42 protein-coding genes (2 of these 42 running past the window's edge) are annotated in these 57671 nt (G+C 72.8%); 20 read left to right on the forward strand and 22 right to left on the reverse strand.

The annotated features are described in order from the left end of the window. Nucleotides 1–5078: the 3' portion of a type IV secretory system conjugative DNA transfer family protein gene (locus ACN267_RS25945; protein ID WP_421489853.1), read on the forward strand. It extends 91 nt beyond the left edge of the window; only the last 5078 of its 5169 coding nucleotides appear in the window; its start codon lies beyond the left edge, outside the window; its stop codon occupies nucleotides 5076–5078. Nucleotides 5079–5159: 81 nt separating this feature from the next. Here the strand turns inward: ACN267_RS25945 and ACN267_RS25950 are convergent, their stop codons facing one another. Next, the gene (locus tag ACN267_RS25950) at nucleotides 5160–5471 is read right to left on the reverse strand and encodes a trypco2 family protein (RefSeq protein WP_281902081.1); all 312 of its coding nucleotides are present in this window, start codon (nucleotides 5469–5471) and stop codon (nucleotides 5160–5162) included. A 315-nt stretch (nucleotides 5472–5786) separates the two neighbouring features. On the opposite strand from ACN267_RS25950, the gene ACN267_RS25955 reads away from it, so the two are divergent. Then, nucleotides 5787–6044 (forward strand): hypothetical protein, encoded by a 258-nt coding sequence (locus ACN267_RS25955; RefSeq protein ID WP_421489854.1) that lies wholly within the window; start codon nucleotides 5787–5789, stop codon nucleotides 6042–6044. A gap of 163 nt (nucleotides 6045–6207) precedes the next feature. On the opposite strand, the gene ACN267_RS25960 is transcribed toward ACN267_RS25955, so the two are convergent. Further along, nucleotides 6208–9048 (reverse strand): CHAT domain-containing protein, encoded by a 2841-nt coding sequence (locus ACN267_RS25960; protein ID WP_421489855.1) that lies wholly within the window; start codon nucleotides 9046–9048, stop codon nucleotides 6208–6210. Between the two features lie 83 nt (nucleotides 9049–9131). On the opposite strand from ACN267_RS25960, the gene ACN267_RS25965 reads away from it, so the two are divergent. Further along, nucleotides 9132–9500: a hypothetical protein gene (locus ACN267_RS25965; protein WP_204961832.1), complete on the forward strand. Its 369-nt coding sequence runs from the start codon at nucleotides 9132–9134 to the stop codon at nucleotides 9498–9500. Nucleotides 9501–10332: 832 nt separating this feature from the next. On the opposite strand, the gene ACN267_RS25970 is transcribed toward ACN267_RS25965, so the two are convergent. Genes ACN267_RS25970 through ACN267_RS25980 form a run of 3 tightly spaced genes read right to left on the reverse strand, consistent with a single transcriptional unit; the run spans nucleotide 10333 to nucleotide 13477 of the window. Then, nucleotides 10333–11952 carry a hypothetical protein gene (locus ACN267_RS25970; protein WP_204961831.1) on the reverse strand — a complete coding sequence of 540 codons (1620 nt, stop codon included), beginning with the start codon at nucleotides 11950–11952 and terminating at the stop codon, nucleotides 10333–10335. Beyond that, nucleotides 11949–12803, reverse strand: a complete 855-nt coding sequence (locus ACN267_RS25975; protein ID WP_204961830.1) for a protein phosphatase 2C domain-containing protein — start codon at nucleotides 12801–12803, stop codon at nucleotides 11949–11951. The genes ACN267_RS25970 and ACN267_RS25975 overlap by 4 nt, the downstream gene beginning before the upstream one ends. Beyond that, nucleotides 12800–13477 (reverse strand): vWA domain-containing protein, encoded by a 678-nt coding sequence (locus ACN267_RS25980; protein WP_145922261.1) that lies wholly within the window; start codon nucleotides 13475–13477, stop codon nucleotides 12800–12802. Before ACN267_RS25980 ends, ACN267_RS25975 begins: the two co-directional genes overlap by 4 nt. A 227-nt stretch (nucleotides 13478–13704) precedes the next feature. Here ACN267_RS25980 and ACN267_RS25985 point away from each other — a divergent pair, with 227 nt between their 5' ends. Then, nucleotides 13705–14934, forward strand: coding sequence for a cellulose binding domain-containing protein (locus tag ACN267_RS25985; protein WP_204961829.1), 1230 nt, complete (start codon nucleotides 13705–13707; stop codon nucleotides 14932–14934). A 25-nt stretch (nucleotides 14935–14959) separates the two neighbouring features. Here the strand turns inward: ACN267_RS25985 and ACN267_RS25990 are convergent, their stop codons facing one another. The 4 genes from ACN267_RS25990 to ACN267_RS26005 all read right to left on the reverse strand — a co-directional run bounded on the left by ACN267_RS25990 (nucleotide 14960) and on the right by ACN267_RS26005 (nucleotide 23107). After that, nucleotides 14960–17317, reverse strand: coding sequence for a low temperature requirement protein A (locus ACN267_RS25990; protein WP_421489856.1), 2358 nt, complete (start codon nucleotides 17315–17317; stop codon nucleotides 14960–14962). Nucleotides 17318–17568: 251 nt separating this feature from the next. After that, nucleotides 17569–18978 (reverse strand): ricin-type beta-trefoil lectin domain protein, encoded by a 1410-nt coding sequence (locus ACN267_RS25995; protein ID WP_204961827.1) that lies wholly within the window; start codon nucleotides 18976–18978, stop codon nucleotides 17569–17571. A 295-nt stretch (nucleotides 18979–19273) separates the two neighbouring features. After that, entirely contained in the window at nucleotides 19274–21733 is a 2460-nt protein-coding gene (locus tag ACN267_RS26000) for an IPT/TIG domain-containing protein (RefSeq protein ID WP_421489857.1), read from the reverse strand. A 315-nt stretch (nucleotides 21734–22048) separates the two neighbouring features. Further along, nucleotides 22049–23107 carry a polysaccharide deacetylase family protein gene (locus ACN267_RS26005; RefSeq protein WP_204961825.1) on the reverse strand — a complete coding sequence of 353 codons (1059 nt, stop codon included), beginning with the start codon at nucleotides 23105–23107 and terminating at the stop codon, nucleotides 22049–22051. A gap of 270 nt (nucleotides 23108–23377) precedes the next feature. Between ACN267_RS26005 and ACN267_RS26010 the strand changes: the two genes are divergently transcribed. After that, complete coding sequence (locus ACN267_RS26010; protein ID WP_421489858.1) at nucleotides 23378–24067, forward strand: histidine phosphatase family protein; 690 nt, start codon at nucleotides 23378–23380, stop codon at nucleotides 24065–24067. A gap of 5 nt (nucleotides 24068–24072) precedes the next feature. On the opposite strand, the gene ACN267_RS26015 is transcribed toward ACN267_RS26010, so the two are convergent. The 4 genes from ACN267_RS26015 to ACN267_RS26030 all read right to left on the reverse strand — a co-directional run bounded on the left by ACN267_RS26015 (nucleotide 24073) and on the right by ACN267_RS26030 (nucleotide 28436). Continuing rightward, nucleotides 24073–26226, reverse strand: a complete 2154-nt coding sequence (locus ACN267_RS26015) for a peptidase domain-containing ABC transporter (protein WP_421489859.1) — start codon at nucleotides 26224–26226, stop codon at nucleotides 24073–24075. Next, a complete protein-coding gene (locus tag ACN267_RS26020) occupies nucleotides 26223–27215 on the reverse strand; it encodes a TIGR04500 family putative peptide maturation system protein (RefSeq protein WP_421489860.1) in 993 nt (330 codons plus the stop codon). Before ACN267_RS26020 ends, ACN267_RS26015 begins: the two co-directional genes overlap by 4 nt. After that, nucleotides 27212–28195, reverse strand: a complete 984-nt coding sequence (locus ACN267_RS26025; RefSeq protein ID WP_421489861.1) for an MvdC/MvdD family ATP grasp protein — start codon at nucleotides 28193–28195, stop codon at nucleotides 27212–27214. Before ACN267_RS26025 ends, ACN267_RS26020 begins: the two co-directional genes overlap by 4 nt. Nucleotides 28196–28262: 67 nt before the next feature. Continuing rightward, on the reverse strand, nucleotides 28263–28436 hold the full coding sequence (locus ACN267_RS26030; RefSeq protein ID WP_144081550.1) for a putative ATP-grasp target RiPP: 174 nt from the start codon (nucleotides 28434–28436) through the stop codon (nucleotides 28263–28265). 132 nt (nucleotides 28437–28568) lie between these two features. Between ACN267_RS26030 and ACN267_RS26035 the strand changes: the two genes are divergently transcribed. The 6 genes from ACN267_RS26035 (at nucleotide 28569) to ACN267_RS26060 (ending at nucleotide 36921) form a co-directional block, all read left to right on the forward strand. After that, entirely contained in the window at nucleotides 28569–29963 is a 1395-nt protein-coding gene (locus ACN267_RS26035; protein WP_281902106.1) for a LuxR family transcriptional regulator, read from the forward strand. A gap of 284 nt (nucleotides 29964–30247) precedes the next feature. Continuing rightward, the gene (locus ACN267_RS26040) at nucleotides 30248–31729 is read left to right on the forward strand and encodes an endo-1,4-beta-xylanase (protein ID WP_421489862.1); all 1482 of its coding nucleotides are present in this window, start codon (nucleotides 30248–30250) and stop codon (nucleotides 31727–31729) included. A 179-nt stretch (nucleotides 31730–31908) separates the two neighbouring features. Further along, nucleotides 31909–33450 (forward strand): cellulose binding domain-containing protein, encoded by a 1542-nt coding sequence (locus ACN267_RS26045; RefSeq protein WP_421489863.1) that lies wholly within the window; start codon nucleotides 31909–31911, stop codon nucleotides 33448–33450. 264 nt (nucleotides 33451–33714) lie between these two features. Continuing rightward, the gene (locus ACN267_RS26050) at nucleotides 33715–35364 is read left to right on the forward strand and encodes a serine/threonine protein kinase (RefSeq protein WP_421489864.1); all 1650 of its coding nucleotides are present in this window, start codon (nucleotides 33715–33717) and stop codon (nucleotides 35362–35364) included. A 438-nt stretch (nucleotides 35365–35802) separates the two neighbouring features. Then, entirely contained in the window at nucleotides 35803–36576 is a 774-nt protein-coding gene (locus ACN267_RS26055; RefSeq protein ID WP_204961816.1) for a hypothetical protein, read from the forward strand. Between the two features lie 198 nt (nucleotides 36577–36774). Beyond that, nucleotides 36775–36921 carry a hypothetical protein gene (locus ACN267_RS26060; RefSeq protein ID WP_204961815.1) on the forward strand — a complete coding sequence of 49 codons (147 nt, stop codon included), beginning with the start codon at nucleotides 36775–36777 and terminating at the stop codon, nucleotides 36919–36921. On the opposite strand, the gene ACN267_RS26065 is transcribed toward ACN267_RS26060, so the two are convergent. Then, nucleotides 36911–37498, reverse strand: a complete 588-nt coding sequence (locus ACN267_RS26065; protein WP_204961814.1) for a helix-turn-helix domain-containing protein — start codon at nucleotides 37496–37498, stop codon at nucleotides 36911–36913. The two genes, ACN267_RS26060 and ACN267_RS26065, sit on opposite strands and share 11 nt — an antisense overlap. Before the next feature lie 47 nt (nucleotides 37499–37545). Between ACN267_RS26065 and ACN267_RS26070 the strand changes: the two genes are divergently transcribed. Together ACN267_RS26070 and trpS are read left to right on the forward strand one after the other, a co-directional pair. Further along, on the forward strand, nucleotides 37546–38331 hold the full coding sequence (locus tag ACN267_RS26070; protein WP_421489865.1) for a class I SAM-dependent methyltransferase: 786 nt from the start codon (nucleotides 37546–37548) through the stop codon (nucleotides 38329–38331). 179 nt (nucleotides 38332–38510) lie between these two features. Next, on the forward strand, nucleotides 38511–39587 hold the full coding sequence (gene trpS / locus ACN267_RS26075) for a tryptophan--tRNA ligase (RefSeq protein ID WP_421490502.1): 1077 nt from the start codon (nucleotides 38511–38513) through the stop codon (nucleotides 39585–39587). 96 nt (nucleotides 39588–39683) lie between these two features. Here the strand turns inward: trpS and ACN267_RS26080 are convergent, their stop codons facing one another. Next, nucleotides 39684–40535, reverse strand: a complete 852-nt coding sequence (locus ACN267_RS26080) for an SAM-dependent methyltransferase (RefSeq protein WP_239486421.1) — start codon at nucleotides 40533–40535, stop codon at nucleotides 39684–39686. A gap of 531 nt (nucleotides 40536–41066) precedes the next feature. On the opposite strand from ACN267_RS26080, the gene ACN267_RS26085 reads away from it, so the two are divergent. From ACN267_RS26085 to ACN267_RS26105, 5 genes are all read left to right on the forward strand, one after another. Next, entirely contained in the window at nucleotides 41067–42131 is a 1065-nt protein-coding gene (locus ACN267_RS26085; RefSeq protein WP_421489866.1) for an SMP-30/gluconolactonase/LRE family protein, read from the forward strand. Nucleotides 42132–42162: 31 nt separating this feature from the next. Continuing rightward, nucleotides 42163–43878: a PQQ-dependent sugar dehydrogenase gene (locus tag ACN267_RS26090; protein WP_421489867.1), complete on the forward strand. Its 1716-nt coding sequence runs from the start codon at nucleotides 42163–42165 to the stop codon at nucleotides 43876–43878. A gap of 283 nt (nucleotides 43879–44161) precedes the next feature. Next, on the forward strand, nucleotides 44162–45274 hold the full coding sequence (locus ACN267_RS26095) for a ricin-type beta-trefoil lectin domain protein (RefSeq protein WP_204961810.1): 1113 nt from the start codon (nucleotides 44162–44164) through the stop codon (nucleotides 45272–45274). Between the two features lie 103 nt (nucleotides 45275–45377). Next, nucleotides 45378–46655 carry a cellulose binding domain-containing protein gene (locus tag ACN267_RS26100; RefSeq protein ID WP_421489868.1) on the forward strand — a complete coding sequence of 426 codons (1278 nt, stop codon included), beginning with the start codon at nucleotides 45378–45380 and terminating at the stop codon, nucleotides 46653–46655. Between the two features lie 200 nt (nucleotides 46656–46855). Next, nucleotides 46856–47581, forward strand: a complete 726-nt coding sequence (locus ACN267_RS26105; RefSeq protein WP_421490503.1) for a response regulator transcription factor — start codon at nucleotides 46856–46858, stop codon at nucleotides 47579–47581. Here ACN267_RS26105 and ACN267_RS26110 read toward each other — a convergent pair. The 4 genes from ACN267_RS26110 to ACN267_RS26125 form a co-directional block, all read right to left on the reverse strand. Beyond that, nucleotides 47500–48375, reverse strand: coding sequence for a polyphosphate polymerase domain-containing protein (locus ACN267_RS26110; protein ID WP_281902128.1), 876 nt, complete (start codon nucleotides 48373–48375; stop codon nucleotides 47500–47502). The genes ACN267_RS26105 and ACN267_RS26110 overlap by 82 nt on opposite strands. Further along, the gene (locus tag ACN267_RS26115; protein WP_204961808.1) at nucleotides 48372–48965 is read right to left on the reverse strand and encodes a DUF4956 domain-containing protein; all 594 of its coding nucleotides are present in this window, start codon (nucleotides 48963–48965) and stop codon (nucleotides 48372–48374) included. Before ACN267_RS26115 ends, ACN267_RS26110 begins: the two co-directional genes overlap by 4 nt. A gap of 163 nt (nucleotides 48966–49128) precedes the next feature. After that, nucleotides 49129–50520 (reverse strand): carbohydrate-binding domain-containing protein, encoded by a 1392-nt coding sequence (locus ACN267_RS26120; RefSeq protein ID WP_204961807.1) that lies wholly within the window; start codon nucleotides 50518–50520, stop codon nucleotides 49129–49131. 277 nt (nucleotides 50521–50797) lie between these two features. Next, complete coding sequence (locus ACN267_RS26125) at nucleotides 50798–51778, reverse strand: NAD(P)-dependent alcohol dehydrogenase (RefSeq protein ID WP_421489869.1); 981 nt, start codon at nucleotides 51776–51778, stop codon at nucleotides 50798–50800. A 114-nt stretch (nucleotides 51779–51892) separates the two neighbouring features. Here ACN267_RS26125 and ACN267_RS26130 point away from each other — a divergent pair, with 114 nt between their 5' ends. Together ACN267_RS26130 and rph are read left to right on the forward strand one after the other, a co-directional pair. Continuing rightward, nucleotides 51893–52600 carry a TetR/AcrR family transcriptional regulator gene (locus tag ACN267_RS26130; protein WP_421489870.1) on the forward strand — a complete coding sequence of 236 codons (708 nt, stop codon included), beginning with the start codon at nucleotides 51893–51895 and terminating at the stop codon, nucleotides 52598–52600. Between the two features lie 359 nt (nucleotides 52601–52959). Then, entirely contained in the window at nucleotides 52960–55623 is a 2664-nt protein-coding gene (gene rph / locus ACN267_RS26135; RefSeq protein ID WP_204961804.1) for a rifamycin-inactivating phosphotransferase, read from the forward strand. Between the two features lie 56 nt (nucleotides 55624–55679). Here the strand turns inward: rph and ACN267_RS26140 are convergent, their stop codons facing one another. The 3 genes from ACN267_RS26140 to ACN267_RS26150 form a co-directional block, all read right to left on the reverse strand. Beyond that, a complete protein-coding gene (locus tag ACN267_RS26140; protein ID WP_421489871.1) occupies nucleotides 55680–55910 on the reverse strand; it encodes a ferredoxin in 231 nt (76 codons plus the stop codon). Next, nucleotides 55907–57133, reverse strand: a complete 1227-nt coding sequence (locus ACN267_RS26145) for a cytochrome P450 (RefSeq protein ID WP_421489872.1) — start codon at nucleotides 57131–57133, stop codon at nucleotides 55907–55909. The genes ACN267_RS26140 and ACN267_RS26145 overlap by 4 nt, the downstream gene beginning before the upstream one ends. 164 nt (nucleotides 57134–57297) lie before the next feature. Further along, nucleotides 57298–57671, reverse strand: the final stretch of a protein-coding gene (locus ACN267_RS26150) for a hypothetical protein (protein WP_204961801.1). 487 nt of this gene lie beyond the right edge of the window; the window shows 374 of its 861 coding nt (coding positions 488–861); the start codon falls outside the window, past its right edge — the gene reads right to left on this strand; the stop codon is at nucleotides 57298–57300.

Genomic DNA, 57671 nt, shown 5'->3' on the forward strand with positions numbered 1-57671 from the left:
TCACCTCCGCGCACGTCGTCCGCGACTGGCGGGACCGGCCGGAGCGGATCACCGTCCGCCGGGCCGGGCGGACCGGCGGCCAGGCACCGGCAGCCGGGACGGAGGCAGTCGGCCAGGAGGCGGCGACGCCAGGCGACGGCGAGGAGATCGCCACCGCGGAGGTGATCCTCCCGGCCCGGCCGGAGCTGGAGGTGGCGCTGCTCCGGCTCGTCGACGCCGACCCGGCCGACGGGGAACTGCCGATCGGTGAACTCGACGTCGACCATCCCCTGCCGTTCCGGGCCCCCGGCTTTCCCCGGTCGCAACGCGAGGGCGAGGTGCGCGGGATCGAGGTGGCCCGCGGCTACACCGACTGGGTCTCCGGCCGCGCCGACCGGCTGCCGCTCAACCTCACCACCGCCGTACCGCTGCCGGGGCAGGGGCGCTCGAACTGGTCGGGACAGTCCGGGGCGGCCGTGCTCACCCTGGACAACCTGCTCCTCGGCGTGGTCACCCACGACCGGCCGGACTACGGCAGCCGCCGGCTGGAGGCGGTTCCGGTCACCTGGCTACTTCAGGACCGCGACCTCGGCCCGGCTCTGCCGGACTCCTGGTTCGGCAGTGGTTGCCGCCGGCTGAGCAACCTGGTCGACTTCGCGCTCGGCCCCGACCTCGCGGTCCGGCTCCGGCCACCTTCCCAGTGGTTCGGCCCACGCATCCGGGAGAACCTGCGCGGCTCGATCGCCGCCCCGCTGCAGACCCGGTACGCCGTCGTCCCCTTCCTCGGCCGCGAGACGGAACTGGAGACGTTGCGCCGCTGGCGACGGGCGGAGAACCCACTGATCAGCTTCGCCGTCCTCTCCGGACCAGGCGGCATCGGCAAGAGCCGGCTGGCCAGCCAGCTCTGTGCCGAGGCGATGGCGGAAGGCTGGGTCGCCGGGTTGGCCACCGTGCACCAGACGGTCCCCGCCAACCGGCTGTCCGAACTGGCCCGGCCGGTCCTGCTGGTGCTCGACTACGTCGACCACCAGGCCGACCTGGTTGCCGATGTGGTGGAACGCTGTATGACCACCGAGGTCGCCGCCCCGGTACGGATCCTCGTCCTGGCCCGCTCCGCCGAGGTGTTCCGCAGCCGGCTGGACGCCGCCTTCGGCATGACCGGCGGTACCCCCGCCGAGGACATCCGCCTGCGCCGGGAGGACTTCACCGCGGCGGACCGGTACGCCCACTATCTCGCCGCGCACCGGGCCTTCCACGAGCTGCGGCGGGAGGAACACCCGGCTCCGGTGGCCGAACCGCCGGTCCCGACCGGGGAGGAACTGGCGGGAGAGCTGGCCGCCTTTCCCACTCCGCTGCTGGTGCACGCCAGGGCGCTGCTGGACACCCTCGGCCCGGACCCCGAACCCGGCCCCGACGACCAGTCCCCGGCCGGGCCGCCCGGCGTCGAGCGGACGGCCGGGGAACTGCTGGACCGGCTGATCAACCGCGAGGACAGCGGATTCTGGGCCCCCGCGTTGCGTCGGCACGATCTTGGTCACGACCAGCGCCGGGACCTGTTCGCCGTGGCCACCTTCGCCGGTGCGGAGACCCGGGACGAGGCCCGGACCGTGTTGACCGGGATCGACCTGGACCAGAGCGCCGCCGCCCGGGTGGCCGACACCCTGCACGACCTCTACCCGGGCCGACGGTACCTGCCGGCCGTCGAACCGGACCTGCTCGGCGAACACCTGATCGCGGCCCGGCTCCTCCCCTCGGGCGCGCAGCGGCTCTTCGCCGAGGTGGCGGGGGCGGGGGCCCGGTCCCGGATGCTGGAGTCCCTGCTGCGGATGTGCGGTTCGACGTACGGGCGGGTCCGCGCGGCGGCCACCGAGACCCTCACCGGGATCCTCCAGCGCCACCTGCCGGAGCTGGTCGGCCAGGCCACCGGCGCGGTCACCGCGGGCGACGACCCGGTCGCCTCCGACGCCTACCTGCTCCCCGCCCGGCTCGCCGCCGCGCTGGCCCTGATCGAGGTCCCAAGTGCCGCGGCCGAGGCGGCCGAGGTCACGTTCCCGACGCAGACCCGGCTCCAGCCGCTGGCGGTGGCCGTCTACGAGCAGGCCGCCGGCCATTGGCGCGACCGGGGCGACCTGGAGCGGGCCGCCCAGCTCTGGCAGGAGAGCAGCGTGGCGTACCTGGCCATGGGTCTGCCGGACGTGGCGATAGGGCCGTCGAACCAGGTGTTGGGATACTTCGCCAAGTTTCCGACGATGACCGGCCACCCCCAACTGAGCACCATTCTCAGCTCCAACTCGCTGATCGGGCTGGGGGCGGGCAACGCCGCCGCCGCCGTGCAGGCCGCCCGGGAGGCGGTGGAGGTCGCCCGCCGCGCCGCCGAGGACGATCCCGACCGCTACCGGCGGCCCCTCGCCGAGGCGCGATGGAACACCGTGTTCGCCCATCTGAGCGTCTTCGACCGGGTGAAGGCGCTCAGCACAGCCGAGGATGCGGTGCGCGACGTCGCGGAGCTGCCGCCTGTCGCCGGGGGCCGGGTGCTGATCACGCAGGCCCTGGTGTTGGTGGCCAGCGGTGAGCTGGAGTCGGCGATCGGGGCGACGGTGCGCGCGGTCGACCTGCTGAAGGAGGCGGACGAACCGACCGAGGCGGAGCTGGCCAGCACGATGATCTTCCTGGCCATACTCCGGGCGGCGACCGGGGAGACCTCCGAGGCGCTGCACCTGGTCGGCGATGCGGTCACCCAGGCCGACGCGATCACCCCGGCCACGGCGGACACCACCCGGCAGGCCCAGGCGCTGGTCCGGCTCGGTGCGGTCTCCGTACTGCTCCCGGTGGATCGGCCCGCCGCGCTGGAGTACGCCCGCGAGGCCCGCACCAGGCTCAGCCAGCTGCACGCCGAGGCTCCGGCGGTCTACGAGCTCCATCTGGCGCTCAGCCGGCTCATTCAGGTGGAGGTCCTGCTGGAGATCGGTGAGTCCGATCCGGCCGCCAGGGACCGGGCGGTCAAGGAGGCACTCCTCGTCGCCGACCAGGTCGACGAGATGTACACCAGGCGGCCCCGGTTGTATTTCAGCCTGCGGGTCATGGCCGCCCAGGCCCAGGCCCGGGCCCTGGCGGCGGCCGACCGGGCGGCCCGGGCGATCGAGATGCTCACCTCGGTGATCGAACAGGCCCGGCGGGTCGACCTGCCCGGCGCCCAACCCATGACGGCGCAACTGCTGGTGCTGAAGTCACTGATCGAATCCGGGATCGACGCCGACGAGGAGAGCCGGGAGACCGCCCGGGAGGCGGCGCTCCTCTACGAGCAGCTCCTCGACGAAGAGGTGAACCTGTTTCCGCTGGCCCTCGGTGCCCGGATCATCGAGATGGTCTCCGCCGCCGCGGTGGGACTGCAGTCGGAGGCCGCGACGGCGGGGGGAAAGGCGATCGAGATCGCCCGCCGGTACCTGCGCACGGCCCCGGGTGACCGTGCCCGGCGGGTGCTCGCCAGCGCCCTGGTGATCCGGGCCGCCCTGCACCAGGAGTCGAACGAGATGCGGCCGGCGGCGGCTCTGCTACGGGAGGCGCTAGCCCAGTACGAGGTGGTCACGCCGATCCCGGGAGACCTGGAGGACATCGACTACATGCGGGAGCGGCTCCAGGAGTGCCTGGAGCGGATCAGCGTGGACGAACGTTCCTCGGCCCCGGCCTCCCGGCCGCTGCCGGGGCCGGCCTATCCCGGGTACGCCGCCCCGCCGGCCGACGCCCACCCCACCGGTGCCTTCTCCACCGCCACCCTGGCCGAGCTGCTCACTCCCGAACCCTCCCCGGAGGAGCCGGAGCCCACCCGGCACCGGGTGGTGCTCGGCCGCTGGCGAGGCCAACCGATCCGCGCCGTCCGGTTCCGGCCGGTGCTGGCCATGGGGCCGCAGCGGAGCCGGAAGACCACCGGCATCGTGATCCCCACCCTGCTGGAGTGGGACGGGCCGGCCCTGGTCACCTCGGTCCGGACCGACGTGCTCAGCGCGACGTTCCGGCAGCGCCAGCAGCGGGGCACCGTGTCGGTCTTCGAGCCCGGCGGTCGGCTCGTCCACGGCTCGGCGGTCACCTCGTGGAACCCGCTGGACGACTGCCGTACCTGGGAGGGGGCGATCGTCACGGCCAAGTCGTTGACCGAGTCGGCCCGGCTCGGCGGCGACAGCGGCCTGCGGGACAGCCAGTTCTGGTACACCTCCGCCACGCAGTTGCTGCAGGCGCTGCTCTACGCCGCCGGGGGGACCGGCCAGTCGATGGCGGCGGTAAGCCGGTGGCTCAAGTCCAGCGAGAACGCCGAGGTGCGGGCGCGGCTGCGGGTACTCCAGCAGCGGGACCCCGACGGTGGGCAGGCCGCCGCGGCCTTCGCCGGTATCCGGGCCCTGGCCGACATCACCCTCTCCGGGGTCTACGCCACCGCGACCTCGCTGTTGGCGGCGTACGACTCACCGCGGGTGCAGGAGAACTCCCGCTCCGGCTTCGACGTGTCGGACTTCTTCAACGGTGAGGCGAACACCCTCTACCTCTGCGCGCCTCCCGAGGAGCAGGAACTGCTCGCACCGGTCTTCACCGCGCTGATCCGGCGGGTGATCGCCGAGGCGTACCGACGGCAGGCACTCGGGGAGCGGCTCCTGCCGCTGCTGCTCCTGCTGGACGAGGCGGGCAACATCGCCCGGATCGAGGATCTGGACACCATCGCCACGACCGCCGCCGGGACCGACATCCAGTTGGTCACGGTCTTCCACGATCTGGCCCAGATGGAGGCCCTCTACGGCGGTCACCGGGCGCAGAGCATCGCCAACAACCACTCGGCGTTGCTGATCCTGCCGGGCAACCGGGACGCCCGGACCGCGCAACTGGTCCGGGACGTCCTTCTCGACGAGCCGATGACCGGTGGCGTACGGCGTCAGTCGGTCCGGCGGCTTCCACCGGGTACGGCGTTCTGCGTCTATGAACACCTGGCCTCTGACATGATCGAACTGCGGTCATCCAGCCACGACCCGGACCTGCGGGAGGTGGTGGGAGAGCCGATCGAGGAGGATCCGGCCTTCCGTCGGCTCATCACCTTCGGTCGGCGTTCCTCAGCCTGAACCGGTCGGCCGGTCGGCCGGTCGGCCTGTCCGCAGGCCGGCCCGCTGGGGCGGCGCGCTGACCGATCCGACCGTGGCCCGTCAGTCGTCCTGGTCGTTGATGGCCACCCGCCTCCCGTCGCGGTACTGCGGCTCCAGGTTGAGGAGCACCCGGTGGGTGGCCGCGCGGGCGTGGTCGACCCCGCCGCCAACGGTCACGACCTTCCAGAGCCCCGCCTCGGCCTTCCCCTTCAGCGTCCGGGTCACTGTCAGCTGGAGCTCGACCTCGATCGAATTGACCGAGAAGGTCAGGTCCTCGTCGTCCGCCCACTCCACCGCCTGCAGGATCTGCTGACGCAGGCTGTGCACAGCCTCGGGAATGGTCAGGTCGTGGGTGGGGACATCCGGCTGCATCCACTACTCCTCGAATCGGGGAGTCCCATCGTGACAGCCGGTAGCAATCCACTGGTGACCCGGAGCAACGCCCCACCTTGGATGTCCCTGGCCGGCGTCGGCGTCAGCCGGCCGCAGGCGGAGCAGTGCACCCCGTACGCCCCACCGGAGTAGACCGTCGCGGCGGCCCGTTTCAGCCCACCGGGCGCTGTGGGTGCCGTGTCGTATCGTCGGGCCGTGGTCGTCCGTCAACCCCTCTCCTGCCCGCCGCGAGGCAGGTTGCCGCGGGTGCTGATCGCGGCGTCACTGGTCGCTGGGGTTACCGTGCCAGCTTTCGTGGTGCGCGAGCTGATCGAGCGGTGGGCAGGGCCGGGGCTGTTGGCTGATCTCGGGTTCGTGCCGGTCCCGGCGGCGGCCACGGCGTGGCTCGCGCCGCGTGTCTCCTACCGTCGGCGGGACGCCCTGCTGTGGCTGGTCGGGCCGGGCCTGTACGTCTTCGCGATCGTCGCCTGGCGGGTGGCGTCGCTACCGCACCGCGACTGGGAGCCCCGGCCGGACGAACTGCCCGGCGCAGTGTCACCGTCGAGCAGGTGAAGGTGGTCGCTGAGCGTGGCGATGTCGTCGACGGCCGGCCCGAGTGTCAGCAACTCACGGATGATCTTCACCCGGCCACGTCGGCAGCGCTGTAGGTGCGCTGCCCGGTGCGGGTGCGTACGGGTTGCGGCGGCTCGTGGAGCGCAACGGCCGGTCCGAGGTGCTACGGGCCGGTGTGGATCAGCGCCGCCCACACCTCAGGCCGGTCCGGGTGCGCGCGTCGTACCCGGTCGATGGCCCGGTCCAGTGCGACGGCCGCACCGTCGGCGTCCAGGCGGTCGCCCGCCCGCAGGCCGGCGTAGACGTCGTCGGCGACCTGGGCCGCCACCCGGTCGGCGACCGCCCACTGGCTGCCGATGACGTGCCGGAAGCCGGCCATCTGCAACGCCGCGGTGAGGTGGATGCCCTCGTCGGGTAGGTCCCGGCCACCGGCCGCGGTGCGGCAGGCGGACAGGTAGGCGAGGTCGCACCCGCCGGCCGACTGGCTGCGGGTGGCGAGACGGCCGGCCAGGTCCAGGACGCTGAGCCTGCCGTCGACCAGGCGCAGGGCGGCGGCGCTGGGCCGCTTGAAGTCCTGGTCCCCGTGGCAGGCGAAGTGCGCCCAACTGTGCTGTTCGAGCGCGGTCAGCACGCCCTCGACGGTGGCGCTGCGGCCGGAGAGCACCCGCAGGCCGGGCACGTGCGAGCTGACCGCGCGCAGCTCGTCGCTGACCGCCGGCAGCGGCGCCTGGCCGGGCAGGGTGCCCAACCCCACCGCGAACGCCTGCGGTGCCCCGTCCGGGGCCGGGGTGGTGCGGGCGCGCAGCAGCGCGGACAGGCTCGGGGTGTAGGACGACACGCAGCGGGCGGCCACCGAGATCCGGCGTCGCGCGGCGAGCGGGGCGCTCGCGCCGAACCGGCCGGCGGCGTGTAACGGCAGCATCGTCAGCGGCCCGGTCGGGCACCACCACACCCGGTGCCGCCGGTCCGGCCCGCTGCCGAGGATGTCGTCGAGGGCCGCGCAGACGGACTCCCCGACGGTGTCCCAGAGCCACCGTTGCAGGGACACCAGCGTCTGGTGCAGCGCGGCCCGTTCGGCCGGCCCACCGCCCGCCTCCACCGCCCGCTGTACCTCCAGGAACGCCGCGGCCCGACGCTGGGCGGTGTCGTGGGACAGCCACGGCAGCGGTACGGCGCGTACCCCGTCGGCGCTGACGATGATCGCGTCGCTGCGCCAGCGCGAGGTGTTGACCAGCACCGCCGCCCCGCCGGCGGTGGCCGGTTGGAGGGCGGCGAACGACGGCGGGTGCAGGAAGTTCGCGAAGCCCGGCTGCCGGCGGGCCTCGGCCGCGAGCCGCTCCCACCGTTCCGCCAGCCGGCGGCGGTGACCGGCGTCCTCGGTCCCGGCCCGGTGCGGGCCACCCAGCGCGCTGGTCAGCAGGTCGCGGCCCAGCTCCCAGCCGGGACGGGTCGGCAGCTCGACGACCGGGGACGCCCCGGTGCCGTCCAGTTCCCGGCGTGTCCGGTCGAGTTCGTCGGCGAGCGCGGGTGCGACCGCGGCCAGCGCGGACAGGTCGCTGCGGGTCTGCAGGGCCTGCGACCACAGCACCTGCCGGCCCTGCTCCAGCAGTTCCACCGCGCGGTGCGGCTGCCCGGCGGCGAGCGCCCAGGCCGCCGCATCGCCGGCCAGGCCGGATGCCGCGGCCAGTCGTTTCTCCTGCACGGTACGGTCCAGGCCCCGCCAGGCGAGCAGCGGAAGCAGCCCCACGGCGGTCCCGTACGCCTCCAGGGCCAGCTCCGCGTCACCGGCTTCGGCGGCGGTCTGCGCCCAGGTGCGGGCCGCGGTCATCCGGATCTCGACGGCACCCGCCCGGGAGGCCGACGACGACCGCCACATCCCGACGGCGGCGTCGAGGTCGGCCGGGTCGTGATCGATCAGGTAGCGGATCCGCAGGGCCGTGCCGAGTACGTTGAGGGCCCGTGCCCGGTCCGGGTGGCCTGGCGAGAATCCGGCCAGGGCGGCCATGCCGGTGTCGACGGCGTCGCTGACCCCGGCCGGGTCGCTGCTCATCCGGGCCCGGATCAGCAGCGAGTGGGCCAGGCTGACCAGGTGTCCGGCCCGTTGGGTGCCGGCCGTCGGCGCGTCGACGGCCTCCCGGGCGCTGCGGATCGCCTCGTCCAGGTGCGCCGACGAGTTGCTGCTCAGGCCGTGCATGACCAGCAGCGCGCCGTGGGTGGCCAGCAGTTGCGCGCGGATCGTGCCGATGCTCGGCAGGTCGGCGACGACCTGCCGGCTGACCCGGACCGCCTCGTGCAGGTCGGTGTCGTCGTCGCCGTCCAGGCTCACCCAGCGTTGCACCAGCGCGATCACCAGCACGCCGTTGAGGGCGGCCCGGTCGATGTGCCGCGTGGGCATGCCGGCCAGACCGCGGCGGCAGTGCGCGATCGCCTCGTCGATGTCATCCGGGCTGCCGGTCCGGGCGAACCGCATGACCAGGCAGAGCGCCAGCAACTGGTGGGCGGTGAGTACGTGGTCCGGGTCGGTCGAGCGGTGGACCTCCCGGCTGAGGCGTACGGCCGTGTCGATGTCCGCCAGCTGGCCGAACCGCTCGAAACTGAGCCGGTACACGTTCACGCAGCGGATCAGCACGTCGATCCGGATCGGGTCGTCCTCGTCGACGGCGGCCACCGCGACGTCCGCGTGCCGTTTCGCCGTGGACAGGTCCGACACCTCACGCCGCTGTTCGAAACGGAACCCGACCACCATGGCGAGCTGGGCGTTGACGTACGGCCACCACGGATCGTCGGGCGGGGTCAGCGCCGTCGCCTTCCCGGCGGCGGCCACGGCGGCGTCGAGCTGCTTCGGGTCCGAGGTGCGGCCCCGCAGCATCAGCACGGTGGAGAGCGCGGCGAGCACGTCCACCCGGGACGGGTCCGCGGCGAGCAGGTCCCGCGCCAGGTCCTCGGCCCGGACCAGCAGCGACTCGTCGCCACTGTCGTTGTACGCGACGACGAGCGGGTCCACCGCATCGATGGACCGCCCGGACGATGGCACGGATTCAGTAGATTCGACGGCGGCTCGGGCGTCAACCGACGGGAGTGTCGTACATGGAGCAACGCCGCCTGCTGGCCTCGTTGTGCGCCGCCGTGCCGACCCTGCGCGAGCGGGCGGAGGCGGGGGCGTGGAGCGACCTGCTCGACGACCTGCTCGACGAACTGGCCGCCGGCAGGCCGGTGGTGGAGGTCTGCCGGCAGCTCGGTTGGATGGCCGAGACCGAGACCGAGCCCGAGCGCAGCGTCGGCCCGTCGGACCACGCCGAGGGCGCCCGGCTGGAGGGTCTCGCGCCGGTGGTGCTCGACGGCGACTACCGCTGCCCGCTGCACCGCTGCTCGCGCCGGGCCCACCGGGACGACCGGGGCCGGGTGCCGCACTGCGCGCTGGCCGACACGGCGATGACATACCGGCCCGAGCCATGATCGAGGTGCTGCTGGGCGAGGTCGGGCGGCGGATCAACGACCGTTGGCTGACCCGGGCGCTCGGGCCGGCCCTGCTGTGGCTCGCGGTGGCCGCCTTCGCCGTGCTGCCGGGGCGTCATGCCGTCTTCGACGTACCCGGGGCGGCGCTCGCCGCAGCCGACGCGGTCGACCACCTGCGGGAGCGGGTCGGCCTGGCGCTGGTGGTGGGGGTGCTCGTCGTCGTGGCCGCCGTAGCGGCGGCCGGCTGCGCCCAGGCGGCCGGCAGGGTCGTCCGCCACGTCTGGCTGGGTGCCTGGGCCGGGCCGGCCGGCCGGCTCGCGACCGGGCTGACCGCCCGCCGCCGTGCCGCCGCCGTGCGCCGGTGGACCGCCCGGGGACGGGTGGTTCCGGCGGTGTACCTGCCCGACCGACCCACCTGGATCGGCGACCGGATCCGGCTCGCCGACGACCGGGTGGCCGCACAGTACGGGCTCCGTCTGGGCCTGATCTGGCCGCGACTGTGGCTGCTGCTCACCCCTGAGGGGCGCACCGACGTGACGCAGGCGCGCGACCGGCTCGACCGGGCCGTCGCCTCGGCCGGCTGGGCGGTGCTCTACCTCGCGCTGACCCCGTGGTGGTGGCCGGCGGCGGCGATCGGCGTGGTCCTCGGTGTCGTCTCCTGGTGGCGGGCCCGGTCGGCGGCGGGCCTGTTCGCCGACATCGTGGAGGCGACAGTCGACCTGCGGCACCGCGGCCTGGTCGCCGAGCTGGGTTTCCCGGTCGAGCAGGGGCGTCCGCTGTCACCGTCGACCGCTGCCGCCGTCAACGACCTGCTGCACAAGGGTGCCAGCGGTCACGGGCAGTACGACCGGACGGGCGCGGAGAGCGAGCCGACACCGTACCCGTCGTCGTCGGTGACGAGCGACAGTCGGGAGCGCCAGCAGCCGGACGACGAGCCGACACCCTCCGGGTCGAACACCACGTTGACCTGAGGGTTGCCGTCGGTCGCGGTGCGGATGCCGATGATCGTCGCCACGGGGAACGGGCCGTTCTTCGTCAGGGTGGCGGCCCGGGTGAACTGGGTCCGGCTCCGGTCCTCCAGGCCTGGTGAGTCGATGTTGATCCCGCACAGGAAGCCACGGACGGCGGCGACCGAGGACTTCATCCTGGCGGACGTCCGGTTCAGACCGGGTCCCACCTTGACCTCGCTGAGGATGCAGGGCCGGGTCAGCGGAAGGATCCTTTCCAGGTCGAACCGGGTCGGCATGGGCAGGCCGGGATATCCGGTCACCCCCGCCGGGCCGCCGGTGGGCCGGGTCAGACCCGGGATCCCCGTCGGCAGCGGGGGGTAGGACGGCTGCCGCACCAGTCCCGTCGGCAGGCCCGACCCGGCCCGGTAGGGCGGGTTCGAGGTGTCGTCGTTGGCGCTGAGCAGGCCGGCCACCACCGCGACTGCGGCCAGCGCCGCGCCGAGCAGAGCCCAACCCCGGCCGGCCTGCCGGGGGCCGACCACCGCAGGGGCGGGGACGACGCGGCGTACCGGGTCGGCGCGGACGGCGTCCGGGCGGGTCGGCTCCGGACCGGTCGGGGCAGCAGCGGCCCGTTGCGGCGGTGCCGTCGGCGGGGTGCGGCGGATGCTCCGCTCCAGGGCGTCCGACCACTGCTGCGGTGCGGGCCGCAGGTGCGGGGCGGGGTCCAGGCTCCGGGCGGCGAGGGTGACCAGTTGCCGGTCGAGCCGGGTCCGGGCCGCCTGCGGGTCCCGGGTCTGCTGGTCACCGGCGAACAGGCGCACCGCGAGGAGCCCGAACTTGTACGCGTCGGTGGCGGGGGTGGCCAGTTCCTCGGCGTCCGCGTCCGGCACGTGCCACTCGGGGGTCTCGGCCTGCGCCAGCACCGAGTCGCCGTCCAGCCGCATCGCGTCGCAGTCGATGAAGTAGCACCGGGGCCGGGAGTCGAGGCTGAACAGCAGGTTGTTCGGTGACAGGTCGCCGACGCAGATGCCGAGCCGGTGCAGCAGGGTCAACGCCTCGCCGGTGTCGCGCAGCAGTTCCAGGCGCGTCCGGTCGTCGATGTGCAGCCCACGGTCGAGCAGGTAGTCGTCGCTGTTCAACAGGTACTGCACCTGGGCCAGGACGGTGTCCGGCCCGCGCGGCAGTTGGATGCGGACCCGGAACCGGTCGGGTACCCGGGGCATCAGGAACCCCCGGACCACGCCCTCCTTGCGGACGATCGCGGTGGGCCAGGCGGCGAGACCGAGCAGTGTCTCCGCATCCGGTCCGGCCGCGGCGGCGAGCCTGACGAAGCGGTTGAGCGTGGTGACGTCGACGTCGTCGACGAACCGGGTCGCGTACTCCTTGTAGACCCACCGGGGGTCCTCGGTGAGGGCGTAGACGGTGCCCTGGCCGCCGGTGCCGATCCGGGTACGCGGGCCGAGGGCGGACAGGCTCACCTCGGGCGGCAGCGGGCCGGTCACGACGGCTCGGGCGGCACCGGCCAGACGGCCAGCACGGTGCGGTCGTCGTCCCACGATCCGCCGGTGAAGTCGAGCATCCAGGCGAGTCGGGTCATCGCGGGCGGCGTGGTCAGCGCGTCGCCGAACAGCCGCCCCAGCTCCCCGGTGCCGTGCCCGAGCGGCTCGGCGAAGCCGTCGGTGGCCAGCACCAGCACGTCGTCCGCGGTGAGCGTCACCGTCACCGGGTCGACCTCGGCGGGCACCCGGGGCAGGGCGGCGACGCCGTCCGGGAGCAGTTCGTCCTGCGGGTCGGCCGGGTCGGTGAACAGCAGCTCCCAACAGCCGTCGCGCAGCCGCCAGGCGGCCGAGTCGCCGACCCGGACCAGGTGGGCGAGCGCCCGTCCGGGGCCGTCCGGCCGGACCAGGGCGACCACCACGGTGCTGGCCAGCAGCGTCTCGGCCCGCTGCGGATCGGTCTCGCCCAGTTGCCGCCCGGCGTATTCGACAAGTGCCCAGCCGGCGCAGCGCAGCAGGTCGTGCCAGTCGACGGGGTCGTCGGCGCGCAGCAGGTAGTCGACGACCGTCCGGCACACCATGGTCGCGCCCAGGTGGGACAGCGGGGCGTTGGAGACCCCGTCGGCCACCACCGCGATCACCGAACCGGCCGCCGTGGCCAGCGCGAAGTCATCCTGGCGGGGCACCCCGGACGCCCGGTGGCCGGGCCCGCGTACGGAGGCCGCCCGTACCGCGAAACCGGCAGCCGCCCAGCCGTCGGCCACGGTGTCCGGCCGGTACGGCTGTGTCTGCGGGGCGAGGGCCGGCGACTCCGGCCCCGGCACCCCGATCAGCGGCGGCGTCCAGTCGAAGCTCACACCACGTCCACGGCCATCCGGAAGCTGTCCGGCCGCTCCACGACCAGCTCTGCGGTGTCACCCCCGACGGCCTGCCCGGACCTGATGACGCTGCGGGTCAGGGCGGTGCAGAACTCGGCGATCGCGAACCCCACCTCGACCCCGGGCGTGGCCACGAACGCGAACTCCGGCCTGGTCGCCACGTGCAGGATCGTCTCGGCGCGGGCCTCGCCGATGCCACACGCGATGATGTTCGGCGCGGTCGGGGTGCGCTCCCGGTCGGTCAACTCGGCGTAGACCGGCTCCCACTGGCCGGGGTCGGTGGGCTGCCCGTCGCTGAGGAAGAACACCGCCGGCCGGTGCACCGCGAAGCCCTCCCGCTTGAGCGCCCGCACGTCGGCCGGGATCCGGTCGATCAGCAGGCTGAACGCGACGCCGTAGGCGGTCCCGGCCCGCACCGACAGCTGCGGGAGTGACGTTTCGTTGCGCAGGTCGGACAGGGCCGAGTGGACGATCACGTCCTCGGAGAAGCCGATGATCGAGAACCTGACCTTGGCCGCCGCGAGGGGCTCGCGCAGCAGGGCGTCGTGCAGCGACTGGAGCCCGGCGTTCAGCTCACCCACCACCGGCGTCATGGAGACGGACTCGTCCGCCACCAGGTAGACCGGCAGCACCCGCCCGGCGGTCTCCGCCATGCCAACCCCCAACCGTCGTCAGTGGACGGCCTCAAGGTAACACCGTGCGTCTACGCGTCCGTGGCGGTGCGCTACGCCACCGGGTCGGCGGGTGACGCCAGCCGTCGGCACGGGACGGCCGGTCGCGCGGCCCGGGGTCGGAACGGTCGGGTCGCGGTGGGCCGTAACCGCACACCGGATGATGCAAGCCGTTGACAAGCATCGATTTATTGCCGCACGGTGGACGCATGTCAGGGGTCCGTTCGTCCGCGTTGCGCCGCCGGGTGCGGCCCGGCCTGCTCGCCACCGTCGTCTCGTCGATCGCCGTGCTCGGCACGGGGGCGATCGCCGTGCCCGCCGCCATCGCCGGCACCACGGCGCTGCCCGCACCGGCCGCCGGTGCACTCCCCGCGGTCGCGCCCGCGCCGGCCGGTGCCGTGGTGCCCCTGACGGGAGCGGCCACGCCGCCGCCGAGCGCGCCGCCCACCACGCCGCCGGGCACGCCGAACACCTCGCCCTTCCCACCGGGCGTGCCCACGAACGTCGCCGCCAGCCAGGTCCGCACGAATTCGGTCACCCTCACCTGGACGGCCGCGACGCCCGGCTGCTGCGCCATCGCCGGCTACGACATCACGTACTACAGCCCGTTCGACGACGTCGTCATGTCGGCGAGCGTCGGCACCGTCACCACCACCACGATCACCAGCTACATCAGCCCGGGCCGGCAGTACTCGTTCCGGGTCTCGGCCCGGGACGTCGTCGGGCACCGCTCGCTGGCGTCGGAGCCGGTCACCGTGGTCACCCCGGTCACCGACACCGGGCCGGACATCACCCCGCCGAGCGCGCCGCAGAACCTGACCATCGGGGACGTGACCGACTCGACCGCCACGCTCTCCTGGTCGCCGTCGACCGACGACGTCGGGGTGAGCGGCTACAACGTCTACCGCTTCGACGGCTGGTTCACCTCGTTCCTGGTCGCCACGGTGCCGACGACGACGCACACGATCGCGCTCCCGCCGCCCCCACCGCCGTCGACGCCGCTGCGGTACCAGTTCTACGTGCGGGCCCGGGACGCGGCCGGCAACGTCTCGATCGCCTCCAACACGGTCTACGCGCCGACCACGCCCACCCCGCCGACGACGCCGATGCCGCCGCCACCCACCTGCCGGGTGACCTACCAGAACCAGTCCGAGTGGCAGGGCGGGTTCGTCACCGTCGTGACGGTCCAGAACACCGCGACCACGCCGGTGGACGGCTGGACGCTCACCTTCGGCTTCCGGGGCGACCAGCGGATCACCTCCGCGTGGAACGCGACGACCAGCCAGAGCGGGGCCACGGTGACGGCCCGCAACGTCGACTGGAACCGCGTCGTCCCGGCGAACGGCTCGGTCAGCTTCGGCATCCAGGGCAGCTGGAACGCCAGCAACGCGCCGCCGACCAGCTTCATGCTCAACGGCGGTCCCTGCACCGCCGGCTGAGCCCGGCACCGGCGGCCCGCCCGGATCACGTCCGGGCGGGCCGCCGGGTCCGTGGGTCGCCCTCCTGCACCGCCTCGACGACGGCGAAGACGACGCCGAGGACGGTCAGCAGCACCAGTGAGACGACGGCCGGCAGCGCGACGGTCACCGGCGCGAGGACGGTGACCACCCCCGCGCCGATGAGCCGGTGGGGGCTGACCGTCCGGAAGATCCGCAGCCAGAACATCTGGTTGCCGAACAGGTACAGCGCCACCCCGAAGAACAGCATGTAGTGGCCCAGCAGGGCGCTGTGCCGTTCCTGGGACGCGGCCAGGGTCTGGTGCAGGCCGTAGGCGACCAGGACGATCCCGGCCATCATCGGCAGGTGCAGGTAGGTGTACGCGTCGCGCGCGGCGCGGACCCGACGGTCCCCCTCGTAGGCCCCGAGGGCGATCCGGGCCGCGTCGATCCCGGTGAAGTAGCTCCACCAGATCGTGCCGAGGGCCACCACCGACGCGACGACGACGACGAGCGTGGGAGCGGAGATCGGCACGTTGTTGATGGAGATGCCGACGGAGAGGACCGCCTCGCCGACGGCGATCAGGATGATCAGGGCGTGCCGGTCGGCCCAGTGCCGGACCAGCCTGATCCGCCACAACCGCCCACCGGCCCAGTACCCGGCGCCGTACTGCACGAGCAGCGCTGCCACCCAGAGCAGCGTGATGGCGGGGTGCCGGGCGACCGCGTCGGGGGCGATCACCTCGATGACGGCGATCACCAGCAGGATGGCGATGGTGGCGGTCATGGCGACGAACCGGGTCCGGGTGCCCCGCAGGTCGGCGTTCTCCCGGACGAGCTGCCGGAAGATCAACCCCTGCATGAGCTGGATGCCGATGTAGCATCCGACGACCAGCAGCGGGCCGGGGAGGCTGCCGGGCAGGGGGACGAAGGCCTGCGGGATCGCCAGCCCGATCAGCAGCACCGCCGTCATGATGCCCGCCGTGCACAGCCGCACCAACGTGCTGTCGTGCCGCACGGCGTTGGCGAGCCAGGTGTACGACGTCCAGGCCCACCACAGCAGCGCCAGCAGGATCATGCCCTGGGCCAGGCCGAGCAGGGTGGGAAACCGGTTCATCACGGCGGTGACCTCGATGAAGGCGTACACGAACACGAGGTCGACGAAGAGTTCCCGGGGGTCGACCGTCCCGACGTGGAGGCTCTCCGCCTCGACCGACTCGTGGAGTTGCCGGTGCTTGCGCCGGAAGAGGGTGTTGTCCAGCACCAGCATCGTGCAGACGGCGGCGACGAGCACCACCAGCGCCTGCACCGCGGTCAGCCGTCCGACCACCGTCAGTAGCGCCGTCAGCAGCGCCACCCCCACCAGCGGACCCCGACCCAGCAGCCGGACCGCCCGCCACTCCACCGCGACGAGCGCGCCCAGATAGAGCAGCACACCGCCGTACAGGGTGGCGACGCCGGCCGACGGCCAGGGCCTGGTGCTCTTCGGGGTGGCGTGCGTGTTGAGGTACTTCAGGCCCAGCGCGAAGAAGATCAACCCGCCGATCATGGGCAGGTGAAACCCGCTGTAGACGTCCCGGCCGACCCGGGCGCGCTCCCGCCCGGAGCTGGCCCGCAGGGCCCGTTCGATGATCAACTTGGCCAGGTCGAAGTAGCTCCACCACAGTCCGAAGACCACGCTGATGCCCAGCACCGCCCCGACGGCGAGTTGGGCGGTCACCGGGCGGTCCACCCCGAGCCCTTCGCTGGCACCGATCGAGATGATCGTCTCGCCGAGCGCGATGAGCACGATCAGGGCGTGCCGTTCGGCGAAGTGCCACGGCGAGACGACCCGCCAGCCGCCCTTGCTGGCCACCACGAGGATGAGCGAGTCGGTCACGAGAGCGCCCGCGAACAGCACAGCCTGCACCAGGGCGGCGTCGACGATCGACGGCAACAGCGGCGGCACCAGGTAGGAGGCGAGCAGCATCAGCCCACCGGCGATGAAGATCAACCAGGCGGCGACCACCGACGGCCGTCCGCCCTCACCCCGGTGGCTGACGAACGTGAGGACGACCATGGCGGTCGCCCGGATCAGCAGATATCCGCAGATCAGCACCATGGGGCCGGGCAGCCCGCCGGCCCGGTCGGTGAACCCCTCGGGTATCGCGACCCCGATCGCCAGCAGGGCGGCGGCGATGCCGAGCATGATCGGGGGCATGATCCCCCGGTCGAGGTGCACCACGTTGCCGAGCCAGACACACGGGGTCCAGCAGTGCCAGAGAAGGAGCATCACGAGCACGCCCTGGACCAACCCGAGCGGGCTGAAATGCTCGGCCATCAGCGTGGTGACGGCCAGGAACGCGAACACGAAGAGCAGATCGACGAAGAGCTCGACCCAGCTCACATCGCCGATGGCCCCGGGATCACGGGCCACCAGACGCCGACCCCCGGCTGTCGGGTGTGGCGCGGGATCATCCCTCCGCACCCGATAAGCCTCGCAAACCGGACACGGCTTGTCCCGCCAACGTCGATTAGCGCAGCGAACGGCCGATCCGAACAGAAGTCACCTGCCCGGCGTACGTCACCGGGCCCGGGCCGGTGCCTCCCGGCGTACGGGAGACACCGGCCCGGCCCGCGTGCCGGTCGGGCGCAGCGTCAGGTCAGGGGCGTCAGGGTGAACCGCTGGTTGGTCTGACCGTGACAGTCGTACAGCTGGACCTGCGCCCCGTTGGCGGTGCTCCAGACGTCCAGGCACCGCCCGGACTGCACGCTGCTGATGGTGCCGTTGGCATTCACGTTCCACTGCTGGTTGGTCTGGCTGTGGCAGCCGTAGATCTGGACCGCCGCGCCGTTGCCGGAGCCGGCCGCGTCCAGGCACATGTCGCCGTACACCCGCAGTTGTCTGCCGGAGGTGTACGTCCACGCCTGGTTGGCCTGCCGGTTGCAGTCCCACAACTGCACCCGGGTGCCGTTGGCGTGGGAGGCGTTGGGCACGTCGAGGCACCTGTTGGACTGTGCGCCGACGATCAGGCTGGCTGCACCGGGCGGGTTGCTGGTCGGCGTCTGGGACGGGGTCGGGGGTGGGGTGTCCGACGGCGTCGGCGGCGGGGTGGTCGGCGTCGTCGGCAGCAGCGGGCAGGTGCTGCGGTAGCTGACCACGCCGTTGTTGTCCGCCAGCGGGCAGAGGAACTGGCTGTACCGGGCGTCGTTGTCGACGAACATCTTGAGGAACGGCAGCATGGTCCGGATCAGCACCGGGTTGGAGCGGCCGACCATGAACCCGTGGTCGGCCCCCGCGACCTCCAGGTAGGCGCTCTCCGTGGTGGCCGGCAGGCTGTTGTAGAGGCCGGTGGCGTAGGACGGGGTGACCACCGTGTCGGCCTGGCCGGCGAAGACCATCGTGGGCACCCGGTCGTTGGCCAGGTTCGACGACGGCGAGTACGGCGCGATGCCGACCGCCGCCTTCAACGCCGGACGACGGATGGCCGCGCTGAGCGCTCCGCCGCCACCCATCGAGTGACCGGAGACGGCCAGCCGGTTGGGGTCGATCCGGTCCCGGACCGGGCTCTGCTGCACCAGGTAGTCCAGCGCGGCGAGCAACTGGGTGCCCCGGGCGGTGTCGAAGTCGTTACGGCTGTTGGTCTCGATGCCGATCACCACGAAGCCGTGCGAGGCCAGCCACGGCCCCATCCAGGCCAGCTCGACGGAGAACAGTGCGGTGTAGCCGGGCGAGATGGCGATCGCGCCGAAGGTGCCCTGGCTGGTGTCGGTCGGGTAGTAGATCCGGCCGCCGTTGAAGCCGTACCCGGTCGGGACGGCGACCGAGGTGTTGGCGAACGGGCCGTTCACCGACGCGACGCTGCTCCGGGTGGGGTCGGGGCCCCGCTGGTACGGGTTGTCGGCGGCCGACGCGGTCCCGGTCGTCACCGTCATGGTGAACAACCCGACGACGGCGGCGGCGATCCCGGCGGCGGCGAGCGTGACGAGCCTTCCCCGCCGGCGGGGGGAGACCCGGGCGGGTCGGGGCTGCGCCGGGGGCGGGGAGTGCGGTGCGTGTCCTCGCACTGTCGGTACCTCCTGGTGGTGGTGGGTGGTGGTGGGTGACGGCGGGCCTGGTCCTGTGCCGGGTTCGCCCGCCCGGTGTCGTCCGACCGGAGGTGGGTCGGCTCGGGCTGCCTGATCGGCGGCGGACGGTGGCGACGACGCGGTTACCGGGCGGGGTCGTCGGGACAGGCGGGATCCCGTTAACGTTCACATTGATCGATGCCTATTAGGCTGACACACAACTCCGGGTTGTTCAACCGGTAGTTTCGATTGTGTGAACCGATAGTTTCGGCCACCGCGTCGGTGGTGGTCGGCTCTACCGCGGCCCGCGCACCGCACCCTCGGTGACCGGCCCGGTGGCCTTCGACGTCGCCGGCGTCGGCGAGTAGCCGGGCCTGATTGCGGTGACCGTCACGGTCAGCCGCTCGCCCAGCCGGGACGCCGGGACCCGATAGGTGGCCCCGGTCGCCCCGCCGATCGCGGTGCCGTCGGCCGCCCACTGATAGGTGTACGCCGTGGCGGCCGGACTCCACTGCCCGGTCGAGGCGCGGACCGTCGCCCCCACCGCCACCAGGCCGATGACGGCCGGCGCGGTCACCGGCCGGATGGCCGGTGCACCGGTGATCGTGAACGCGTCGGCGAGCGAGACCGCGTCACTCCAGTCGTTGGGCCGCACCGAGACGGACGCCCTGCCCGCGACGGCGGACGTCAGGTCCACCTCGGCGGTGAGGGTCCGGTGGTCGGGGGACACGCTCCGCACCGACGCGGTCAGCGCCGCGCCGCCCGTCGGGGTGACCGTGACCCGGTCCTCCTGCTGGAAGCCGGTGCCGGTGAGGGTGATCGTCCGCACGCCGCCGGTGGCGACCGAGGACGGCGACACCGACGTCACGGTGAGTGGGTCGGGTGCCACGTAGAAGGAGTAGAGGGACTGCAACGAGTCGACACCGTCCACGGTCCGGCTCCGCACGTAGAGCGTGTGGTAACCGGAGTCCGGCGGCGTCCAGGTGATCGTCGCCGTGCCGTCCGCCGCCGCCGTGACGGTGTTCTCGGTGCCGGCGACCTGGTACACGTACTTCACCGCGCCGGGCTGTCGGGGCGTGAAGGTGAAGGTGCCCGGCGCGATCCTGCCGGAGCCCGACGAGGGGAAGTCGGTGGAGACGACCACCGGCGAGTCGGTGACCGACCAGGAGGTGCCACCCTCGCCCGTCCGCACACCGGCAGCGTTCCGGGCGACCACGGTGACGTAGGTGTAGCCGCGCCTGGTGAGCGTGTACCGGAATGCGACAGTGCCGTCGGCTTCGGCCGGGAGCACCTGACGGGTGGCGGGGTCGCCGTTGAGGAGAACCTCGTACTCCGTGGCGTTCGCCATCTCGGTGCGTGCCGTGAAGCTGGCCGTCGAACCCAGCACATCGCCGCCGCTGCGGGTCACGTACGGATGGCCGTCCTGGACGGAGACGGAGACGTACCGGGGCTCCGACAGGGTGCCGTCGGCGCTGCGGCTCTGTACCAGCAGCGCCTGGGTGTCCATGTTCTCGTTGGTGGCGGTCCAGGTCAGGTCAGCGGTGCCGTCCGCACCCGCCGGCAGGACGGTCTTCTGGTCGGGCTCGTTGCCGCTGTGGTCGCGACGCCAGTAGAGGTAGGACCCGACGTCGGGCATCCGTGGGGCCAGGTGGAACCGGAGTGACGATCCGACGACGACGCTCCGGTCGACGTCACCGGTCACCCTGGGCGCGTTGTCGACGACGAACGTGTAGGCCCGCTCCGGGTGCGTCGTGCCGTCGCCGGTGACGCTGCGCACGTACAGCGTCTGGCGGCCGGCCCGGGTCGGGGCGACCATCGCGACGGCCCTGCCTGCGGCGTCGGCCGCGACCGTGCCGGAGGGGCCGCCGGCGTCGATACGCCAGGCGAACGACGCCGTGCCCTGGACGTTGGCGGTGAACTCGAATGCTCCGGGTACGCCGACACCGTAGTCCAGGTTGGTGCCCCAGTCCGGATACGCGCTGGAGAAGACGGACGGCCGGGTCTCCCGTACCCAGAACTCGTACACCGTCCGGTCGGACCAGTTGCCGGCGCGGTCGACGGCGTACACGGTCACCGAGTGGTGGCCGGCGCCCTTCGGCGTCCAGGAGACCGTCGCCGGGCCGCCGAGGCCCGTCGCCGGCACCGTCGAGTAGTCGTCGTCGCCACCGGTCTCCCCGGAGTAGAACAGGTAGCGGTAGTCCACGGTGTCGGTGGAGGCCGAGGTGAAGGTGAACTCCCCGGCCGTACCGACCGCGCCGCTGGCGTCCTCCCAGTCTCCGGACGGGTACCTGGTCGAGGCGACCACCGCCGCCGGACCGCCGCTGCGGTCGATCGTGAAGTGGCAGGTGTCGCTCCACGGTGACGTGGTCGCGCCGTCGAGGACGCGGACCCGCCACGCGTACGTGACGCCGTCGAGTTGGCGGGCAGGGTCCTCAAGCTGGATGTAGACCCGGTTGTTGCGCCTGTCGACCCCGTCGCGCCACTGCTGCGGCTCCTCGGGCCTGGTGACGTCCCACACCTGGAAGTCGGCCTGCGGATCGGCGCTCTGGGGCGCACCGGTCCAGGAGCCCTGGAGCGTGACGGCGTGGGCGTCGTTGAGGCGCTCCGGGCTCAGGTAGGGCCCCGGTGCCTGCGGGGCGCACGCCTGGCCGGCGGTGATCAGTGCGGTCGGCCCGCCGACATCCGCGGCGGCCGGGGCGGCGCTCGCGCCGAGCACCGACCCGCAACCGACCGCGAGGGCCGTGGCTGTTGACAACAAGCGCCGAGTGGCGCGTGCGAGGGCACGCATGCCGGTCCTCCCCGTGACGACGACGGTCGACCTGACAGGCGTCCGCAGAGGAAGGATCGCATGGGCGGCCGACCCTGACGAGGCCATTTACTCCTTTGCGGACGATCAGGTGGGTTCGATGTCCGATCGGTCCCGACGCCCGGTCGTCGAGGTGTCCGTGATGCGCGGGTCCGGGGCCGGCCACGCGGGGAGCCCTCCCCGGATGCGGGGACGCATCGGGGAGGGCCCGGTCCGGGAGGACGGACCTGCGGTGGCCCGGCCGGCCGTGGCGGCCAGCAGTGATCAGCTCGCGGTGCAGGACCGGATCTGCGGCCTGGCGCTGCTGTTGCCGTTCATCATCGTGGTGAAGCCGAAGGTGTTGCCGCTGCCGTTGGAGCGCATCGTCATCACGTAACCGGAGCTGTCCCAGCTGGGCGTGCCGTTCCAGGTGGTGTTGACCTTCTGCGGTGCGGTCAGCGCCACCACCACCGTCCAGTTGCTGCCGCCCTGGACCGTCACCGAGGTGTTGTACCGGTCGCCCCACACGTTCGGGTACGTCGCCGTCGCGGTGCACGTCCCACCGGCCGGCGGGGTGGTCGGCGTGCCGGTGGGCGGGGTGGTCGGGGGATTGGTCGGCGGGGTGCCGTCCGGGGCCACCGCCCGGCCGGTGCTCGGCGAGATCATGCCCGGGCACAGGCCACGGCTGTTCAGGTTGGCCATGATCTGCCCAATCGCGTCGCGGGTGTTCTGGATGCCGTCGTGCATCAGGATCACCTGGCCGTTCTGGAGCCGGCCGGCGTTGGAGACGATCTGGCTGACGCTCGCGCCGTTCCAGTCCTGGGAGTCGACGTCCCAGATCACCTGGCGCATGCCGAGCGACGAGGCGACCGACTGGAGGGTCGAGTTGGTCTCGCCGTAGGGCGGGCGGAACAACTGCGGCCGTACGCCGGTCGCCGACTGGATCGCCGAGTTGGTCTGGGAGAGGTCGGACTGCATCTGGCTCTGACCCATCGAGGTCATGTGCGCGTGGTTCCAGCTGTGGTTGCCGATCCACATGCCGGCGTCGACCTGGGCCCGGGCGGCGGACGGGTTGCCCTGCACGTTCTGCCCGACGTTGAACATGGTCGCCCGGACGTTGTTGGCGCGCAGCACGTTCAGCAGCGCGTTGGTGCTGCCGGTCGGCCCGTCGTCGAAGGTGAGGCCGACGTAGCCGTTGCAGGCGGCGGCGCTGGACGGGGTGGCGGAGACCGCGACGCCGACGGCGCCCAGCGCCACGGTGGTGGCGAGCACCGCCAACCGGACGGTCAGGCGGGCGGCTCGGGAACGGGACGGGCGGCCGGGGCCACCGGTACTGGGGATCATGCGCAGGTCCTCCTGAGGGCGGTGATACCTGGGGCGCGGGAATCAATCGAGATGTGTGGATGTCGCTGTGAATCGGAGTATTGCAGCGGCATTTCGAACGCGTCAACGACTTTCGGAAAACTTTCGGAAACGTGTCCGGTCGGGGCGTCGGGGCTGGCGAGCCGCCGTGTGCCGCCCCCCGCCCCCGGCCCGACAGCGCCGCGTCACCCCGCGTCCCGGCCCGCGTCGCCGGGCGTCGCCCCGCGCCGGCCGCTGCCGCACAGTGGAACCATGGACACCGTCGCGGAGTTGACCATCGTCCGGCACGGGCAGAGCGTCGCCAACGTCGCGTTCGCCGAGGCCCACGCGCGGGGCGTCGCCACCCACGGGCTCACCGGGAGCGACGCCGACATCCCGCTGTCGCCGTCGGGCCGGCGACAGGCCACCAGGCTCGGCCGCTGGCTCGCCGCACAGCCCGCCGACCGGCATCCCGACCACGTGGTCTGCTCCCCGTACCGGCGGGCCCGGCAGACCTGGGCCCGGGTGGCGGACACCACGGCCACCCTCGGCGTCACCCCGGTCGACCTCGACGGGCGGCTGGTCGACCGGCTCATGGGCGAGCTGGAACTCCTGACCCCGCTCATGATCGCCGAGCGGTTCCCCGCCGAGGCGGCCCGGCTCGCCACCGACGGCCCCTACGCCTACCGGCCACCCGGCGGCGAGACGTTCGACGACGTCGCCGCCCGCGTCCGCGCCACCCTGGCCGATCTGCACCGCCGGCACGCCGGCCGCCGGGTGTGGCTGGTGGCCCACGACGCCGTGGTCGTCGCCGCCCGGCACGTCCTGGAGGGGCTGTCGTTCGCCGACCTCGACGCGATCCTCGCCACCACCCCGGTCGCCAACACCTCACTCACCCGCTACGTGGCCACCCACGGCCGCCTCGACCTCGTCGAGTTCGCCGCCGTCCCGCACGCGCCGTGACCGGCTCAGCGGACCGGGTCGGGCCACGACCGCCCGGCGGCGGGCACACCGGCCAGCCGGGCGAACGGCCCTCCGGCGGCCAACAGCACCCCCGGCGGCCCGCTCTCCACCAGCCGCCCCCGGTCGAGCACCAGGACCAGGTCGGCGTCCGCGACCGTCGAGAGCCGGTGCGCGATCACCAACCGGGTCACCGGCAGCGTCCGCAGGTTCGCCTCGACCGTCGCCTCGGTCACCGTGTCCAGCGCGCTGGTCGCCTCGTCCAGGATGAGCAGGGCCGGGTCGGCCAGCAGCGCGCGGGCCAGCGCGACCCGCTGCCGTTGCCCGCCGGACAGGCCGACGCCACCGTCGCCGAGGTGGGTGTGCAGCCCCATCGGCAGGGCCGCCACGTCGTCGTGCAGCACGGCCAGCCGGACCGCCCGGTCGACGGCCGCGTCGGAGGCGTCCGGGCGGGACAGCGTCAACGCCTCGCGCAGGGTGCCCGCGCCGAGGTAGGTCTCCTGCAGGACCACCCCGATCTGCCGGCGCACCGAGGACAGGTCCAGCGTGGCGAGGTCGTGGCCGTCGACGTGGATGCGCCCCTCGGTCGGGGCGTACAGGCCGGTCAGCAGGCCGACCAGGGTGCTCTTGCCGCTGCCCGAGCCGCCCACCACCGCCACCTTGCTGCCGGGCCGGATCACGGCGGTGACGTCGCGCAGCGCCCAGGGCGACCGCCGGTCGTACCGGAAACCCACCCCGGTCAGGGTGACCAGCCCGGTCAGCCGGGGCGCGGGCAGACCCGGGGTGGGCTGCTCGACCGGGGCGTCCACGATGTCGGCCAGCCGGTCCATGGTGGGGGCGAGCAGGGTGAACGACGGTAGCCGCTGGGCCAGCGCGACCGCCGGGGTGATCGCGGCGACCGCGAGCGCGGACAGGCCGGCGGCCCGGCCCGGCGAGTCCGCCTGCCGGACCGCGACCAGCAGCATCAGCACCGGGCACGCCATCGACCAGGCGGCGAGCAGCGCGTCCGCGACCGCCGCCAGCCGGGCCAGCCGGTGCGCCGCCGACACACCCCGGTCGAACGACTCCTGCCAGCGCTGCCGTACCCGCTGCTGGGCCCCGGCGACCCGGATCGCCGCCATGCCCTGCACCGCCTCGGAGAGCCGGGCCGCCTCCTCACCGGAGGCGAGCAGTTCCTCCCGTTGCAGCGCGCCGGAGCGGCGGCCCACCCACAGCGCCGTGCCCGCCTGCACCGCGATCACGGCGGCGGCCACCAGCCCCAGCACCGGTGACAGCACGGTCACCACGGCCAGGTAGCCGACCACCAGCAGCCCGTCCAGCGCGGTGGCGACCAGCGCCGACGCCAGCAGGTCCCGGACGCCGGCCACCGCCCGGACCCGGTCGACCAGGTCGCCGGCCGACCGGCGGTGGAAGTACCGGTAGACCACGTCGAACAGCCGGTGCACCGTCTCGGTGCCGAGCCGGCTGCCGATGCGCCGTTGCAGGCTGGTCACGGTCAGGCCACGGGCCAGGGACAACGCCCCGGTGAGCAGGGCCAGCGCGGCGACGGCGGCGAGCCAGGTCGCCGCCGGGGGCGCGACGGCGTCGATGAGCGCGGCAGTCGCCCACGGCACGGCCAGGCCGGTCGCGGTGAGCAGCACCGAGGTCGCCGCCAACAGCGCGAGCAACCCGGTGTGCCGGCGTAGCACCGGTACCAGCAGGTCGCGCACCGGTGACGGTGCCGCCGGTGCCGGTGGGGCGGGACCATCGGCCGTGGCCAGCAGCACCACCCCGGTGGTGCCGGCGCAGAACTGGGCGGGGGAGAGCCGTCGGCGACCCACGGCCGGGTCGACCACGTCGACGCCCCGGCGGCCGATCCGCTCGACCACCAGGTAGTGGTCGCCGTTCCAGTGGGCCAGCAGCGGCATCGGCAGCTCCCGCAGCCGGGTGGCGTCCACGCGCAGCGCCGGCAGGGCGATCGCCCGGCAACGCAGCCCGTGCTGCTGCGCCTCGTCACGCAGGTCGCGCAGGCTCAGGCCGTCCCGGCCGACGTCGAGCCGGGCCCGCAGGTACGACGCCGGGACCGCCCGGCCGTGGGCGGCGAGCAGCATGGCCAGCGCGCTGGGCCCACAGTCGGTGGCGGCGACCTGGAGCACCACCGGCACCCGTCGCCGGACGGTCACCGGACCCGGGTCGTCCGGTCCCGGGGCAGCCAGAACCACTCGACGTCGGTGCCGGCCCGCCGCTGCGCCAGCCACTCGTCGAACATGGCCCGCTCGACCAGCGCCCGGGTGTCGTCGTCGAGGACGGCCGGCTCGCGGTCGACCACCACCGCCGTCACCGCCGTACCGGCGATGGTGGTCGGCACCGGCCCGGTGGCGTCGCGCAGCTCCGGCGGGGCCGCGACCGCCACCGCCCGCAGGGTGCCGGCGGCCCGGCCGGCACGGACGGCGTCGGCCACCGCCGCGAGCGCCGTCGCGCGGTCGGCGGGGGGCGTCCCCTCGGCGGTCCAGGCGATCAGGAGCCGGTCGAACGTGGACCGGTGCGCGGCGAACCACTCCGGCAGCCGGTCACCCACCACCCGGGCCCGGAGCCGGGCGACCGCCACGGTGTGCGCGATCAGGTCGGCGAAGTCCTCGGCGGTGAGCCCCCGGTCGGCGAGCCACCGCGCGGTCGACTCGGCGTCGAGCAGCCCCTTGGCCCGGCGGTACGCGTCGGCCGCCGCCTGGAGCTCGTCGTCGTCGACCTCGACCGGGTGCTGCTCCAGCTCCTCGGCGACCAGGCCGGTGTCGACCAGCCGGGCGAGCACCTCGTGGTCGTACCAGAGGAAGTCCAGGGCGGTGAGCGCCTCGCCCACCCGCAGCGTGCGGGTGCCCACCCGGGCGAGGTGGTGGTCGGAGTGCCGGACCGCCCCGCGCAGCGGCCACGGCAGGGCCGGCGTCGGACTGTACGCCACGGAGACCGTGCCGGCCGGTTCGCGCAGCAGCACGTCGAAGGCGACCGACCCGTCGGCCACCTCCTCGTCGCGCACGACCGCCGGATCGGCACCGGGCCAGCGTTCCCGCAGCGGGGTGAGGCGTCGGCGGGCCTCAGGCAGGCCGGCGCGGTCGACGGTCAGCTCCCGTACCAGGGTGACGGCGGCGTCGAGCAGGACCGGGTCCAGGGTGGTCACGTGGTGGCTCCGTTGGTGGGGGCGGGCGTGGTGAGCAGGTCGACCACGGCGGCGGTGATGGGCAGCCCGGTCTCCTCCTCCACCCACAGGTACTGGCCGGTGGGGTTGATCTCGATGTAGACGTACCGGCCGTCGGGGGTGACGATCAGGTCGAGGGCGCTGTAGCGCAGGCCGAGCGCGCGGGTCAGCGCCTTGCACCTGGCGGCGACGTCGGCGGGCAGGTCGTAGCGGCTCAGCGGGGTGTTCCGGTCGTCCTCGCGACGCCAGTCGTGCCGGGCGTGGTTGGACCGCTGGGAGTCGATGGCGGCGGTGAAGACCCGGTCGCCGACGACGGTGACCCGCAGCTCGACCCGCTTGGGCACCCGTTCCTGCGCGATGAGGGGGCAGTGGCGTACCCCGTCGACGTGGCCGACGTCGCGGTGGGTGACCGGTTCGGTGAAGCGCATCAGCTCGTCGCGGAGGCTGGTCAGCCCGACCTGCTTGGTGATCATCCGGCCGCCGGTGTGCGAGAACAGGTCGAGCACGTCGCGGGGATCGTTGCCGACGGCGGTCGCCGGCACGTCGAAGCCGAGGCGCAGGGCGAGCTGGAGCTGGCGGACCTTCTGCTGGGCCCGCAGCACCACCGGTCGGGCGGCGGGCAGCGCCGGCACGTCGAGGGTCTCCCAGACGTCGCCGACGAACTGCCGGCTCTCCTGAACCACGAAGCCGGCGTGGGGTTCCCCCAGGTGGGGCGGGGCGACCGGGACGCCGGGCCGGCGGAACCAGACGGCGGTCACCGCGTCGAGGTCGACGGTCCCGCCCGGGCCGGCGTGCCGGACCAGGGTACGGGTCAGCCGACCGTCCCGGATGGTCACCGACAGTGAGGCGCGGGACGGTACGTCGGCCGGGTCGAAGCGGACCCAGCTGACGCCACGTCGGCCCAGCTCCACCTCGGCCGCGTCGGCGTGTACGTCGTCGGGGGCGGTCAGGATGAGGATCATGGGTGCTCCGGGCGGGGGACCGCCGACGTCCGGCCCCTCGGTGGGCCGGATCGCCGACGGTGACGGATCAGTCGAAGTCGGTGTCGGTGTCCGGTCGACCCCCGCCGGGGATGTCGTCGATGGTCTTCGACGAGCCCGCCCCGTTGCGGGGCAGCCCACCGAGCATCCGGGCGAGCTGGTCGTCGGCCAGCTCCACCCCGTCGGCGGGAATGGTGTCGATCTCCACGGTCCTGCGCTTCATGGTGCTACCTCTATCCGTTCGCGAACGCCCACCGGCCGGCTGGACCGGCAGGTGCATGCAGTCTGGGTGGCCCGGGGTGACCTGGGCACCAGGGAAATCCCCAGGGTTGGCCCCGGGTTCTACGCTCAGCCGGTGTCCACCGAGATCACGGCCGAGCGCCTGCTGTCGGCGGCCGACCGTGCCGACCCGGACGAGGCCGCGCGGCTGCTGTTCCGGGCCTTCCTCACGCTGTCCCGCACCGCAGACAGCGACCAGTTGCTCCCGCTGCTGACCCGGGTGCGGGAGGCCCACGAGGCGAGCGGCTCGGCGCCTACCGCACTGATCTACCGCACCCTGGCGGGGACGGCGGCCACCCGGGCCGGCCTGGCCGAGGGCCCGGAGCACCTCGCCGCCGCCGTCCGGATCTTCGACGAGCATGCCTTCGGCGACGACCCGGTGCTGGTGGAGTGCGCGTTGACCGCCGTGATGACGCTGATGCGTCCGGAGGAGGCGCGTCGGTTCGCCCCGCTGCTCGCCGGCCTGGACCTGCCGCCGGCCGACCGGGCCCGGCTGCTCGCCCTGGTCGGGGTCGGTGACTGCTGGGCGGGCAACCTGGTCCGGGGTCAGGCGGAGCTGCGGGAGGCGGCCCGGTTGGCCGGGCAGTGCGGCACCCCCGACGTGCAGGCCGAGGCGACCTCCTGGCTGGCCAAGTGCGACGCGCTGCGCGGTGACCTGGACGATGCCGCCGTCCACCTGGACCAGGCCCGCGAGCTGGCGGCACAGGTCGGTTCGGCCTGGGTGGCCCGCCACCTGCCCGAGTGCACGGCCGCGCTGGCGTTCGCCCGGGGTGACCGGGAGACCTGGGCCGGGCTGCTCGAACTCGTGGTGGCCAGGGACGTCGGGGCGACCGCCGGTCTCCAGTACGAGCACCGATGGGAGTTGGCCACCCACCACGCCCTCGCCGGCCGGTCCCGGCTGGCCGGTGACCTGCTCGCCGGGGTCGACGACCCGCCGGCCTCCTGGCCGGGTGGACCGGTGCTGCCGGCGTGGCGGGCCTGGATCCTCGACCCGGGCCCGGCCACCACGGCGACCCTGACGGCGGCGGTGGACCTGCTGACCCGCCCGGTCGAGCAGTTGCTCGCCGCCCGGGTGGCCTGGCTGCTGGGCGTGCACCACGGGCGGGCCGGCCGGCGGGGCGAGGCGGCCCGGTTGCTGGAGCAGGCGTGCGCGGGGTATGCCCGCACCGGCGCCGCCGGGATGCTCACGCTGGTGATGCGGGATCTGCGGTCCCTCGGTACGACCCCGCCGGGTGCGGTGCCCCCGCTGGTCGCCGATCCGCCGTTCCCGGTGCCGGCCGGGGAGTCGACGCTGACCGAGGCCGAGGCCCGGGTCGCCACCGCGATCGCCAACGGGCTCAGCAACCGGGAGGCGGCCCAGCGGCTGTTCGTCTCGGTGAAGACGATCGAGTTCCACCTGGGCAACATCTTCCGCAAGCTCGGCGTCCGTAACCGTACGGAGCTGGCGGCCCGGCGGGCCCGTACCGGTTGAGGGCGACACCTGTCGCAGATCGAATCCATTCGATATAGCATCGCCACAGGGCAGCGTCACCCCGCACGGGCGTAGGACGCGGAGTGTTCGCCATCCACCGGACGGACCGGGCAGCCGACCGGTGGTCACCGATGAGGCGCGGCCGGGCGACCCCGGCCGGCCCCCCTGTGACGTGCTGGTCCCGCCGCAGGCGCGGTGTCCCGGTCGTCGATCCCACGAGCGGTCGACCGGTCGCGTGCCCGTCCGGCGGTGACCGGACGGAACACCGAGGAGGAAACGCACAGATGAACGACGTACCCGCTCGACCGCAACGCCGTACCAGGAGGGCCAGCCGGCTGCTGCTGGGCGGCGCCTGCGCCCTGGCGATCACCGTGTCGTCGATGGCCGTGGCGACCCTGGCCCACGCCGACCTCAGCGGACCGCCCGGGACCACGCTGAAGGCCGCCGCCGAACGCAGCGGCAGGTACTTCGGGGCCGCGATGGGGTCGGACCGGCTCAGCGACTCCGGCTTCCTGAACATCGCCAGCCGCGAGTTCGACATGATGACGGCCGTCAACGAGATGAAGCCCGACGCGACCGAGCCCAACCCCGGGCAGTTCGACTTCAGCAGGGGTGACGCGATCTACAACTGGGCCACCCAGCGTGGCATGCGGTTCCGGGGCCACACCCTGGCCTGGCACGCCCAGCAGCCGAGGTTCTGGGGCAGCCTGAGCGGCAGCGCGCTGCGGCAGGCGATGATCAGCCACATCAACGGCGTGATGGCCCACTACAAGGGCAAGCTCTACGCCTGGGACGTGGTGAACGAGGCGTACGCCGAGAACGGCACCCGCCGCTCCTCCAACCTCCAGTCCACCGGCAACGACTGGATCGAGGTGGCGTTCCGCACCGCGCGGGCCGCCGACCCGTCGGTGAAGCTCTGCTACAACGACTACAACATCGAGAACTGGACGTACGCCAAGACGCAGGGCGTCTACAACATGATCAAGGACTTCAAGGCGCGCGGCGTGCCGATCGACTGCGTCGGTCTGCAGACCCACTTCACCGGGGGCAGCTCGCTGCCGAGCAACTTCCAGACCACGCTGTCCAGCTTCGCCGCCCTCGGGGTGGACGTGGCGCTGACCGAGGCCGACGTCACCAACGCCTCGACCAGCCAGTACCAGGGCCTGACCCAGGCGTGCATGAACGTCCCGCGCTGCGTCGGCATCACCACCTGGGGCATCCGGGACAGCGACTCCTGGCGGGGCAGCGAGAACCCGCTGCTGTTCGACCGCAGCAGCAACCCGAAGCCGGCGTACACCGCCGTGCTCAACGCGCTCAACTCGGCCTCCACCACGGTCCCGGGGACCTCGACCCCGCCGCCCACCACCCCGCCGACGACGGCCCCGACCACCCCGCCCACCACGCCGCCGACCACCCCACCGACCACCGCTCCGCCGACCACGCCGCCGCCGACCGGGCAGCCGGGCGGCTGCACCGCGACGTACCGCACGGTCAGCAGCTGGACCGGCGGCTTCCAGGGTGAGGTGGTGGTGGCCAACACCGGCTCCACCGCCATCACCGGCTGGACCGTGCAGTTGACGCTGGCCGGCGGGCAGACCATCGCCAACGTCTGGAACGGCAGCAACACCGGCACCAGCGGCACGGTCAGCATCCGCAACGCCTCCTACAACGGCTCCGTCGGCCCGAACGCCTCGACCACCTTCGGGTTCCTGGTCAACGGCAGCAGCAGCACCGCGCCCGGCAACATCTCCTGCACCACCGCCTGACGGCGGGCGCACCCCACCCCCGCCGGCCGGGCCGGAGCCACCAGCTCCGGGCCCGGCCGGCGTCCTGGTGACCGGAGGCGTCGTGGTCGACGCGGGTGTGGGCGTCGCCACCCTCGTGGCCGATTCTTGCCGATGCTTCTGCCTGTTCCCGGGGCGGCGCAATCACTTGACTCATGGTCATGACGCAAACCTGGAACGCGACCCGCCGCTCGGTGGTCGCCGGCGTGCTCCTCGGCGCCACGGTGGTGGTCGGTCCGCTGACGGCACCCTCCAACGCCGCCCCCAGCCAGCCGTTCGGTGCGTCGGCGACGTCGCCGACGGCCGAGAACGACCGCTCCATCCTCGACGTGATCCCGGCGCAGACCCGGGACCGGATGCTCGCCCAGGCCCCGCTGGTCGACGCGGCCAACGTCGTGCGCACCGCCGTCGAGGCCGGCGCGCCGCGTGGCTACGCCGGCATCGGCCTGGTGGACGACCACGTCACCCTCTGGTGGAAGGGCACCCTGCCCGGTGACGTCGCGGCGGCGGTGGCGACCGCACGCCGTACCGCCCCGGTGGAGGTCGCCGGTGCCACCTACTCCCGTACCGAGTTGAAGAAGGCGGCGGCGAAGCTCGCCCCCGTGGTGGCCGCCGACCCGAACGACGCCACCCACGCCGTCCGGCTGCGTACCGACGGTTCCGGGATCGAGGTCGCCGTCGACCCGAAGGCCGGCGCGAAGCAGCCGAAGCTGCCGGCGACCGGGGTCAGCACCCGGACCGTGGTGCGCGAGCGGATGGTCGAGCGGTCCCGCTACAACGACTCCGCGCCGTACGACGGCGGGATCGGCATCGGGCTGACCACGTACGGCTGCACCGCCGGCTTCGGCGTCCGCAACCAGACGACCAACGTGGGCTACCTGCTCACCGCGGAACACTGCGGCCCGATCGGTCAGCCCTGGCACGTCGGCTGGAACACGAACACCAACAGCGGCACGCTGATCGGCTACGGGGTCGCCAGCAACGACGACCACGACACCATGCTGGTCTCGACCTCGTCGCCGGGCAGCCACATCTATGTCGGTGGGCAGAACGACGAGGTACGCGCCCAGGTGACCGGCTGGACCGAGGTCTTCCCCGGTCAGCTGCTCTGCCAGTCGGGGTACACCTCGGCCGGTGAGATCGGCGGACCGGTCTGCAACCTGCGGGTCGACTTCCACTACGACGACATCGAGGACCTGGTCGAGGCCACCCAGCTCGACGGCGACGAGTCGGCCCGGGGCGGCGACAGCGGCGGACCGGTCTACTCGGTCAACGCCAACGGCACCGTCCTCGCCGCCGGCACCACCACCCGGTCGGCCGGTCCCGGCTTCGGCTTCCAGGACTTCGCCACCGCCCGGGACGACTACGGCGACATCCGACCGGCGACCACCCTCGCGAGCACCTGCCGGGTGTCGTACGTGGTGACCAACTCCTGGAACACCGGCTTCAACGTCAGCGTCACCGTCTACAACGACGGCCCGGCCGTCAACGGCTGGTCGCTCGGCTGGACCTTCCCCGGCAGCCAGCTGGTCCAGGGCCACTGGAACGGCGTCTTCCAGCAGACCGGCGCGGCGGTCACGGTGGGCAACGAGAGCCACAACGCCAGCATCCCGACCAACGGCGCGGTCAGCTTCGGCTTCACCGCCAGCGGCTCGCCCACCACGCCGGCACCCTTCACGCTCAACGGCACCACCTGCAACTGACCCCCTTCCGGCCGCCCCTGGGCACCTCCCGGGGCGTGGCGCAGCAGCCTGGTCATCCGCCACGATCCGGGTGACCGTCAGGACGGGCCCCGCCGGTCATCCCGGCGGGGCCCCTCGCGTCCGTCCGCACCGACCAGGCCGCCGACGGCACCGGCGGTCCCAGGTGGGCGGGCGATAGGCTGCCGACGGTGTCCGAGTGAGCTGAGGGGTACGCGTGATTGGCGCAACGGTTCGCGGGCTGGTCGTGGTCTGCGGGCAGCCGACGTGAACGACGGGCTGCGTCCCGGCGACCCGGCCCGGCTCGGGGGGTACGAGCTGCTCGACCGCCTCGGTGAGGGGGGCATGGGCAGTGTCTTCCTGGCCCGGTCGCCGCAGGGACGCCGGGTGGCGGTGAAGGTCGTCCGTGCGGAGCTGTCCCACGACGACGAGTTCCGGGGCCGGTTCCGCAGCGAGGTGAACCGGGCCCGTCAGGTCCCGCCGTTCTGCACCGCCGAGGTGTTGGACGCCGACCCGGACCACGACCCGCCCTATCTCGTGGTGGAGTACGTCGAGGGCCCCAGCCTGGCCCAGGTGATCCGCGACGGCGGGCCGCTGGGCGCGGCGCAACTGCACGGCATCGCGGTCGGGGTGGCCACCGCGCTCACCGCCATCCACGGCGCCGGGGTGATCCACCGGGACCTGAAGCCGGCGAACGTGCTGGTGGCACCCGGCGGGATCAAGGTCATCGACTTCGGGATCGCGCGGGCGTTCGAGGCGACCAGCCAGCACACCCGGACCCACCAGATGGTCGGGACCGTCTCGTACATGGCACCGGAGCGGTTCGACACCGGGTCCGGCCGGGCGGTGGGCCCGGCCGCGGACGTCTTCGCCTGGGGTGCCGTGGTCGCCTACGCCGCGACCGGCCGCAACCCGTTCGGGGGCGACTCCGCGACCGCGACCGCGATGCGGATCCTCACCCAACCGCCCGACCTGACCGGTCTGCGGGGGCCGTTGCGGGAGCTGGTCTCCCGGGCCCTGGAGAAGGATCCCGACGTGCGGCCCACCGCCCGGGAGCTGCTCGACGGGCTGTTGACGGTCACCGCCCCGGCGGGCGATCAGGCCGCGCCGGCCTCCGCCGGTGCCGACCGGCCTCCTGCCGAATCGTCGGCACCGGTCACGCCGTCCGGGGGTCCGTCGTCGGCGTCAGGTGGCATCGACGGTCCGTCGTCGGCGGTGGACGGGTCCGGTCGACGGGTCCCGTCCCGGCGTCGGCTGTTCGTCGGGGTGGGCGCGGCCGTCGCGGTGGTCGCGGTGCTGGTGTCGGTCGTGGTGTTCGGCCCGCGACTGGTCGGCGACCGGTCGTCCCCGGACCCGACCGGCGCGGCAGCCGGGGGGCCGACGGCGGGTGGCCCGGTTGGCACCCCGTCCGGATCGGGTACGCCGACCCCGTCGCCGTCCGCCGCGTCGCCGTCCGCCCCGGTGGACCGTACCCGGGCCATCCTGGCCGGGCAGCGACAGATCCTGCTGCACGTGGTGGAGATCGACCGCGACCTGTCGCTGCCGTTCGACGGTGTGGTGGGGGTCGGCGACGGGACCAAGCCGGACGCCCGCTTCGTGCTCGACCCGGTCGGCGTCGACTTCATGATCAAATCGCTGAACCCGGAGATCTCCCACCGGCCCTGCCTCGGCGTCAAGATCGACGCGGAGGGGTACGCCTCCCTGGTGGGCACCGACTGCGAGCCGACCGCGGCGACCCTCTTCGGGATCTCCCGGGAGGGCAAGGACGACAAGGGGCGGCTCTCCTACGCCATCGTCAGCGAGCAGTACGGCGTGGTGCAGTGGAGCCCGAGCCAGCGGAAGATCTATGTGGAGGTCCTCGGCGACGCCCCGGTAGGCACCACGTTCAGCCTGGTCGACCGGGGTGCGGTCGGCTGACCGGGAGGCTGCGCGCCGCGACCCGGCCGGGCGGTGAGCCGGGGCAGGACGGGCTCGGCGGGTCGGGCCGGCCGGGTCGGGCGTGCTGATGTCTATCGATGTTGCCTGATCGGATCCGATCGTGCTGGAATGGCTCAGTTCGCCGCAGCACGGGGGCAACCGGGCTGGCGACGGTGAGCACGGGAGCAGCGCGGTGCCGGCACCGCGCCAGTTCGGCAGCCGCGGGTGCCACCTCGCCGGGCCAGCACCACGGCGACGGGCGGGTGTCCCGTCGTCGGTGTCCCTGCCACGCCCTCCCGCGCCCGCCGAGACCGCCCCACCTCCGACCGCCGTAGGCGTCCGACGCGCCCGGGGGCGAGGTCGGCGGTGCTCGTCGGCCGGGATTTCCCGCTGAGCCCTGCCCGCATGGTGGGGGTCAGCCGTCCTGGAGGAATGACCATGCGCAGTTTCCTCGCGGTGTTCACCGCCGCCCTGATCCTCGGCACCGCCGCCGGCAGCGTCCCGGCCGGCCCGTCGGCGGCCACCCAGCGTTCGTGCCCCCGGGGCACGCTGTTCTGTGAGGACTTCGAACGGCTGCCCCTCGGGGGTCCCAGCACGCTGAACTGGGGCGTCGACACCCGCCACGGCACGCTCACCGTCGAGCACGCCAGGCACGGCAACCAGGTGCTGCATCTGCACACGGTCGACAACGGACGTGCCTTCCTGCGGGTCGACGACTTCGCCGCGCCGGGCAACCGCTTCTACGGGCGGATGCGGCTGCGGGTCGACGCCTTCCCCACCGCCCCGGACTGGGCGCACTTCACGCTGGTCGAGGCGACCGGCAGCGGCAGTTCCGAGGTCGTCCGCCCGATCGGCGGCCAGTACGCGCCGACCGTCCCCGGCACCTTCTGGGGGGTGGGCGCGGACGGCGGCCCGACCGGCGACTGGACCAACTGGCGGGAGTCCGCCCCGGTCACCGAGGACACCTGGCAGTGCTTCGAGTGGCAGCTCGACCCGACTGACAACCGGGTCGCGGTGTGGATCGACGGGATGGCGAAGCCGGAGCTGACCGCCTCCACCACCGACCACGGCGGCAACGACGTCCCGTTCGTCCTGCCGGCGGTCGACACCGTGAAGATCGGCTGGCAGCTCTACCAGGGCGGCACGACGCCTGGTGAGTTCGACCTCTGGATCGACGACATCGCGCTGTCCACCAAGCGGCTCGGCTGCTGACACCTGCCGGCCCCGCCGTCCGGGCGGGACGGCGGTCCGTCGCCGTGCGGGCGGGACGGCAGTGCGTCGTCCCGCCCGGACGGGAGCGCGGGTCGGGAGAGGTGGACCCGGGACGGTCGCCGGGGGTGGGGTTTCCCGACCGGGCCGTCCGGGGTAGAGAGCGCACCGCCCGTTCATCAGCCTCCCGAGGGGACAGTCATGTCGGTACAGGCGTTTCTCTATGTCATCGCGGTCATCCTGCTCGTGCTCGCCGCCCTGCCCATCCCCAGCCGGGGGTTCTCGCTGGCCCTGCTCGGGGCGGCGTGCGCGTTGCTTGCCTACGCCTGGCCGGTGATCACGGGCTAGCCGCCGGTCGGCCGGGACGCGGGTGGTGCGGGCCGAGGTGGCTGCGTTCGCCCTCGTGGTCGAGGATGCAGAGGATCTCCGCCGGGCCGTCGTGCGCGCCGAACGCGTGCGGGACCAGGGTGGAGAACTCGGCGGCCTCGTTCGTGCCGACGAGGATCGTCCGGTCACCGAGGCGCAGCTCGATGGTGCCGGAGAGCACGGTGAACCAGTCCCGGCCCGGGTGTACCCGCAGGTCGGTCGGGACGTCCCGGGTGATCCGCAGCTTGGCGACCGTCTGGTTGCTGTCCCGGGAGAGCAGCCAGGTGGTGACGCCCCGGTCCTCGTCGCAGTGCGGACGGATCACGACGTCGTCGTCGGCGTCGGACTCGACCAGCCGGTCGAGCGTGATGCCGAGCACCCGGGCGATCGTGGCGATCTGGTCCAGGGCGACCCGCCGGTGTCCGGTCTCGATCCGGCTGAGCGTGGACGGGCTGATCAGGCAGCGGTGGGCCAACTCGTCCAACGACCAGCCACGGGCCACCCGCAGGCTGCGGATGCGCTGCCGGACCAGGGTCTCCAGATCCTTGTCTTGCCTCATAAGCAAGATGCTATGCCCGTGCGGCACGGGCGGGCTACCGTTCCCGCATGGCACAGGACCACCTCATCGAGCTGCTCGACCTGGACGCCGAGGTGCTCCACGAGTACTTCCGCGACGTGATCGGCTGGGTCGGCCGCGAGGCCGCCACACGACCCCACGTCGTCGACCTCGGTGCCGGCACCGGCACCGGCTCCCTCGCCCTGGCGCGGGAGCTGCCCGGCTCCACCGTCACCGCGGTCGACCTCTCCCCGGAGATGCTCGCCCACCTGCGCGGCCGGGCCGACGCCGCCGGGCTGGGCGACCGGATCCGCACCGTCGAAGCCGACCTCGACACGTCCTGGCCCGACCTCGGGCCGGTCGAGCTGATCTGGGCCGCCGCGTCGATGCACCACATGGCCGATCCGGTGACCGCGCTCGCGTCCGCGTACGGCATGTTGCGGCCGGGCGGGCTGCTGGTGATCGCCGAGCTGGAATCGTTCCCCCACTTCCTCACCGGTACCCCGGACGAGGAGGTGGAGCAGCGCGGTCACGCCGAGGCGGCGAAGCGGCGGCACGAGGCGGGCCTGCACATGCACGAGAACTGGGGCGAGCGGATGAGGCAGGCCGGCTTCACCTCGGTCACCGAGCGGCACTTCGACATCGACCTGCGTCCGCCATTGCCGGCCGCCGCCACCCGCTATGCGCAGGCTTCGCTGAGCCGGATGCGCCACGGACTGCAGGGACGGCTCCCCGCCCGGGATCTCGCCGCCCTGGACCAGATCGTGGCGGGTCTGGCGACCCGTACCGATCTCAGTGTCCGGACCGGGCGGACGGTCTGGCTGGCCCGCCGCTGAAGGGTGGGGGAGTGCGCGCCCGGAGTCGTGTCTCCGAACGACGGGTGCGATTCCGGTGCCCGCGGTCGTCATCGTCATTGCGCTGTCCGAAGTGGGGTGCGTGCAATCATGGCGTGGAGACCGACCCTTCAGGAGATCGTGTGAACACCGCCGTACCCCGGACCGAAGACGCCGGTGACATCGCCCGCGCCAGACCGGCCGATGCGCTCGGGACGTCCGCCGCGCAGGCCCGTAGCGCCGTGCTGGAGGAACTGATCCGCAAGGACCCGGGGCGGTTCCGGGTGCTCACCGGTGACCGTCCCACGGGCCGCCTGCACCTCGGTCACTACTTCGGCACGCTGCACAACCGGGTCCGGCTCCAGGAACTCGGCGTGGAACTGTTCGTGATCATCGCGGACTACCAGGTCCTCACCGACCGCGACGTGGCGGACAATCTGCTCCAGCACGTCGAGGAACTGGTCCTGGACTACCTGGCCGTCGGGGTGGACCCGGCCCGCAGCACGATTTTCACGCACGGGGCGGTCCCGGCGCTCAACCAGTTGATGCTGCCGTTTCTCAGCCTCGTCTCGGTGTCGGAACTCAACCGCAATCCCACGGTCAAGGACGAGATCGCGCACTCGCGGCAGTCCGCTGTCAGTGGGTTGATGTTCACCTATCCCGTCCACCAGGCCGCCGACATCCTGTTCTGCAAGGCGAATCTGGTGCCGGTCGGCCAGGACCAGCTTCCGCACCTCGAACTCACCCGGACGATCGCCCGCCGGTTCAACGACCGGTACGGCGCCGGTTCGACGGTGTTCCCCCAGCCCGACGCGTTGTTGTCGAGCGCCCCGCTGCTGCTCGGCACGGACGGCACCAAGATGAGCAAGAGCCGGAACAACGCCATCACGCTCGCCGCCACCGCCGACGAGACCGCCCGGCTGGTCAAGGGGGCGAAGACGGATTCGGAGCGGCACATCAGCTACGACCCGGTGACCCGCCCGGAGGTGTCGTCGCTGCTGCTGCTGGCCGCCCTGTGTCAGGGGCGCAGCCCGGAGCAGGTGGCCGCCGAGATCGGGTCGGCGGGGGCCGCCGTGCTCAAGAAGGTCGTCACCGAGTCGGTCAACGAGTACCTGGCCCCGGTCCGGGCCCGCCGGGCCGAGTACGGGCGGGACCGGGCCCACCTGCGGGCCGTCCTGAGCGAGGGCAACGAGCGGGCGCGGGCGGTCGCCGACGCCACCCTCGCCGAGGTCCGGGCGGCGATGAACACCTGCTACTGACGCCGGCCCGGCCGGTGGCGCGCCCGAGGGGCCTGCCGCCGGCCGGGCCGGCTCCCGGGTGGGGACCGGTCACGTCGCCGACGGCAGTGCCCGTGTTCAGACCTTGCGGGCCACCCCACCGACGACGGTGTGGTAGGTGGTGGTCTGCCGGGAGTCGTCCTCGCCGTCCGGGTGCCACTCGGCCAGCGGAACCAGCCCGGGCGGAACCAGTTCCAGGTCGCCGAAGAAGCCGAGGATCTCGTCCCGGGTGCGCCACCGGCCGGTGCCCAGCGTCTCGTTGAACACCTTCTCCACCGCCCGCGCCCTCGCCGAGACCTCCGGCTGGGCCGGACCCGGGTCGTAGAAGTGCGAGATGGCCAGGTAGCTGCCGGAGGGGAGGGCGTCGATCAGCCGGCGGGCCACCCCGGCGGGATCGTCGTCGTCGTGCAGGTGGTGCAGGATCGCCAGGAGCAGCAGCCCGACCGGCTGGTCGAAGTCGATCAGCCTGCGGTCGCGCAGCTCCGTCAGCAACTCGTCGGGCTGCCTGACGTCGGCACCGACGACGGTGGTGGTCCGGGCGTCCGCCAGCAGGGCCCGCCCGTGGGCGAGGGCCATCGGGTCGTTGTCCACGTAGACCACCCGGGCGTCCGGGTCGACCCGGTGGGCGATCTCGTGCACGTTGCCCCGGGTGGGCAGGCCGGAGCCGAGGTCGAGGAACTGACGGATGCCGGCCTCGGCGGCCAGGTAGTGGACCGACCGGCGCAGGAAGGCCCGGCAGGCCCGCCCGGCCTCCGGCCCGTCCGGGGTGACCTGCATCGCCATCTGGGCGGCGTGCCGGTCGACCGCGAAGTTGTCCTTGCCGCCGAGGTAGTAGTCGTACACCCGGGCGATGCTGGGCCGGGTGGTGTCGACGCCCGGCGGCGCCGCCTTGTCGCTCGTCAACGCTTCGATCCCTCCGAACAGGGCCATGGTCGGTGAATACTGGCGGGGAGACCACGACACCCATGGCTGCCGAACCGGTGCCGGCCACGACGTGGGCCGGATCTGCCCTGAGGGTAGATGAGCGCGCTCCCAACGTCGATTCCGCCTCTGTCGGTAACGCGGCAGGCGGGTGCGAATCGGGACCGTCGGCGTTCTCCGGGGGCCGGTCGGACTCCACAGTCGACCCGTCCACGATGGTCTCCGGCGGAACGTCGTACCGCCGGCGGCGACGGGTCATGCCGCGACGGCCGGACGGGCCCCGAGGCATCCATCGACCGACCCCGATCAGCATGTGGACTCGGTCGGCGGTCGGCGTCCAGGTGGTGGTCGGTAATCCCACCATATCGACCAGCATCTTAGTGAGAAATCCGGATCAGGGCCGGGATCGGCGGATCGTCACCCATGCGGTGCGGTGGTTCCTAATTTATGCTGCCCCATGATGCATCGATACCGGTAGATCAGTTCCACCACCCCGCGACCGCCGACGACGGCGGGTCCGTTCGCCGATCGGAGTTCCCGATGGTCCTGCAACCGGCCGCCACCGCGCTGGCCAGTCTCCTGCTCGCCCTGCCCGTCGCCGTCCCGGCGGGCTCCGGCACCGCGCCCGCACCGTCCCTGCGGGCCGCGTCGTCGGCGTGGCAGTCCGCCGCCCTGGCCGGTCCGCCCGGTGCGCCACCCGGCGTCTGCCCGACCGGCACCGGCTACGGCCCGCCGTTGCCGTCGACCTCGGTCACGGCCACGAAGATCCGTGGCGGCTTCGCGTTCCTGGAGGGGCCCGTCTGGATCGCCGACCGGGGCTACCTGCTCTTCTCCGACATGGCCGCACCGACCGGGTCCGAGTACGTCCAGCCGTCGACGATCCGGCGGTTCACCCCGCCGGCCACCTTCGACACGTTCCTCGGCAATGCGGGCAGCAACGGGCTCGCGCTCACCCCCGACGGGCAGCAGCTCGTCGCCGCCACGCACGACCAGCGCAGCGTCTCGACGTACCGGCTCGACACCCTGGCCCGGGGCGTCGTCGCCGGCAACTACCAGGGGCGGGCGTTCAACTCGCCCAACGACGTGGCGGTCCGCTCCGACGGCGTCGTCTACTTCACCGACCCCAACTTCCAGCGCGGCAACCGCCCCGACCAGATGAGCGGACGGACCAGCGTCTTCCGCGTGTCCAACGGCCAGGTGTCGCTGGTCGACGACGCGCTGCGCCAACCCAACGGCATCGCGCTCTCCCCCGACGGCGCCACCCTGTACGTCGGCGCCTACGGCGAGAACAAGATCTACAAGTACGCCGTCCAGCCCGACGGCAGCACCGGCACCCGCAGCGTGTTCGTCAACTACGTCGGTGGCCCGGACGGCGGCACGATCGACTGCGCCGGAAACGTGTACTGGACCTCGGGCGGTGACGGGCTGGTGCACGTCTACTCGCCCACCGGCAGTCAGCTCGGCACGATCCGGTCCGGCGTGAGCGGCACCACCAACGTGGCGTTCGGCGGGTCCGACCGGCGCACCCTCTTCGTCACCTCGGGCCGGACGAACGACTCCGGCCTGTACAGCGTGCGGCTCAACGTGCCCGGCTACCCGTACTGACCCACCCGGTTTCCAGGAAGGGACGTATCGAGTGCGATCCAGTCTTCGCCAACCCCGTCGCCTCGCCGGCCTCGCGCTGCTGACCAGCGTCTGTACCGTCCTGGCCGGCGCGCCCGTCACCGCCGGCCCACCGGCCGCGCCGGCCGGGGCGACGTCCGCCCGGGCCGCCGCCGACACCCGGCCGCCCACCCCGCCGACGAACCTGCGCAGCACCCGGCTGACCTGCCAGTCCGTCACGCTCGCCTGGTCCGCCGCCCGGGACGACGTCGGCGTCGCGTACTACGACGTCTACCACGACGGCCAACTGGTCACCTCGGTCGCCGGCAGGACGCTGACCGCCACGCTGACCGTCGCGCAGGGCGTCACCTGGGGCTGGTACGTCAACGCCCGGGACGCCGCCGGCAACGTGTCGCAGGCCAGCGCCACGCTCCCCGTCACGCCGCCGTTCTGCCAGTCCGACACCCAGCCGCCCACCACCCCGACCAACCTCGCCGCCACCGCCAACGGCACCGACGTGATCCTGACCTGGACGGCCGCCACCGACAACGTGGCGGTCACCAGGTACGACATCCTGCGCGGCGGGGTGACGGTCGGCTCGGTCACCGGCACGGCCGGCAACCCGCCGGCGACCTCGTTCACCGACACCGGGCTGGCCGCCGACACCGAGTACCGCTACACGGTCGTCGCCCGGGACGCGCAGGGCAACACCTCCACGGCGAGCAGCGCGGTGACCGTGCGCACCGGGTCGACCTGCACCAGCGCGGTCTGCGGCACGACGGTGGTCACCACCGAGCGGGACCTGCCGTGGGGGCTGGTGCAACTGCCCGACGGCACGGTGCTCTACGGACGGCGTGACCTGTTCGACGTGGTCGCGATGAACCCGGACGGGAGCAACAAGCGCAGCATCGGCACGGTGCCCAACGTGGCCGGCACCAACGGTGAGGGCGGGGTGCTCGGGCTGGCCGTGTCGTCGAGCTTCACCACCGACCGGTGGCTGTACATCTACCACACCACCACGACCGACAACCGGATCGTCCGCATCCGCTACGACGGTACGTTGCAGACCGGCACGGTGCAGGTGCTGCTGACCGGCATCCCGCGCAACAAGTACCACAACGGCGGGCGGCTGCGGTTCGGCCCGGACGGGATGCTCTACGCCGCCACCGGCGACGGGCAGAGCCCGGACCGTGCCCAGGACGTCAACGACCTGGGCGGCAAGGTGCTGCGGATCCGCCCCGACGGCACCGTGCCGTCGGACAACCCGTTCGGCAACGCGGTCTGGAGCTACGGGCACCGCAACCCGCAGGGGCTGGCGTTCGACTCCCGGGGCCGGCTCTTCGAGCAGGAGTTCGGTAACAACGTCATGGACGAGACCAACATCATCGTCCGGGGTGGCAACTACGGGTGGCCGGCCTGCGAGGGCACCACGGGCAGCTGCGCCAACCCGAACTTCATCGCCCCCATCCGCACCTACCCGGTGGCCGAGGCGTCGTGCAGCGGCCTGGCCATCGTCCGGGACGTGCTCTACCTCGGCTGCCTGCGGGGCAACCGGATGTACCGGGCGGTGATCAGCGGGAACACCCTCACCGACGTGCAGCAGTACTTCGTCGGCACGTACAGCCGGCTGCGCACCGTCGAGCCGACCCTCGACGGGAACCTGTGGCTGACCACGAGCACCGGCGGTGACAAGGACAGCATCCCCAACAACAGCAACGAGCGGATCCTCAAGGTGACGCTGGGCCGGTAGCCCGGCCCCCGGCCCCGCCCCCGGTCCGACGGGGGCGGGGCGGGTGCCGGATATGGACCAGGGCGGCGACAAGAATTTACAATGGTCTTTGTTAACGCTCACAAACCCGTCCCAGTGCCGAGGGTGTGGGGGTGCCGACGAGACGGCCGGCACGACCGGTGGGTCCGGGTGGCCGCAGGCCGCCGTACCCGTCGGCCGGCCCGCTCGGACGTGCCGCCAGACCACCATGGCGGCCGACCGGCCACACTCCCCGGCCAGCTCCACCGATCCAGGGGAGAAGTCCATGCGAACGAGGGCACGATGGCTCGCGGCACTCGCCGTACTCGGCCTCATGACGGCCGGGGTGGTGACACCGACCGGCCCCGCCCACGCCGAATCCAACGGCGGGGTACGGGTGATGCCGCTCGGCGACTCCATCACCGAGGGCACGCAGGTGCCGGGCGGCTACCGGATCGGGCTCTGGCAGCGCCTGGCCGCCGGCCGGTACACGATCGACTTCACCGGATCGCAGTTCAACGGGCCGGGCAGTCTCGGTGACCACGACCACGAGGGGCACCCCGGCTGGCGCATCGACCAGATCGACGCCAACATCGTCGGCTGGCTGAACAACCAACGGCCGCAGAGCGTGCTGCTGCACATCGGCACCAACGACATCCTGCAGAACTACAACGTGGGTAGCGCGCCGAACCGGCTCTCCACCCTGATCGACAAGATCACCACCACCGTGCCCACCGCCGAGGTGTTCGTCGCGCAGCTCATCCCCCTGTCCAACAGCAACCAGGAGAACGCCGTACGGACCTTCAACGCGGCGATCCCCGGCATCGTGTCGAGCAAGGTGAACGCCGGCAAGCGGGTGCACCTGGTCGACATGCACAGCGCCCTGTCCACCGCCGACCTGATCGACGGCATCCACCCCACCTCCGGCGGCTACGACAAGATGGCCGCCCGCTGGTACAGCGCGTTGCAGTCGGTGCCCGGCAGCATCGGCAACCCGGGCAACAGCGGCGGACAGACCGGCGCCATCGTGGGCACCGCGTCGGGCCGGTGCGTCGACGTGCCCGGTTCCGCCACCATCAACGGGCTCCAGATGCAGCTCTGGGACTGCCACGGCGGCACCAACCAGCAGTGGACGTACACCTCCGGCCGGGCGTTGACGGTGCTCGGCACCAAATGCCTGGACGCCGCCGGCTACGGCACCACCCCGGGCACCCTGGTCACCACGTACGACTGCCACGGCGGCACCAACCAGCAGTGGAACCTCAACGCCAACGGCACCATCACCGGCGTGCAGTCCGGGCTCTGCCTCGACGCCAACGGCGGGGCCACCGCCAACGGCACGAAGCTCGTCCTGTGGACCTGCAACGGCCAGGCCAACCAGCAGTGGAGCCGGCGGTAGCCCGCAGCCCCGTCCAACGAAGGAGATGCCTGAAGTGACGCTACCGACGGATCGACCTCCCACCCCGCCCCCGACCGGACGCCGCCGCCCCGTACCCCGGTCCGTGAGCTGGCTCTCGGCCGGCCTCGCGGTCCTCCTCGGCCTCGTGGTGACCGCCACCGCGCCGCACGCCGCGGTGGCGGCGGCGGACAACCCCTACCAACGTGGCCCGGACCCGACCCCGGCCAGTGTGGCCGCCACCCGGGGGCCGTTCGCCACCACGCAGGCGACCGTGCCGGCGGGCAACGGCTTCAACGGCGGGTTCGTCTACTACCCGACCGACACCAGCCTGGGCACCTGGGGCGCGGTGGCGATCGTGCCCGGCTACTCCGCCCTGTTCGCCAACGAGGAGGCCTGGATGGGCCCCTGGCTGGCGTCCTTCGGGTTCGTGGTGCTCGGCATCGAGACCAACAGCCGCACCGACGGTGCCGACGCCCGGGCCACCCAGCTGCTCGCGGCGCTGGACTACCTCACCCGGACCAGCCCGGTGCGCACCCGGGTGGATCCCAACCGGCTCAGCGTGATGGGCCACTCCGCGGGTGGGGCCGGCACGTTGCTGGCCGCGCTGCGGCGGCCGTCGCTGAAGACCGCGGTCGGTCTCGCCCCCGGTACGCCGGGCAACAACCTGAACATGTCCACCACCCAGGTCCCGACCCTGCTCCTGTCGGGTCAGAACGACGGCACCGTCACCCCGTCCTACGTGCAGGGCATCTACAACACGCTGCCGGCCGGGGTGGAGCACGCCTGGGCGGAGCTGGCCGGCAACGACCACCTGTCGTTCACCAGGTCGAACCCGACCGAGATGCGGCTGCTGATCCCCTGGCTCAAGATCTTCCTGGACAACGACACCCGCTACACGCAGTTCCTCTGCCCGCTGGCGGACAGCACCGGCGTCTCCCGCTACAGCTCCACCTGCCCCCTGGTGCCCCCGGGCGGCCCGACCACCCCGCCGCCGACGACCCCGCCCCCCACCACCCCGCCCCCGACGACTCCGCCGCCCACCACGCCCCCGCCCACCACGCCGCCGCCGACGACCCCGCCGCCCGGCACCGCCTGCACCGCCACCTACCGCACGATCGGCTCGTGGTCCGGTGGCTTCCAGGGTGAGGTCACGGTGACCGCCGGCAGCACCGCCGTCGACGGCTGGACCACCCGCTGGCAGCTGGGCGGCGGACAGAGCATCAGCCAGGTCTGGAACGGCACGCTGAGCACCAGCGGCACGACCGTGACCGTGCGCAACGCCGCCTACAACGGCACGCTCGCCCCGGGCACCTCGACGACCTTCGGCTTCCTCGGCACCGGCACGCCGACCAGCCCGTCACCGACCTGCACCAGCCCCTGACCGCCACCGCCGCCCACCCGACGCCACGTCGGGTGGGCGGCCCGGCGGTCGCCGGCCCCCCGCCGACGATCCGCGACGGCCCGTGGTGGCCTGCGCCCCGCGGGCCGTGCTCGTCGGCGGTCGGGTGTCCGCCGCCGATCCACAGCCGACTGCGAGGTCACCGTCATCATGTCCCCGCCGAACGGTACGTGATCTCCCCGATGCCCCGGGTGCTCGTCGTGGACGACGATCCCGCGCTCCGGGTCCTGCTCTCGGCGACGTTCGGGATGCACGACTTCGAGGTGCGGGTGGCCGCCGGTGGCTGGGAGGCGCTGGTCGTGGCGTCTGACTTCGACCCGCACCTGGTGGTGCTCGACGTGGTGCTGCCGGACGTGGACGGCATCCAGGTGGCCCGGAGCCTGCGCGCCGGTCCCGGTCCGGGGGTGCCGGTGCTGTTCCTCTCCGCCCGCGACGAGGCGGCCGACCGCATCGCCGGGCTGGCCGCCGGGGCCGACGACTACGTCACCAAGCCGTTCAGCCTGGAGGAACTGGTGCTGCGGGTGCGGGCGGTCCTGCGGCGGTGCCGGGCCGACCGGGAGGTGCGCGACGGCGGGCTGCTGCGCTTCGCCGACCTGGAGCTGGACGAGGAGGCCCACGAGGTGCGCCGGGGTGGGCACCCGGTGCCGCTGTCGCCCACCGAGTTCAACCTGCTGCGGTTCCTGCTGGTCAACGCGGACCGGGTGGTCAGCAAGGCGCAGATCCTCGACGGGGTGTGGCACTACCGCTTCGGCGGCGACGGCCGGATCGTCGAGTCGTACGTCCACTGCCTGCGCAGGAAGATCGACCGCTGGGGTCCGCCGCTGATTCACACCGTCCGGGGCGTCGGGTACGCGTTACGGCTGCCACCGGGGTCATCGGTGCGGTCCCCTCCGACGCCTACCGGTTGAGGCGTCCCCCGTGCCGCCCCGACGGGGGACCCGGCGTGGAAGTGCCGGCGCAGGGTGCGCCGCCAGCGCCCGGCGGGCAGGTCGGGGTCGAGCGCGGCCAGCCCGGTCGCGTACTTGGAGATGGCCACCGGGCGGTGCCCCTGCCGCCAGAGCAGCCGGTCGACGTGGGAGGCGGTGGAGCCGGTCTTGGTCTCGATGATGGCCAGGTCGGGCAGCGCCAGCCGACGGCCGCGCCGGTCCTCCCAGCGCAGCCCGACGTCGATGGTCGCCCGGCTGGCGGTCGCCGGCAGGTAGAGCGTGCTGCGCAGGTAGCTGGTGGTGAGGGTCGGCGCGAAATGCAGGGCGGGGTCGGTGCGCAGCGCCGTGAGCACCTCGTCGACGAATGACCGGCCGGGGGCGAGGGTGCCGCTGTCGTCGGGGCGGTAGGGCAGCCGCTGCTTGACCGTGCCACCCCGGGTGCCCTCCGTCTTCACCTCCAGCCAGCACAGACCGGAGTCGAGGTAGGTCCGGGTCCTGATCTTGAAGCGGCGGCGGCGTCGACGCGCGGTGAGCCGGAAGCTGACCAGGTCGGCGGTGTCGAAATAGATCGACTCGTAGCGGAAGGCGCGCCTGCCGTCGATCTCCAGCACCTGGTCGGTGTGGTCGAGCCGGGCGAGCAGGTGCGGCAGCTCGGCGAGCGGCAGGAGGTACTTGCGGTCGAACCGGGTCTGTAGCGCGGCGCGCTCGGTCAGGTCGGTGAGCCCGATCGGCGTGAGCCGGGCCAGCGCCCCGGTGGCCGGGTCGACGGCGGTCACCGTACGGCACCCGCGTCGACCGGCCGTCGCCCGCCGGTGGCGGTGACCCTGGGCCGCGAGTAGCGGACGTCCACCACGGTGGTGTCGTTGACCAGGTCGACCCGCTCGACGTTGACGTTGTGCACCCGCGCGCCGAGCAGCTGCTCCAGGTGCGCGGTGAGGGCGACCGAGTCGGTGACCGCGCTGTCCAGCACGATGATGTGCCGCCGGTACCGGCGCAGCAGCCGGGGATGGTCCCCGACGAACATCACGGCGAGGATCAGTGCCGTCAGCGCGCCGACCATCCAGACCGAGGTGCCGGAGAGCGGGCCGAGGATGCCCAGCGCGAGCGCCGAGAAGTAGTACGCCACCTCGTGCTGGTCGAGTTCCGTGGAGCGCAGCCGAATGATCGACAGCACTCCGAACAACCCCAGCCCGAGGCCGGCGCCGACGGTGCTGCTGCTCAGTGAGCTGGCCACGGCGAAGACGCCGACGTTGACGCCGAGGTAGGCCACCACCAGGTCCCGCCGTCGGTGGCGCGGGAAGTACAGCGCGAAGACCAGCAGGACCACGGCGACCAGGTCCATTCCGGCCAGGACCAAGCGGGACATGTTTGCTCCTTGGGGTGTCCGCCGGCCGTTTCCCACATACGGCGTCCGGCGGTGGGGCATCGGATCTGGCAGTGGTGCACCGGCGGGGCCGACGGCGGACGCCGTCGGCCCCGCCGGGTTGCGGTTCGGGCCCGGTCAGGCCCGAACCGCGGGGCCCGGGGGCTCAGAACCGCCCGTACTGGCCGGCGGTGACACCGGTCAGCACCCGGGTGGCCCCGGTGATGCTGCCGCCGGTGTAGAGACCGCCGATGTTGGTGCCGGTCACGCTGCCGCCGGTGTAGATGTCGTACCGCTGGCCGTTGGTGATCCGGTTGGACGACAGGACGATCTCCCGCACGGTGGCCGAGGTCCGGTACGAGCCCAACACCGTGCTGCCGGACACCACGTGCACGATGGTGTTGGCGGCCAGGTTGGCGTTGAACCGGGGGGCCACCCAGCCCTGGCCGGTGTTCGGCACCGCCCGGAACACGGCCAGCGAGGTCAGCGCGGCGCCCACCACCGTGCCGCCGGTGAAGGAGATCGGGCCGTCGGCGTCGATCGCGCCCTCGCCGCCGCCCCGGGTGCTGGAGCCCCGGGCCACCACGGTGCCCCCGGCGAAGGTGAGCGACCCGTTGGAGTCGAAGCCGTCCGTGCCACCGGTGGCCACCACCGTGCCGCCGGTGACCTTGATGAACGCGATCGCGGACGGCTCCATGTGGCCGAGGCCCTCCTCGGCGGCGTTGACCGCGTCGTCGCTGGCCACGACGGTGATGTTGCCGCCACTGATGGTGGTCCGGAGCCCTTCCAGCGCCTCGTAGGACCGGGTGACGTTGATGGTGCCGCCGGAGATGTTCAGGTCGTTCTCACCCTTGATGGCGTCGTCGGCGACCGAGGCCGTGATCGTGCCGTTGGTGATGGTGAGCACGCCCTTGCCGGCCTCGGTGTCGTTGGACTTGAGCCCGTCGCCGCCGGACGAGGTCACGGCGATCGTGCCGCCGTTGACGGTGAGCGAGTCCTTGCCCCGGATCGCGTCGTCGACCGCGTTGACGGTGATGGTGCCGGACTGGATGACCAGGTCGTCCTTGCTGACGATGCCGTCGGCGTGGTTGGCGCGTACGGTCAGCGCGCCGGTGCCGCCGATGGTCAGGTCGGCGGCGCTGAACAGGGCGGCGTCCGGCTCGCCGGTGTTGGTGTACGTCGTCGCGTCGGTGAGGTTGTTGCTGGTGCCGGCGGCCAGCGTGAGGGTGACCGCGCTGGCGTTCGTCACGTACAGCGGCGAGGAGGTGGAGTTGGTGATCGAGGCGCCGGCGAGGATGAGTTCCACGGTGCCGGTGACGGCGGTGTCGACCTTGACGTAGCCGTTGTTCAGGGTGCCCCTGATCTCGTAGGAGCCGGGCGCGGTGATGGTGACGGCGCTGCCGGCCACGGTGACGTTGCTGCCGGTGACGCTCGCGCTGGAGCCGTTGAGGGTGATCGTGGCGGTCGCGGCGGCGACGGCGGCGACGGCGAGCGGGCCGGCCAGCAGGGTGGCGGTGAGGCCGGCCAGGACGGCGGTACGGCGTGCGGTGGCTGTCATGGGGGGTCCTGTTCCTCGGTGTGGGCGGAGGGGTGCGCTGGGCCCGGGCGCGGTGCGGACGCCTCGACGGCCGGCCGTCGGCAAGGTGAACGGCGGATGAACGAGGCTTGGCATTGACGATGCTAAATGAAGTACGCCGCGTGTCGACAGGGCTGGAGCGGGAAATCGAAGCGCTTTCACGATTGTCAGCTGATTGACAGGTGACATTGACGAAACTCTGAGCCGGGCGCACTTGACCGGGGAATCGGGGACCGGGCCGGATCGACCGCGGCGGCGGTCAGAGGGTGACGACCACCTTCGCGCGGGCGTGTTCACCTTCGAGGTAGGCGATGGCGCGGGGCACCTCAGCCAACGGATAGGTCCGGTCGATCAGCGGCGTGAGCTGGCCGGCCTCGGCGTACGCGCGCAGCGCGTCGAGGTGTTCCCGGCCGGGGGTCGCCGTCAGGACGACGATGCGCTGCCGGACGAAGGGGGCAAGTAGCCGCCCCCGGGCCAGGAGCCGGACCGGCCCGAGCAGGCTGCCGCCCCGGTACACGCCGCCGCCGGAGAGCACCAGCGTCCCGGTCGGGGTCAGGGCCCGCCGCAGCGCGCCGAGCGAACGGTTGCCGACCAGGTCGAACACCACGTCGTACCGGCCGCCCCGGGTGAAGTCCGCGCGGGTGTAGTCGATCACGTGGGCGCAGCCGAGGGAGCGCACCAGCTCGACGTTGCGGGTGCTGCACACCCCGGTCACCGTCGCGCCGAGCACCCTGGCGAGCTGGACGGCCAGGGTGCCGACCCCGCCGGAGGCGCCGTTGACCAGCACCCGCTGGCCGGGTCCGACCCGGCCAGCGTCGCGTAGCCCCTGTAGCGCGGTGACCCCGGCCAGCGGCAGGGCTGCCGCCTGCGGCGCGGTCAGGTTCGCCGGCCTCGGCGCGACCAGGGTGGCGGGCGCGCACACGTACTCGGCAAACGCGCCGTCGGCGTCGCCGAGGTCGGCGAAGACGGCGTCGCCCGGGCGGAGGTCCCGCACGTCGATGCCGACCGCCTCGACCCGGCCGGCGACGTCCCGCCCCCGGATCCGGGCCCGGGGCCGGGTCGGGCCCAGGGCCAGTCGCGCCATCCGGGGGTCGCCCCGCATCACGTGCCAGTCGTACGCGTTGAGCGCGGCGGCCTCGACCCGGACGAGCACCTCGTCGGCGGCGGGCACCGGCACGTCGACCTCGGCGAGGGTCAACGTCTCCGGCGGCCCGTACCGGTCCTGCACGATCGCCCGCATGGCTCCTCCTCAAAAGTGTACGGCGTACACCTACCGTGTCTCCACGGTAGGTGTACGCCGTACACCTGTCAATGCGGTTATGGTTTCCCTCGCCGACCGAGGACGGGAACCGAGATGGCCGAGCAGGCTGAGACGCTGCGCCGGACGCCGCTGAGCAGGGACCGCATCCTGCGCGCCGCCGTCACGCTGGCCGACGGGGCCGGGATCGAGTCGCTCAGCATGCGCAACCTCGCCCAGGAGCTGGGCGTCGTGCCGATGGCCCTCTACAAGCACGTGGCCAACAAGGACGAACTGCTCGACGGCATGATCGACGTGGTGGTCGGCGAGATCGAGCCGCTCACCCCGGGCGTCGGCTGGCAGCCCGCGATCCGTCGGCGGGTCCTCTCGGCCCGGCAGGTGCTGCGCCGGCACCCCTGGGCCTCGCTGGCCATCGAGTCGCGGAGCACGGCGACGCCGGCCGTCCTCGGTTACCTCGACTCGATGATCGGGGCGCTGCGGGCCGGCGGGCTCTCCGCCGACCTCACCCACCACGTCATGCACGCCATGGGCAGCCGCATCCTCGGCTTCAGCCAGGAGCTGTTCGACGCCTCCCGGCAGGCCGGCCGGACCGGCCCGACCGTCCCGACACCCCCCGCGCCCCTGCCGCCGGAGGTCGCGGCCCGGTTCCCGCACGTCGCGGAGATCGCCACCGCCGCCGCGCACGACACCGGCACCGTCGTCGGGGCGGGCTGCGACGACCAGTTCGAGTTCGAGTTCGCGCTGGACCTGCTGCTGGACGGCATCGAACGGCTGCGCGCGCAGGGCTGGACGTCGACGCACTGATCCGCTGAGGTCGGCGCGGGCCGGTCACCGGCGTGTCGCGTCGCATCACGCCCCGGCCCCGATATCGACAGGCGACCTGGTGGAAACGTTTTCGCCTGGCGCGTTCACCATTCGCGCGCCCACCATTTCCTGCTCTCCCAACATATAGCGCACGGGGGGACTTGCCGCAAGACCCGGGTCACCCCGCAGAATCGTCAGCCGTGGTCGCCACCAGCGGAAATGCATCACCACGATGCGCCGGCGACCTCATCACCAGCGGAAGGCGAAATGATGTCCACGTACCCGACGACGTATTCGGGGCCTCTGAATCGCCCGACCGCCGTCCCGCGGCCGGGCCCGACCGTCCCGGGGTCCGTCCGATGAGCGGGCGGTACGTACGCGGGCTGCGTGAGGTCGACCCGACGCAGCGGAAACTGGTCGGCGGCAAGGGCGCCAACCTCGGTGGGCTGACCCGGCTCGACGGGGTCCGGGTGCCGGCGGGCTTCTGCGTGACGACGGACGCCTTCCGGCGGGTCACCGCGCTGGCACCGGGACTCGACGGGCAACTCGACCGACTGGCCCGGCTGGCGCCCACCGACCGGGCGGCGATCGGCGTCCTCAGCGCGCAGCTCCGCCGGACCATCGAGGGCGTCACCGTGCCCGACGACGTCGCGACGGAGGTCACCCGTGCCCTCGAAGCGCTCGGCGAGCCCGGCGGGTACGCCGTGCGGTCCAGCGCGACGGCGGAGGACCTGCCGACCGCCTCGTTCGCAGGACAGCAGGACAGCTACCTCAACGTGGTCGGCCCGGCCGCGGTCCTGCGGCAGATCAGCCGGTGCTGGGGCTCGCTGTTCACCGCGCGGGCCGTCACCTACCGCCAGCGCAACGGCATCGACCACCGGCGGGTCGCGATGGCGGTGGTCGTCCAGCGGATGGTCCCCGCCGGGGCGGCGGGCGTCCTGTTCACCGCCGATCCCGTCACCGGCAACCGGCGGGTCTCCTTCGTGGAGGCCGGGTTCGGCCTCGGCGAGGCCCTGGTCTCCGGGCTGGTCGACGCGGACGTGTTCCGGGTCCGCGGCGACCGGGTCGTCGCCCGGACGATCGCCGCCAAACGTCACGCCCTGCGGACCACGACGACCGGCGGGACGCGGGTGGTGGCGATCGACCCGCAGCGGCAGGACCAGCCGGCGCTGACCGACCCGCAGGTCGTCCGGCTGGCACGGCTGGGTCGGCGGATCGAGGCGCACTTCGGTCAGCCGCAGGACGTGGAGTGGTGCCTGGTCGACGACGACTTCCAGATCGTCCAGACCCGACCGGTCACCACGCTGTTCCCCGTCCCGGTGGCCGACGACACCGACAATCACGTCTACGTCTCCGTGGGCCACCAGCAGATGATGACCGACCCGATGAAGCCCCTCGGGTACTCGATGTACCAGCTGATCGCGGCCCGGCCCATGTACGAGGCCGCCGGCCGGTTGTTCGCCGACGTGACGCCCGAGCTGGCGTCGCCGACCGGCCGGGTCGGCCTGCTGGCCGCCCTGGGCAGATCCGACCCGCTGATCGGGGACGCGTTGCGGACCGTCGTCGAGCGCGGCGACTTCGTCCGGGAGGTGCCGGACGAGAAGCCCGCCGCCCCGCCGGCCGCGCCGGCCGCGCCGTCCGTCGAGACCGATCCCGCGCTGGTCACCGAGCTGATCACCCGGATCGACGACGCCAACGCCGCCCTGCGCCGCGAGATCCGGACGAAGTCCGGGCCGGCGCTGCTGGATTTCATCCGGACCGACTTCCCCCGGCTGACCCGGATGATGATCGACCCGAGGAGCATCCCGGTCATCCTGGCCGGGATGGAGGCGGTCTGGTGGCTCAACGAGCACCTGCAGGAGTGGCTCGGTGAGCGCAACGCCGCCGACCCGCTCACCCAGTCCGTCCCGCACAACGTCACCTCGGAGATGGGGCTGGCCCTGCTGGACGTCGCGGACGCGATCCGGCCGTACCCGAAGGTCGTGGCCTTCCTGAGCCGGGTGGCCGACGACGGCAGCCGGGTGGCCGACGACGGCGGGCCCGGCCGGGAGCACGACGGCCCCGGTGGGCCGGACGACCTGTTGGCCGGGCTGGACCAGCTCGCCGGTGGCCGGGAGGCCCGGGTGGCCATCGGGTCCTGGCTCGACCGATACGGCATGCGGGGGGTCGGTGAGATCGACATCACCCGGCCCCGCTGGCGGGAACGTCCCGCCATGCTGGTGCCGCTGATCCTGGGCAACGTCAGGAACTTCGCGCCGGGAGCCGGCGGGCGGCACTTCGAGCAGGGCCTGCGGACGGCGTGGGACAAGGAGCGGGAGGTGCTGGAGCGGCTGCGGGCCCTGCCCGACGGCGGCGCGGACAAGGCCGACCGGACCAAACGGATGATCGACCGGGCCCGGACGTTCGTCGGCTACCGGGAGTACCCGAAGTTCGGCATGGTCACCCGCACCTTCGCGTACAAGCAGGCGCTGCTGGCCGAGGCCGACCGCCTGGTGGCCGACGGTGTGCTGCGGGACCGGGAGGATATCTGGTACCTCACGTTCCCCGAACTCGACGAGGTCGTCCGCACCCGCCGGGTCGACGACGGGCTCATCCGCCGACGGATGGCGGAGCATCTGTCGTACCGGGCGCTCACCCCGCCCCGGGTGCTCACCTCGGAGGGCGAGATAGTCGCCGGGACGTACCGCCGCGACGACGTGCCGGTCGGCGCGCTGGTCGGGCTGGCGGTCTCCGCCGGGACCGTCGAGGGTCGGGCGCGCGTCGTCCGGGACGTGGCACGGGCCGATCTCGAACCGGGGGACATCCTCGTCACCACGTACACCGATCCCAGTTGGACGCCGCTGTTCGTCACCGTCGCCGGGCTGGTGACCGAGGTCGGTGGCCTGATGACGCACGGCGCGGTGGTCGCCCGGGAGTACGGCCTGCCGGCCGTCGTCGGGGTGGTGGACGCCACCCGGCTGATCCCGGACGGGCAGCGGATCCGGGTGCACGGCACCGACGGGTACGTCGAACTACTGCCCTGAGCGCCGCAGCCCGGCGGGCGTCGGACGGGGTGCACCCCGTCCGACGCCCGCCGGGGTCAGTCGATCCGGATCGCGCCGGCCGGGCAGAGTTCGACGGCCCGCCGGACGCGGTCGAGCAGCGCGGCCCCCGGCGTAGGGTCGCGCAGCAGCACCAGCCCGTCGGTGTCGTCCTGGTCGAAGACCTCGGGGGCGGTCAGCACGCAGTTGCCGGCCCCGCAGCAGCGGTCCCGGTCGACGGCCACCCGGGACGTGGTCCCCCCGACCGCCTGCCGTCCGCCCGGCGTCACCAGGTCACCGGGAGGGCGTCGAGGCCGAACACGACCGAGTTGTCCCGGGTGCTCAGCTCCTGCGGGTCGACGGCCACCCGCAGGTCGGGGAAGCGGCGGCCCAGTTCCACCAGCGCGATGCGCAGTTCGGCGCGGGCGAGGGGCTGCCCGATGCACTGGTGCATCCCGAACCCGAAGGCCAGGTGCTGGTGGGCCTCCCGGTACGGGTCGAACCCGTCGGGGTCGTCGAAGACCCCGGGATCCCGGTTGGCCAGGGAGAGCAGGGCGATGGCGCCCTCACCGGCGCGGATCAGCCGGCCGCCGATCTCGACGTCCTCGGTGGCCACCCGGAACAGCCCGGTACGGACGATGCTGAGGTAGCGCAGCAACTCGTCGACCAGCCCCGGGACGACGTCGGGCCGGTCGCGCAGGATCGCCCACTGTTCCCGGTGGCGGGTCAGCAGCAGGACGCTCAGCCCGAGCATGTTGGCGGTGGTCTCGTGACCGGCGATGAGCAGCAGCAGGGCCATCCCGCCGAGTTCGTCGACGCCGAGTTCGCCCGGCTCGACGCGTTCCCGGATCAGCCGGCTGAGCAGGTCGTCCGCCTCGTCGGGGTGGGCCTGCTTGGCGTCGATCAGTGACCGGAGGTAGTCCCGCAGTTCCTGGGCGGCGTGCTGGATCTGCTCGATGGGTGCCTGCCGGTCGAGCAGCAGCCGGCTGCGGGACTGGAAGAAGTCGTGGTCGGCGTAGGGGACGCCGAGCAGGTGACAGATCACCTTGGACGGCAGGGGCAGGGCGAACGTCGACACCAGGTCGGCCGGGGAACCGGCGGCGGCCAGGTCGGCCAGGGCCTCGGCGACGGTCTGGTGGATCAGCGGCTCGATCCGGCGGACATTTTTGATCATGAACTCGGCGGTGAGCATCCGGCGCAGCCGCAGGTGCGCCTCACCGTCCAACCGGATGAACGCCCCCTGGGCGTCCGCCGTCACCTCGGGCGGCAGCGGGCGGAGCAGGGGGAAGCCTGGGCGGAGCAGATCGGAGCTGAACGCCTGGTGGCGCAGCAGCTGCCGTACGTCGGTGTGCCGGGTGACCAGCCAGGCGGTGGCGCCGGTGGGCAGCTGCACCCGGGTCACCGCCCGGTCGGCGAGGGGCTGCCGTTCGGCGTCGTCGATCAGGGCGAACGGGCTGCGGGCCGGGTTGACCGGCGGCCAGTGGGGCAGTTCGGTTTCCGTGATCTGTGTCATGCGGACACTCCTGCCATGACTGTGAGTAGTCGTATCGATTCGTGACGTTACCGATCGACGGAGGTCGACACAACCCCGAAGCCCACCCCGGGCGAACGGCCAGGCGGCCCGCACCGACGGATCGGCACGGGCCGCGGGTGGCCGTCGTCCGACGGCCCGACCGGTCAGTTCGCGCAGACCGCGTACGCGCGTACCTTCCAGTTGCCGCTGAAGCCGTTCTCGTCCTCGGCGGCGCGGACGGTCGCCGTGGTCAACGAGGTGGGCCGCATCTCGGTCAGCCTCACCTGGCCCTCGCCACCGACGATCTCACCGCCGACCCCGTGCAGGCTCTTCCCGGCCGGGCAGGTGGCAGTGACCGCGCGGCTGGCCGTGGAGTTGTCGGCACTGTCCACGATCACCCGCTGCTCGCCGGGGAGCGGGTCGACACAGATCACCGAGACGTCCACCGACCAGTTGCCCGCGAAGGCGTTGCCGGCCTCGACCCCCGCCACCGTCACGCTGCTCTGACCGATCCGCAGGTCCTCCAGGAGCACGTCAC

It is taken from the genome of Micromonospora sp. WMMD734 (assembly GCF_049178975.1).
Lineage (GTDB): Bacteria > Actinomycetota > Actinomycetes > Mycobacteriales > Micromonosporaceae > Micromonospora > Micromonospora wenchangensis.

Excerpts from the sequence above, each read along its gene's own strand:
- ACN267_RS25950 (WP_281902081.1), bottom strand. The coding sequence starts at position 5,471 with ATGCAGCCGGATGTCCCCACCCACGACCTGACCATTCCCGAGGCTGTG.
- ACN267_RS25965 (WP_204961832.1), top strand. The coding sequence starts at position 9,132 with ATGGAGCAACGCCGCCTGCTGGCCTCGTTGTGCGCCGCCGTGCCGACC.
- ACN267_RS25980 (WP_145922261.1), bottom strand. The coding sequence starts at position 13,477 with ATGGCGGAGACCGCCGGGCGGGTGCTGCCGGTCTACCTGGTGGCGGAC.
- ACN267_RS25985 (WP_204961829.1), top strand. The coding sequence starts at position 13,705 with ATGTCAGGGGTCCGTTCGTCCGCGTTGCGCCGCCGGGTGCGGCCCGGC.
- ACN267_RS26005 (WP_204961825.1), bottom strand. The coding sequence starts at position 23,107 with ATGATCCCCAGTACCGGTGGCCCCGGCCGCCCGTCCCGTTCCCGAGCC.
- ACN267_RS26010 (WP_421489858.1), top strand. The coding sequence starts at position 23,378 with ATGGACACCGTCGCGGAGTTGACCATCGTCCGGCACGGGCAGAGCGTC.
- ACN267_RS26025 (WP_421489861.1), bottom strand. The coding sequence starts at position 28,195 with ATGATCCTCATCCTGACCGCCCCCGACGACGTACACGCCGACGCGGCC.
- ACN267_RS26030 (WP_144081550.1), bottom strand. The coding sequence starts at position 28,436 with ATGAAGCGCAGGACCGTGGAGATCGACACCATTCCCGCCGACGGGGTG.
- ACN267_RS26040 (WP_421489862.1), top strand. The coding sequence starts at position 30,248 with ATGAACGACGTACCCGCTCGACCGCAACGCCGTACCAGGAGGGCCAGC.
- ACN267_RS26045 (WP_421489863.1), top strand. The coding sequence starts at position 31,909 with ATGACGCAAACCTGGAACGCGACCCGCCGCTCGGTGGTCGCCGGCGTG.
- ACN267_RS26055 (WP_204961816.1), top strand. The coding sequence starts at position 35,803 with ATGCGCAGTTTCCTCGCGGTGTTCACCGCCGCCCTGATCCTCGGCACC.
- ACN267_RS26060 (WP_204961815.1), top strand. The coding sequence starts at position 36,775 with ATGTCGGTACAGGCGTTTCTCTATGTCATCGCGGTCATCCTGCTCGTG.
- ACN267_RS26065 (WP_204961814.1), bottom strand. The coding sequence starts at position 37,498 with ATGAGGCAAGACAAGGATCTGGAGACCCTGGTCCGGCAGCGCATCCGC.
- ACN267_RS26070 (WP_421489865.1), top strand. The coding sequence starts at position 37,546 with ATGGCACAGGACCACCTCATCGAGCTGCTCGACCTGGACGCCGAGGTG.
- ACN267_RS26080 (WP_239486421.1), bottom strand. The coding sequence starts at position 40,535 with ATGGCCCTGTTCGGAGGGATCGAAGCGTTGACGAGCGACAAGGCGGCG.
- ACN267_RS26085 (WP_421489866.1), top strand. The coding sequence starts at position 41,067 with ATGGTCCTGCAACCGGCCGCCACCGCGCTGGCCAGTCTCCTGCTCGCC.
- ACN267_RS26095 (WP_204961810.1), top strand. The coding sequence starts at position 44,162 with ATGCGAACGAGGGCACGATGGCTCGCGGCACTCGCCGTACTCGGCCTC.
- ACN267_RS26105 (WP_421490503.1), top strand. The coding sequence starts at position 46,856 with ATGCCCCGGGTGCTCGTCGTGGACGACGATCCCGCGCTCCGGGTCCTG.
- ACN267_RS26115 (WP_204961808.1), bottom strand. The coding sequence starts at position 48,965 with ATGTCCCGCTTGGTCCTGGCCGGAATGGACCTGGTCGCCGTGGTCCTG.
- ACN267_RS26120 (WP_204961807.1), bottom strand. The coding sequence starts at position 50,520 with ATGACAGCCACCGCACGCCGTACCGCCGTCCTGGCCGGCCTCACCGCC.
- ACN267_RS26125 (WP_421489869.1), bottom strand. The coding sequence starts at position 51,778 with ATGCGGGCGATCGTGCAGGACCGGTACGGGCCGCCGGAGACGTTGACC.
- ACN267_RS26130 (WP_421489870.1), top strand. The coding sequence starts at position 51,893 with ATGGCCGAGCAGGCTGAGACGCTGCGCCGGACGCCGCTGAGCAGGGAC.
- rph (WP_204961804.1), top strand. The coding sequence starts at position 52,960 with ATGAGCGGGCGGTACGTACGCGGGCTGCGTGAGGTCGACCCGACGCAG.
- ACN267_RS26145 (WP_421489872.1), bottom strand. The coding sequence starts at position 57,133 with ATGACACAGATCACGGAAACCGAACTGCCCCACTGGCCGCCGGTCAAC.